54 protein-coding genes, 3 tRNA genes and 2 pseudogenes are annotated in these 56356 nt (G+C 57.7%); 35 read left to right on the top strand and 24 right to left on the bottom strand.

Annotated features, from left to right (window positions below; translation table 11 throughout):
• Nucleotides 1-310 precede the first annotated feature (310 nt).
• From ABRP64_RS07175 to ABRP64_RS07205, 7 genes are all read left to right on the top strand, one after another.
• Nucleotides 311-682, top strand: a complete 372-nt coding sequence (locus ABRP64_RS07175; RefSeq protein ID WP_284770791.1) for a hypothetical protein — start codon at nucleotides 311-313, stop codon at nucleotides 680-682.
• Between the two features lie 91 nt (nucleotides 683-773).
• Nucleotides 774-3293 carry an aminopeptidase N gene (pepN, locus tag ABRP64_RS07180; RefSeq protein WP_284770790.1) on the top strand — a complete coding sequence of 840 codons (2520 nt, stop codon included), beginning with the start codon at nucleotides 774-776 and terminating at the stop codon, nucleotides 3291-3293.
• A 93-nt stretch (nucleotides 3294-3386) separates the two neighbouring features.
• Nucleotides 3387-3935 carry an RNA polymerase sigma factor gene (locus ABRP64_RS07185; protein WP_005275963.1) on the top strand — a complete coding sequence of 183 codons (549 nt, stop codon included), beginning with the start codon at nucleotides 3387-3389 and terminating at the stop codon, nucleotides 3933-3935.
• 132 nt (nucleotides 3936-4067) lie between these two features.
• Nucleotides 4068-4994: a thioredoxin-disulfide reductase gene (gene trxB / locus ABRP64_RS07190; RefSeq protein WP_005275966.1), complete on the top strand. Its 927-nt coding sequence runs from the start codon at nucleotides 4068-4070 to the stop codon at nucleotides 4992-4994.
• 7 nt (nucleotides 4995-5001) lie between these two features.
• Nucleotides 5002-5325, top strand: coding sequence for a thioredoxin (trxA, locus tag ABRP64_RS07195; protein WP_005280453.1), 324 nt, complete (start codon nucleotides 5002-5004; stop codon nucleotides 5323-5325).
• 82 nt (nucleotides 5326-5407) lie between these two features.
• Nucleotides 5408-6589, top strand: coding sequence for an N-acetylmuramoyl-L-alanine amidase (locus ABRP64_RS07200; RefSeq protein WP_349865977.1), 1182 nt, complete (start codon nucleotides 5408-5410; stop codon nucleotides 6587-6589).
• 141 nt (nucleotides 6590-6730) lie between these two features.
• Complete coding sequence (locus ABRP64_RS07205) at nucleotides 6731-8092, top strand: MFS transporter (protein ID WP_284770787.1); 1362 nt, start codon at nucleotides 6731-6733, stop codon at nucleotides 8090-8092.
• Between the two features lie 75 nt (nucleotides 8093-8167).
• Here ABRP64_RS07205 and ABRP64_RS07210 read toward each other — a convergent pair whose 3' ends face one another.
• The 7 genes from ABRP64_RS07210 to rpmH are packed head-to-tail and all read right to left on the bottom strand — an operon-like array spanning nucleotide 8168 to nucleotide 12500.
• On the bottom strand, nucleotides 8168-9208 hold the full coding sequence (locus tag ABRP64_RS07210; protein WP_349865979.1) for a ParB/RepB/Spo0J family partition protein: 1041 nt from the start codon (nucleotides 9206-9208) through the stop codon (nucleotides 8168-8170).
• A 6-nt stretch (nucleotides 9209-9214) separates the two neighbouring features.
• Nucleotides 9215-10063 carry a ParA family protein gene (locus ABRP64_RS07215; protein ID WP_023024597.1) on the bottom strand — a complete coding sequence of 283 codons (849 nt, stop codon included), beginning with the start codon at nucleotides 10061-10063 and terminating at the stop codon, nucleotides 9215-9217.
• A gap of 10 nt (nucleotides 10064-10073) precedes the next feature.
• Nucleotides 10074-10673, bottom strand: coding sequence for a 16S rRNA (guanine(527)-N(7))-methyltransferase RsmG (rsmG, locus tag ABRP64_RS07220; RefSeq protein WP_034659477.1), 600 nt, complete (start codon nucleotides 10671-10673; stop codon nucleotides 10074-10076).
• A 33-nt stretch (nucleotides 10674-10706) separates the two neighbouring features.
• On the bottom strand, nucleotides 10707-11690 hold the full coding sequence (gene yidC, locus ABRP64_RS07225) for a membrane protein insertase YidC (RefSeq protein WP_284785355.1): 984 nt from the start codon (nucleotides 11688-11690) through the stop codon (nucleotides 10707-10709).
• A gap of 13 nt (nucleotides 11691-11703) precedes the next feature.
• Nucleotides 11704-11985: a membrane protein insertion efficiency factor YidD gene (gene yidD, locus ABRP64_RS07230; protein ID WP_349839157.1), complete on the bottom strand. Its 282-nt coding sequence runs from the start codon at nucleotides 11983-11985 to the stop codon at nucleotides 11704-11706.
• A complete protein-coding gene (gene rnpA / locus ABRP64_RS07235; RefSeq protein WP_034653281.1) occupies nucleotides 11973-12353 on the bottom strand; it encodes a ribonuclease P protein component in 381 nt (126 codons plus the stop codon). Before rnpA ends, yidD begins: the two co-directional genes overlap by 13 nt.
• Nucleotides 12354-12356: 3 nt before the next feature.
• Complete coding sequence (gene rpmH / locus ABRP64_RS07240; protein WP_005275994.1) at nucleotides 12357-12500, bottom strand: 50S ribosomal protein L34; 144 nt, start codon at nucleotides 12498-12500, stop codon at nucleotides 12357-12359.
• Between the two features lie 673 nt (nucleotides 12501-13173).
• Between rpmH and dnaA the strand changes: the two genes are divergently transcribed.
• The 5 genes from dnaA to gyrB all read left to right on the top strand — a co-directional run bounded on the left by dnaA (nucleotide 13174) and on the right by gyrB (nucleotide 20669).
• On the top strand, nucleotides 13174-14874 hold the full coding sequence (gene dnaA / locus ABRP64_RS07245) for a chromosomal replication initiator protein DnaA (protein ID WP_349865981.1): 1701 nt from the start codon (nucleotides 13174-13176) through the stop codon (nucleotides 14872-14874).
• Between the two features lie 619 nt (nucleotides 14875-15493).
• Entirely contained in the window at nucleotides 15494-16675 is a 1182-nt protein-coding gene (gene dnaN, locus ABRP64_RS07250) for a DNA polymerase III subunit beta (RefSeq protein WP_284770783.1), read from the top strand.
• Nucleotides 16675-17865: a DNA replication/repair protein RecF gene (gene recF / locus ABRP64_RS07255; RefSeq protein ID WP_284770782.1), complete on the top strand. Its 1191-nt coding sequence runs from the start codon at nucleotides 16675-16677 to the stop codon at nucleotides 17863-17865. Before dnaN ends, recF begins: the two co-directional genes overlap by 1 nt.
• Nucleotides 17862-18431 carry a DciA family protein gene (locus tag ABRP64_RS07260; protein WP_284770781.1) on the top strand — a complete coding sequence of 190 codons (570 nt, stop codon included), beginning with the start codon at nucleotides 17862-17864 and terminating at the stop codon, nucleotides 18429-18431. Before recF ends, ABRP64_RS07260 begins: the two co-directional genes overlap by 4 nt.
• Before the next feature lie 168 nt (nucleotides 18432-18599).
• Nucleotides 18600-20669, top strand: a complete 2070-nt coding sequence (gene gyrB, locus ABRP64_RS07265) for a DNA topoisomerase (ATP-hydrolyzing) subunit B (protein WP_284770780.1) — start codon at nucleotides 18600-18602, stop codon at nucleotides 20667-20669.
• Between the two features lie 94 nt (nucleotides 20670-20763).
• Here the strand turns inward: gyrB and ABRP64_RS07270 are convergent, their stop codons facing one another.
• The 4 genes from ABRP64_RS07270 to ABRP64_RS07285 are packed head-to-tail and all read right to left on the bottom strand — an operon-like array spanning nucleotide 20764 to nucleotide 23248.
• Entirely contained in the window at nucleotides 20764-22263 is a 1500-nt protein-coding gene (locus ABRP64_RS07270) for an MFS transporter (RefSeq protein ID WP_349865983.1), read from the bottom strand.
• Nucleotides 22264-22323: 60 nt separating this feature from the next.
• Entirely contained in the window at nucleotides 22324-22761 is a 438-nt protein-coding gene (locus tag ABRP64_RS07275; protein ID WP_349839483.1) for a DUF6918 family protein, read from the bottom strand.
• A gap of 11 nt (nucleotides 22762-22772) precedes the next feature.
• A complete protein-coding gene (locus ABRP64_RS07280) occupies nucleotides 22773-23030 on the bottom strand; it encodes a hypothetical protein (RefSeq protein WP_023024620.1) in 258 nt (85 codons plus the stop codon).
• Entirely contained in the window at nucleotides 23027-23248 is a 222-nt protein-coding gene (locus ABRP64_RS07285) for a hypothetical protein (RefSeq protein ID WP_005276020.1), read from the bottom strand. Before ABRP64_RS07285 ends, ABRP64_RS07280 begins: the two co-directional genes overlap by 4 nt.
• Nucleotides 23249-23326: 78 nt before the next feature.
• On the opposite strand from ABRP64_RS07285, the gene gyrA reads away from it, so the two are divergent.
• The 4 genes from gyrA (at nucleotide 23327) to ABRP64_RS07305 (ending at nucleotide 26557) form a co-directional block, all read left to right on the top strand.
• The gene (gene gyrA, locus ABRP64_RS07290; RefSeq protein ID WP_005276024.1) at nucleotides 23327-25882 is read left to right on the top strand and encodes a DNA gyrase subunit A; all 2556 of its coding nucleotides are present in this window, start codon (nucleotides 23327-23329) and stop codon (nucleotides 25880-25882) included.
• A gap of 3 nt (nucleotides 25883-25885) precedes the next feature.
• A complete protein-coding gene (locus ABRP64_RS07295) occupies nucleotides 25886-26224 on the top strand; it encodes a DUF3566 domain-containing protein (RefSeq protein ID WP_284770777.1) in 339 nt (112 codons plus the stop codon).
• A 174-nt stretch (nucleotides 26225-26398) separates the two neighbouring features.
• A tRNA-Ile gene (locus ABRP64_RS07300) sits at nucleotides 26399-26475 on the top strand.
• A 9-nt stretch (nucleotides 26476-26484) separates the two neighbouring features.
• A tRNA-Ala gene (locus ABRP64_RS07305) sits at nucleotides 26485-26557 on the top strand.
• A 186-nt stretch (nucleotides 26558-26743) separates the two neighbouring features.
• Here the strand turns inward: ABRP64_RS07305 and ABRP64_RS07310 are convergent.
• Nucleotides 26744-26848: pseudogene (locus tag ABRP64_RS07310) on the bottom strand (IS3 family transposase); the annotation flags it as partial.
• 18 nt (nucleotides 26849-26866) lie between these two features.
• Nucleotides 26867-27472, bottom strand: coding sequence for an IS3 family transposase (locus tag ABRP64_RS07315; protein WP_349865999.1), 606 nt, complete (start codon nucleotides 27470-27472; stop codon nucleotides 26867-26869).
• Between the two features lie 88 nt (nucleotides 27473-27560).
• Between ABRP64_RS07315 and ABRP64_RS07320 the strand changes: the two genes are divergently transcribed.
• From ABRP64_RS07320 to ABRP64_RS07355, 8 genes and pseudogenes are all read left to right on the top strand, one after another.
• Nucleotides 27561-27776, top strand: a complete 216-nt coding sequence (locus tag ABRP64_RS07320; protein ID WP_284783768.1) for a transposase — start codon at nucleotides 27561-27563, stop codon at nucleotides 27774-27776.
• A gap of 214 nt (nucleotides 27777-27990) precedes the next feature.
• Nucleotides 27991-28761, top strand: coding sequence for an IS3 family transposase (locus ABRP64_RS07325; protein ID WP_349865985.1), 771 nt, complete (start codon nucleotides 27991-27993; stop codon nucleotides 28759-28761).
• Nucleotides 28762-28801: 40 nt separating this feature from the next.
• A pseudogene (locus ABRP64_RS07330) lies at nucleotides 28802-29577 on the top strand (IS256 family transposase); the annotation flags it as partial.
• Between the two features lie 201 nt (nucleotides 29578-29778).
• Nucleotides 29779-30555, top strand: coding sequence for a hypothetical protein (locus ABRP64_RS07335; protein WP_284770832.1), 777 nt, complete (start codon nucleotides 29779-29781; stop codon nucleotides 30553-30555).
• Nucleotides 30556-30569: 14 nt separating this feature from the next.
• The gene (locus tag ABRP64_RS07340) at nucleotides 30570-30752 is read left to right on the top strand and encodes a hypothetical protein (RefSeq protein ID WP_284770833.1); all 183 of its coding nucleotides are present in this window, start codon (nucleotides 30570-30572) and stop codon (nucleotides 30750-30752) included.
• Nucleotides 30749-31561: a trypsin-like serine protease gene (locus ABRP64_RS07345; RefSeq protein ID WP_284770834.1), complete on the top strand. Its 813-nt coding sequence runs from the start codon at nucleotides 30749-30751 to the stop codon at nucleotides 31559-31561. Before ABRP64_RS07340 ends, ABRP64_RS07345 begins: the two co-directional genes overlap by 4 nt.
• 1206 nt (nucleotides 31562-32767) lie before the next feature.
• Nucleotides 32768-34921: a heavy metal translocating P-type ATPase gene (locus tag ABRP64_RS07350; protein ID WP_284783566.1), complete on the top strand. Its 2154-nt coding sequence runs from the start codon at nucleotides 32768-32770 to the stop codon at nucleotides 34919-34921.
• A gap of 90 nt (nucleotides 34922-35011) precedes the next feature.
• Entirely contained in the window at nucleotides 35012-35497 is a 486-nt protein-coding gene (locus tag ABRP64_RS07355; RefSeq protein ID WP_005276035.1) for a MarR family winged helix-turn-helix transcriptional regulator, read from the top strand.
• Here ABRP64_RS07355 and ABRP64_RS07360 read toward each other — a convergent pair whose 3' ends face one another.
• Together ABRP64_RS07360 and ABRP64_RS07365 are read right to left on the bottom strand one after the other, a co-directional pair.
• On the bottom strand, nucleotides 35498-36046 hold the full coding sequence (locus ABRP64_RS07360) for a DNA-3-methyladenine glycosylase (RefSeq protein WP_284770836.1): 549 nt from the start codon (nucleotides 36044-36046) through the stop codon (nucleotides 35498-35500).
• Complete coding sequence (locus tag ABRP64_RS07365; RefSeq protein ID WP_349865987.1) at nucleotides 36046-36948, bottom strand: polysaccharide deacetylase family protein; 903 nt, start codon at nucleotides 36946-36948, stop codon at nucleotides 36046-36048. The genes ABRP64_RS07360 and ABRP64_RS07365 overlap by 1 nt, the downstream gene beginning before the upstream one ends.
• 168 nt (nucleotides 36949-37116) lie before the next feature.
• Between ABRP64_RS07365 and ABRP64_RS07370 the strand changes: the two genes are divergently transcribed.
• Nucleotides 37117-37189: transfer RNA gene (locus tag ABRP64_RS07370), tRNA-Ala, on the top strand.
• Between the two features lie 53 nt (nucleotides 37190-37242).
• Here the strand turns inward: ABRP64_RS07370 and ABRP64_RS07375 are convergent.
• The 3 genes from ABRP64_RS07375 to ABRP64_RS07385 all read right to left on the bottom strand — a co-directional run bounded on the left by ABRP64_RS07375 (nucleotide 37243) and on the right by ABRP64_RS07385 (nucleotide 38791).
• Nucleotides 37243-37716, bottom strand: coding sequence for a GNAT family N-acetyltransferase (locus ABRP64_RS07375; RefSeq protein ID WP_005276043.1), 474 nt, complete (start codon nucleotides 37714-37716; stop codon nucleotides 37243-37245).
• Between the two features lie 35 nt (nucleotides 37717-37751).
• Nucleotides 37752-37955, bottom strand: a complete 204-nt coding sequence (locus tag ABRP64_RS07380; RefSeq protein WP_005276046.1) for a hypothetical protein — start codon at nucleotides 37953-37955, stop codon at nucleotides 37752-37754.
• A gap of 119 nt (nucleotides 37956-38074) precedes the next feature.
• On the bottom strand, nucleotides 38075-38791 hold the full coding sequence (locus ABRP64_RS07385) for a hypothetical protein (protein ID WP_349865989.1): 717 nt from the start codon (nucleotides 38789-38791) through the stop codon (nucleotides 38075-38077).
• 284 nt (nucleotides 38792-39075) lie between these two features.
• Here ABRP64_RS07385 and ABRP64_RS07390 point away from each other — a divergent pair, with 284 nt between their 5' ends.
• From ABRP64_RS07390 to ABRP64_RS07400, 3 genes are all read left to right on the top strand, one after another.
• Complete coding sequence (locus tag ABRP64_RS07390) at nucleotides 39076-40008, top strand: methylenetetrahydrofolate reductase (RefSeq protein ID WP_284850441.1); 933 nt, start codon at nucleotides 39076-39078, stop codon at nucleotides 40006-40008.
• Nucleotides 39995-42265, top strand: a complete 2271-nt coding sequence (gene metE, locus ABRP64_RS07395) for a 5-methyltetrahydropteroyltriglutamate--homocysteine S-methyltransferase (protein WP_284770839.1) — start codon at nucleotides 39995-39997, stop codon at nucleotides 42263-42265. The genes ABRP64_RS07390 and metE overlap by 14 nt, the downstream gene beginning before the upstream one ends.
• Before the next feature lie 120 nt (nucleotides 42266-42385).
• Nucleotides 42386-44023 (top strand): dihydroxyacetone kinase family protein, encoded by a 1638-nt coding sequence (locus tag ABRP64_RS07400; RefSeq protein ID WP_284850440.1) that lies wholly within the window; start codon nucleotides 42386-42388, stop codon nucleotides 44021-44023.
• On the opposite strand, the gene ABRP64_RS07405 is transcribed toward ABRP64_RS07400, so the two are convergent.
• Nucleotides 43983-44648, bottom strand: a complete 666-nt coding sequence (locus tag ABRP64_RS07405) for an HAD family hydrolase (RefSeq protein WP_284850438.1) — start codon at nucleotides 44646-44648, stop codon at nucleotides 43983-43985. The two genes, ABRP64_RS07400 and ABRP64_RS07405, sit on opposite strands and share 41 nt — an antisense overlap.
• Nucleotides 44649-44718: 70 nt before the next feature.
• On the opposite strand from ABRP64_RS07405, the gene ABRP64_RS07410 reads away from it, so the two are divergent.
• From ABRP64_RS07410 to ABRP64_RS07420, 3 genes are all read left to right on the top strand, one after another.
• Nucleotides 44719-45249 carry a peptidylprolyl isomerase gene (locus ABRP64_RS07410; protein ID WP_005280498.1) on the top strand — a complete coding sequence of 177 codons (531 nt, stop codon included), beginning with the start codon at nucleotides 44719-44721 and terminating at the stop codon, nucleotides 45247-45249.
• Nucleotides 45250-45348: 99 nt separating this feature from the next.
• Nucleotides 45349-45996, top strand: a complete 648-nt coding sequence (locus ABRP64_RS07415; protein WP_284770843.1) for a rhomboid family intramembrane serine protease — start codon at nucleotides 45349-45351, stop codon at nucleotides 45994-45996.
• Between the two features lie 306 nt (nucleotides 45997-46302).
• A complete protein-coding gene (locus ABRP64_RS07420) occupies nucleotides 46303-47718 on the top strand; it encodes a phytoene desaturase family protein (protein ID WP_284784952.1) in 1416 nt (471 codons plus the stop codon).
• On the opposite strand, the gene ABRP64_RS07425 is transcribed toward ABRP64_RS07420, so the two are convergent.
• Nucleotides 47708-48310: a hypothetical protein gene (locus tag ABRP64_RS07425; RefSeq protein WP_349865992.1), complete on the bottom strand. Its 603-nt coding sequence runs from the start codon at nucleotides 48308-48310 to the stop codon at nucleotides 47708-47710. The genes ABRP64_RS07420 and ABRP64_RS07425 overlap by 11 nt on opposite strands.
• Before the next feature lie 349 nt (nucleotides 48311-48659).
• On the bottom strand, nucleotides 48660-48968 hold the full coding sequence (locus ABRP64_RS07430) for a hypothetical protein (protein ID WP_005276065.1): 309 nt from the start codon (nucleotides 48966-48968) through the stop codon (nucleotides 48660-48662).
• Between the two features lie 312 nt (nucleotides 48969-49280).
• On the opposite strand from ABRP64_RS07430, the gene ABRP64_RS07435 reads away from it, so the two are divergent.
• The 3 genes from ABRP64_RS07435 to nagE are packed head-to-tail and all read left to right on the top strand — an operon-like array spanning nucleotide 49281 to nucleotide 53375.
• Complete coding sequence (locus ABRP64_RS07435) at nucleotides 49281-50456, top strand: N-acetylglucosamine-6-phosphate deacetylase (protein ID WP_349865994.1); 1176 nt, start codon at nucleotides 49281-49283, stop codon at nucleotides 50454-50456.
• 10 nt (nucleotides 50457-50466) lie between these two features.
• The gene (gene nagB / locus ABRP64_RS07440; protein ID WP_349865996.1) at nucleotides 50467-51231 is read left to right on the top strand and encodes a glucosamine-6-phosphate deaminase; all 765 of its coding nucleotides are present in this window, start codon (nucleotides 50467-50469) and stop codon (nucleotides 51229-51231) included.
• A 56-nt stretch (nucleotides 51232-51287) separates the two neighbouring features.
• Nucleotides 51288-53375 carry an N-acetylglucosamine-specific PTS transporter subunit IIBC gene (nagE, locus tag ABRP64_RS07445; protein ID WP_349866000.1) on the top strand — a complete coding sequence of 696 codons (2088 nt, stop codon included), beginning with the start codon at nucleotides 51288-51290 and terminating at the stop codon, nucleotides 53373-53375.
• Between the two features lie 404 nt (nucleotides 53376-53779).
• On the opposite strand, the gene ABRP64_RS07450 is transcribed toward nagE, so the two are convergent.
• The 3 genes from ABRP64_RS07450 to ABRP64_RS07460 form a co-directional block, all read right to left on the bottom strand.
• Nucleotides 53780-54376 carry a cadmium resistance transporter gene (locus ABRP64_RS07450; protein WP_023024704.1) on the bottom strand — a complete coding sequence of 199 codons (597 nt, stop codon included), beginning with the start codon at nucleotides 54374-54376 and terminating at the stop codon, nucleotides 53780-53782.
• The gene (gene cmtR, locus ABRP64_RS07455) at nucleotides 54377-54736 is read right to left on the bottom strand and encodes a Cd(II)/Pb(II)-sensing metalloregulatory transcriptional regulator CmtR (protein ID WP_023024707.1); all 360 of its coding nucleotides are present in this window, start codon (nucleotides 54734-54736) and stop codon (nucleotides 54377-54379) included. It lies immediately after the preceding gene.
• Nucleotides 54737-55045: 309 nt separating this feature from the next.
• The gene (locus ABRP64_RS07460) at nucleotides 55046-55861 is read right to left on the bottom strand and encodes a TIGR02391 family protein (protein ID WP_349865998.1); all 816 of its coding nucleotides are present in this window, start codon (nucleotides 55859-55861) and stop codon (nucleotides 55046-55048) included.
• Between the two features lie 230 nt (nucleotides 55862-56091).
• On the opposite strand from ABRP64_RS07460, the gene ABRP64_RS07465 reads away from it, so the two are divergent.
• Nucleotides 56092-56356: transposase (locus ABRP64_RS07465; protein ID WP_349866001.1), on the top strand; the 265-nt coding region annotated here is incomplete at its 3' end.

Here is a 56356-nt window from a genome sequence, read left to right on the forward strand (position 1 = left end):
ACTTCGTACTCTCAAAGAAAACTACTCCCCACTAGTCGGTAACTGATTTCTCAGTCCAACTAATGGGGAGCAGTTCATCGCCGCCCGGCCGCGGGCTTTAGTCATATTCCCTGCCCAAGGCTTTCAAGCCTGCGCCCGCGCTAGGGTGGCACGGGCCCATACCAGAGCAAACTCACCCTTCCTCTGCTCCTAGCATGCAATAATGATGGTGTACACCTCCCTTAGGTACGCGGATTTGATGTGTGAGTCTGCGCCTACGCGAATGATCGAGCAGATCTTGATTGCCGGGACGAGACGCAAGGAGAACACCATGAAAAAGGCCACTACTTCACGGGGCCTCACCTACGCATCGCTGGGGATATTAGCGTTCTCCTCGTCTCTGTGGGCTATGTACATGCAAGACAATGCATTTGCGATTATTGGCCTGCTTTGTGGAACGGCGGTCACCGCGTGGCAGATTCATCACTATAAGGCGACGATTCCACTTGCCGTTGATTCCATTGCGATAACTTTCGGGATTGTGTCAGCTGTGGGCTTTGCGCTCAGGGAGAGCCTTTCAAGTTCCGCAATGGCATCGTTTAGCTATGCCACGGCTGGCGCATTGATCGTATACCTTATTTTCGCTATTGATCGTATACCTTATTTTCGCTGCTATCGCGATTATCGAATCTCGGGAAAGTGAGAGCTGAGCCCGGCAGCACAACACTCCATTTATCGTTTTCACATCCGATATCTCGTTAAATCTCTCACTGCGGTAACTATAGTTTCTAACTATGACGACACAACGCGATAAAACCCAGCACGAGCTGCTTCAGGAGCGCGCCGCAGCAGTAGACCTGTGGGCATACCACCTGCACCTGGACTTATCTCAGGTGAAGGAAAGCCCCACGTTCGGCGCGACGAGCCGCATAGAGCTCACCACCACCGAGCCCGAGCTTTTCGTGGACTACTTGGGAGAATCGGTAGAGCAGGTAACGGTTAACGGTCAGGCGCAGGACGTCGATTTTGATGGCAGCCTTATCCGCCTCCACGGGCTACCGGTGGGGGAGGAGCTGACGATTGAGGTCACTGGCGCCTCGCGCTACTCGCGCACGGGCCAGGGTTTGCACCGCATGCACGACCAGGCCGATGACGCGACCTATCTGTACTCTCACCTCGAGCCTTCCGATGCCCGCCGCATCTTCCCCTGCTTTGAGCAGCCGGACCTCAAGGCGCCGTTCCACGTCACCATGACCGCGCCGAAGGACTGGCAGATCCTCTCCAACCAGCCGGAGGCTGAGCGCGAGGAGCACGGGGACAATGCTACGGTCCGTTTTGCGCCCACCCCGCCGCTTTCTACATACCTCACCTCTTTTGCGGCTGGGCCATATAAGTATCAGGAGCGCACCTGGATCTCGCCGGATGGAGGTCACTCCGCGCAGCTGCGCGCCTTTGCCCGCGCCTCCATGTTTGAGTATTTAGACGAGGAAATCCTGGAGCTTACCGCGCAGGGCATGGACTATTTCCACGAGAACTTCGGCTTTGCCTACCCTTGGGGCAAGTACGATTCCATCTTCGTTCCGGAATATAACCTCGGCGCGATGGAGAACCCGGGCCTGGTGACCTTCACGGAAAGCTATATCTTCCGCTCTAAGGCCACGCGCAGCCAGAAGGCCGCTCGCGCAAATACCATTTTGCACGAGATGTCCCACATGTGGTTCGGCGATCTTGTCACCCCGCAGTGGTGGGACGACCTCTGGCTCAAGGAGTCCTTTGCCGAGTTCATGGGCGCCGATGCCTCCGTGCACGCCACCGCCTACGAAGAGGCCTGGGTCAACTTCGCCGGCCAGCGCAAAAACTGGGCTTACCTGCAGGATCAGCTTCCCACCACACACCCCATCAAGGCCGAGATCCCAGACGTGGATGCCGCGCGCCAGAATTTCGATGGCATTACCTATGCCAAGGGCGCGGCGGTGCTCAAGCAGCTCGTGCACTACGTGGGACGCGATCACTTTTACGCGGGTGCGCGGGATTACTTCCAGGAGCATGCGTTTGCCGCGGCCACCTTCGATGACCTGCTCACGGCCCTGAAAAAGCACACTGACCGTGACCTCGATTCCTGGTCAAAGGCGTGGCTGCGCACCTGGGGTCCGGACACCCTCACCCCGGAGCTGCACACGGAGGGAGAGAAGATTACCGAGCTCGCGGTGAACGCCGAGGCCGAGGATACGACCCGCCCGCACCGCCTGAGCGTGGCGCTTTTTGATGCCCGCCTGAACAAGTACCGCGAGTTCGACATCGACCTTCCCACCGGTGGTCACCGCACCATCGTGGATGAGGCAGCGGGGGAGAAGGCCCCGGCATTGCTGCTGCTTAACGATGCCGACCACACCTACACCAAGGTCCGTTTCGACGATGCTTCGCTTGCCACCATCAAAGATCACCTCTCCGAGGTCCAGGATGGGCTCAGCCGCGCGGTCATCTGGACCTCGCTGTGGAACCTCACCAGGGACGGGGAGTGGACTGCGGAGGAGTACGTGGGGGTCGTCGCCAAGCACGCGCCCGCAGAGACCAATGCCACGCTGCTGACCACCGCCTACGGCAATGCGCACTTTGCCATCCAGCACTATGTGGCCGAAGACCGCCGCGAACAGGTGCGCGCCGAATTCGCCGATGCGCTGTGGGAACAGCTCGGCACTGCGGATCCAGGCTCCGATGCGCAGCTCATTCTGGCCCGCACCGCCATTGCCGCGCTGGCCGCAACGCCTAAGGCCTCCGGAACCGAGCGCCTGCGTGACCTGCTCGCTGGCACGGTGGAGGGCCTGCGCCTCGATCCGCAAATCCGCTGGTCCATCCTGCGCGCCCTGGCCGCCCGCGACGCCGTCGAACTGGCTGAGCTGAAAGCAGAAAAGCAGCGCGATAATACGCTGACCGGCGCCGCCGAATTCTTGGGCGCTAGCCACGCCTTCCCCACGCCGGAGACCAAGCGGGCCGCCTTCGATAGCGCGCTGACGCCAGAGGAATATTCCAATGCGGAGGTCGATGCCCTGCTGGCAGGCTTCAATGCCCCACGCTCGGCAAAGCTGCAAGAAGATTTCGCCGAAGAGTTCTTCCGCCGCGTCGAAGACATCTGGGATAACCACCCGATAGAGATAGCCAACCGGCTGATCCGCGGCCTCTACCCGGAATCTTCCATGGCGGAGTCCGCTACCACGGATCTCCTGCACAAGGATCTGCCGGGTGCGCTGCGTCGCGTGCTTCTGGAGTGCCGCGACCACCTGCGCCGCACCCTGCGTGTGCGCGCCCAACAATAGAAGGTCAATAAACTGTACCGCCGCCGGTTAGCGCCGGCGTTCTCCTCGGGTCACAATTGCTTTAACACTTGTTGATCCGGGGGGAATCTACAGATGCCATTAAGTCCTGACCACAGCGACGAAGAATTAGTTGATGCTTTTATCGAGGGGGATAATAAAGCCTTTTCCGCCATCGTGGAACGCCACCGCAAGCGGCTGACCACCGTGGCGCGGCGGTATACAAGGAATGAATACGATGCGCAGGATGTCGTGCAAGAAGCCTTCCTGCGCGCTAGCTGCAATCTGCATAACTACCGGCGGGAATCGGCCTTAAGCACGTGGCTACACCGCCTGGTGAAAAACACCGGCTACGACTATTTAAATCACCGGGCTAATAGGGAAAACGCCTCGCTCGATAGCGATGATTTTGCCGATGATCGCAATCCACTGCTGGCGCATAACCCATCTGAAAACCTTGCCGAGCAGCTCGTCGTCCGCGAGGCCATGGAGCTTTTAAGGCAAGACCAGCGCGAAGCCCTCATGCTTACCGATGTCGCCGGGTTCCGCGTCAACGAGGTCGCCACCGCCCAGGGCGTAAAGCCCGGGACCGTTAAATCTCGCCGGGCACGCGCCCGGGAGGTACTGCGCGAAGCCATCGGTTAACTACATCTCGATATCGCATCATTCTTGCATCAATTTCGCTGCGGCGAGCCTTTGCAATATGAACGATTCGCAATCTGGCGGGTAGACTCTTGACGTTACGCAAAATGACACTGTGATTTTAGGGAGTTAGCAATGACCGTCCACGATGTTGCCATCGTAGGTTCCGGACCTGCCGGTTATACCGCCGCGCTTTATGCCGCTCGTGCTGAACTCAGCCCCATTGTATTCGAGGGATTTGAATACGGTGGCGAATTAATGAACACCACCGAGGTGGAGAACTACCCAGGCTTCCAAAAGGGCATCATGGGCCCAGAGCTCATGGAAGAAATGCGCGCACAGTCAATCCGCTTTGGTGCGGATCTGCGCATGGAAGTCGTCGACTCCGTCGAGTTGGAGGGCGATATTAAAAAGCTCCACGTGGGCGACGAGGTTTTTGAAGCCCGCACGGTAATCCTCGCCACCGGCGCCGCACCACGCCACCTTGGCATTCCCGGCGAAGAAGAGCTCTCCGGCCGCGGTGTTTCTACCTGCGCTACGTGCGATGGCTTCTTCTTCAAGGGCCACAATATCGCCGTCATCGGCGGCGGCGATTCCGCTATGGAGGAAGCTACCTTCCTGACTAAGTTCGCGGAGTCTGTCACCATTGTGAACCGCTCCGAAAACTTCCGCGCCTCCAAGATCATGTTGGACCGCGCCCAGGAGAACGAGCAGATTAAGTGGGAAACCAATAAGGTTGTCGAGCGCGTGCTTGAAGATGACGGCAAGGTCGGCGGCCTAGAGCTCAAGGACGTTGAGACTGGGGAAACCTCCACCTTGGACGTGACCGCCATGTTCGTTGCCATTGGCCACGATCCGCGTTCGTCCTTCCTCAACGGCCAGGTCAAGCTCAATGACAATGGTTACGTTGAGGTTGACCAGCCCTCTACTAAGACCTCTCTGCCTGGCGTTTTCGCTTGCGGTGACTTGGTAGATGACCACTATCAGCAGGCCATCACCGCTGCAGGTTCCGGCTGCCGCGCTGCCATGGATGCGGAACAATTCTTGGCTGCAAACCGTTAGATTCAGTATGAGTAACGTCAAAAAGGTAACCACTGAAACATTCCGTTCTGATGTCATCGAGGCGGATAAACCCGTCGTCGTGGACTTCTGGGCGGAATGGTGCGGGCCATGCAAGAAGCTGTCTCCGATCTTGGAAGAGGTCGCAGATGAGCTCGACGGTGAAGTCACCATCGCCCAGGTCAACGTCGATGAAGAACGAAACCTCGGCGCCATGTTCCAAATCATGTCCATTCCAAATGTATTGATTTTCAACAACGGCGAAAAGGTCGACGAGTTTGTGGGCCTGCGTTCTAAAGATGACATCGTGGCGCAAGTGAAAAAGCAGCTATAGCTGTTACTCTTGTTACTAAAGTTACCGAGTAGGAAATCTGCCATGCGGCCTAAAGTCCTAGGCCGTGGAAGGGGTGAAAGGCGTGAATCGCGTTCTTCGGGTTGGTGATTCAAGTGTGCGCGTAGCAGAAGCTCGCGCCACCTTGGCTCGCCTTGGCCTCTTATCAGATTTCACGGGCGAACTCTCTGCCTGGAAAAAGCAGAAGTACTCCGAGACTGATAAGACCTTTGATGCCGATCTCGCTGAAGTGCTCAAGGCATTCCAGCAATCGCGCGGCATCCTCCCAACGGGAGAGATCGACGATCTCACCCTGCGCGAATTGCGCCAAGCCTCTTATACCCTGGGCAGCCGCGTATTGAGCTATGAACCCACCAACCCATTGGTGGGCGATGACATTTCGCAATTGCAGCAACAACTGCAAGAGCTCGGTTTCTATCAAGATCGCGTCGATGGTCATTTTGGCTGCAATACCCACGCTGCCTTAACCGAATACCAGCACAATTGCGGGCTGCAGGAAGACGGCGTGTGTGGACCGGCTACCATTCGCGCGCTCAGCTTGCTCGGCCGCCGCATCACCGGCGGTTCGGCGCACAATATTTTGGAGCGCGAGCGTGTGCGCAATGCTGGTCCAAAGTTGGCGGGCAAGCGCGTGGTCATTGACCCTGCACTAAGTGGCCGGGACTCCGGCTTCACGGTCAAGGGCCGTTTTGGTGATATTTCTGAGCAAGAAATCCTCTGGGATCTCACCCAACGCATCGAAGGCCGAATGATCGCCGCCGGCATGGAAACCATTATTTCGCGCCCCCGCACCGATGATGCGGACGTGCAATCCCGTGCCGAGCTAGCCAATGCCTTTGATGCCGATATGGTCATCTCTTTGGCGTGCGATTCTTATCCCAACGAGAAGGCCCACGGCGTAGCCACGTTCTACTTTGGTTCCGAATCCGGAAACTCCTCACTCATTGGTGAAACCCTTTCCGGCTTCATCCAGCGTGAAATCGTGGCGCGCACCGATCTGCAGGACTGTTCTAACCACGGCCGCACCTGGGATCTTTTGCGCCTGACGCAGATGCCGGTTGTTCAGATCTTTTTGGGTTACCTCACCAATCCTGAGGACGTCAAAATTCTTACCAACCCGAAGCGCCGTGACGATATTGCAGAAGCAATCGTTATCGCCGTCAAGCGCATGTACCTCATGGAGCAGGACACCGCCATTACCGGTACCTACAAATTCTCCGAGCTTCTTCAAGCGGAGCAGGCTTAGCCTGCACAAGCTGGAGCGCACAGAGCGGACTTAATCACTGGCCGCTGCGCAAGATTAACTGCGTTATCTTGCACCAATAGAATTCATTCGATTAGTATCAGTCCAAGCTATTGATATCTACTAATTGAATGGATTCCTATAATGGGCAGCTCAACCTCCGCCCCAATTTCCAGAAAAGAAACGCGCCGCGTAGTAGCTGCCACCACAATCGGAACCGCGATTGAATGGTACGACTACTTTCTCTATGCCGCCGTCGCCGGCCTAGTTTTTAACCAGGTAATGTTCGGCCCCTTAGAAGGTGGGGTAGCCAGCATCGTCTCCTTCGCCTCCGTGGGCCTATCCTTCCTTTTTCGCCCACTTGGCGCCTTCCTAGCGGGCCATTTTGGTGACCGTCTTGGCCGCCGCCTCGTCCTCATGGTCACCCTTTTTGCCATGGGTGGGGCCACCACTTTAATTGGCCTCCTGCCTACCTACGATACGGCGGGAGTATGGGCTCCCATCCTGTTGATTTTCCTCCGCATCATTCAAGGCATCTCTGCCGGGGGAGAATGGGGTTCCGCGGTACTGCTTGCAGTTGAACACGCTCCCAACGATAAGCGCGGCCTCTTTGGCGCTGGGCCACAGATCGGAGTCCCCATCGGCCTGCTGATGTCCTCTGGCGTGCTTTCCATCATGAATATCATCGCCCCAGGGGATGCCTTCCTTGAATGGGGTTGGCGCGTGCCGTTCTTGCTTTCCTTCGTCCTAGTCATCATTGGCTATGCCATCCGCATCGGCGTGGATGAGTCACCGGTCTTTCAAGAGATCTCAGATAATAAGAAACGCGAGGCGGCAAACCCCATTGGTATCTTGTTCAAGCGCTATTTTCCGCTTGTCCTCGTCGCGGCCCTAGTTTTTGCAGGTAACGGCACCGTGGGCTATATGACCACCGGTGGCTATATCCAAAATTACGCCACCAACCCCGAGGGTCCGGTCTCGCTCGCGCGTGGCGATGTCCTCAATGCCGTCACGCTATCGGCCTTCACGTGGCTCATCTTTACGCTTTTCGCTGGCTGGTTATCGGATTATATCGGGCGCCGCACGACGTATCTCGTCGGATTTGTCATTCAAGCGATCGGCGCTGCGGCCCTTTTCCCGCTGGTTAATACGGCGTCCCTGGGATTGCTTTATTCCGCCCTCATCTTCCTGACGGTTGGGCTCGGCTTAACCTACGGTGCGCAATCTGCCATGTATACAGAGCTTTTCCCAGCATCCATTCGCGCTTCGGGCGTATCGATTACCTATGCCATCGGCTCCGTTCTCGGCGGTGCCTTCGCCCCGATGATCGCGGCTTCGTTGGTAGAAGCAACGGGCACGACCTTTGCGGTATCCGTCTATCTTGTCTCCGCAAGCATCGTCGGATTTATTGCAGCCCTGCTCCTGCGCGAGCGCAAGGGCATTCCGCTTGGCGCCGAACATGAGGAAGAACAAGCCAAGGGCCACTTCATCTTTTCTAAAAAATAGTGCCCTCGCTCTAAAGAGGAGGGCACTAACTTTGCGAATGTGGCAGGCAGCTGGGGAACCTGCCACAGGAGCAGATTATTTATCCCGCTCCATCAGCGCCATGATGCGCTCGAAATCTTCCTGGTCGCCGAATTCTACGACCATTTTGCCCTTGCGCTTGCCCATGGTCACGGTGACCTTAGTATCGAAGCGATCCGAGAGGCGCTCTGCCGACTCGGTGAAAAATTGCGGCTGTGGTACCTGGGACTTCTTCTTATTCTCCGCGGGTTTCCCGTCGCGCTTATATAGCGTCACGGCTTCCTCGGTGGCACGCACGGACAAGCCCTCCGAAATTACCCGGTCCGCGATGTAGTCCATCGCTTCCTTATCGTCGAGGCCCAAGATAGCGCGCGCATGACCGGCCGAAAGGGTGCCTGCAGCGACTCGCTTCTGCACGTCCACCGGCAACCGCAGCAGGCGGAGCATATTGGTCACCTGCGGGCGCGAGCGGCCAATGCGGTCCGCTAATTCGTTCTGGGTTACTCCGAACTCTTCCAAGAGCTGCTGATAAGCGTGTGCCTCTTCCAAAGGGTTGAGTTGGACGCGGTGGATGTTTTCCAGCAGGGCATCGCGCAGCAGGTTGTCATCTTTGGTGTCGCGCACGATGGCTGGGATGGTGGCCAAGCCAGCCTTGGAGGAGGCTCGCCAACGACGCTCACCCATGATGAGCTCGAATCCGCCCTCCTCGGAGGGGCGGACGACGACCGGCTGCAGGAGGCCGAACTCGCGGATGGAGTGAACCAGCTCGCTGAGCTCATCCTCATCAAAAACGGTGCGCGGCTGCTTGGGGTTGGGGACGATTTCCCCCACGGAAATCTCGCGGTAAGTCGCACCGATTGCCGCCGGCGTAGCTTGCCGTTTCTTGGAGGACTTGGACCCAGAGCCCTGTTGGATGGTGGGAGCACCCTTTACGCGCTTCTCGCCGCGTGCCTTGCGCTCACTACTTCCCGTGGAATTTCCCAAGATAATATCTGCGGCGGAATCACCCAGCCGTGGTTTGCGGGTGGGTGCGTCGGGGCCGGACGGGATGAGAGCGGCTAGGCCTTTGCCTAGGCCACCTTGCTTTTGTTCTGCCATGAAATCCTATCCTTCCAATTCCGCATAAATTTCGGGGCTCACGCCAATCGCTCCCGTGGTGGGATGCGGGCGATAATCACCGCGCCTGTTGAGCTCGCGAGCCGCGGCGAGATACGCCCGTGCGCCGGTGGACGAAGGGGCGTAATCAATCACCGTGGTCCCGTAACCAGGCGCCTCTGAGACGCGCACTGAACGCGGGATGACGTTGCCCATGACAACGGCGCCAAATTGCTCGCGGACGTTATCGGCCACATCCTCGGCCAAACGTGTACGTGCATCATACATGGTAAGGAGCACCGCAGAGATATGCAGATCTTCATTGAGGTGCTCGCGAATCATGGTGATATTGCCCAGTAACTGGCCCACGCCCTCCAGTGCGTAGTACTCGCACTGGATAGGGATGATGACTTCCTCCGCACACGTCATGGCATTGATCGTCAGCAAACCCAAAGATGGCGGGCAATCAATAAAGACGTATTCAAAGCCGTGTTCTTCTAGGAACCCGTTATGGAGGGCATCGTAAAGCCGAAACTCGCGGCGCACGAGAGATACCATCTCAATTTCCGCACCGGCAAGATCGATGGTCGCGGGGATGCAATAAAGGTTGGAATTATGCGGGGAAGCCTGCATGGCCTTTTCCGCAGTGCAATCGCCCAAGAGCAATTCATAGCTGGAATCGGTTCCTGAGCTATGTTCCGCGCCCATGGCGGTCGATGCGTTTCCCTGGGGGTCAAGGTCAATGACCAATACCTTCTTGCCTTCAGTAGCAAGGGCTGCGGCCAAGTTGGCGGCGGAGGTGGTTTTACCTACGCCGCCCTTCTGGTTAGCAATAGTGATAAGGCGCGGATTAGTCATGCCGTCTACTTTAGTTCACGCGCGGGACACGGATAATCGTGGTTCCGTGAACGGTCGTGACCTCGGCTTTTCCGCCGCCGGCCTTCTTAATATCCGCGGCATCGCGCTCCAGCTCTTCGTGTACAGAAGAGCCCTTCAGCGCGATCATTTCCCCGCCTTTGCGTACTAGGGGAAGAGACCACTTTGCCAGCTTTCCCAGGGGAGCAACTGCACGGGAGGTCACCACGTCCGCGCCGGCCACTGCCTTTTTAATGGGTCCTTCTTCGGCGCGCCCGCGCAACACGGTGACGTTATCTAATCCCAGCTTTTCGGTTACCTCGTTGAGGTAGTTATAGCGCTTCAAAAGCGGCTCAATGAGCGTGATGTGCAGATCGGGACGAGCGATGGCCAGCGGGATGCCGGGCAATCCGGCACCAGAGCCGACATCGATAACCGTGGCGCCTTCCGGAATAACTTGTTCAATAACGGCGCAGTTTAAGATGTGGCGCTCCCACAGCCGCGGTACCTCGCGCGGGCCGATAAAACCACGAGTGGACCCGTCTGTAGCGAGCGAATCGTGGTATTCCTGCGCGAGCGGCAGGCGGGAGCCAAATACTGCAGACGGGTCCATCTCGGACACTATGAGAATCTCCTCAGTAGCTGTTTAGTTGTCGTTCTTCCGCTGTTTCTTGGTGCGGTTGTCTTTCTTGCGAGCGCCAGGCTTTGGAGCGGTAGTGCGCTTAGCTTCAATCTTAGCGGCCTCTTCCTCTTCTTCTTCGCGGTCCATCTTGCCGTAGATGATGCGGGTCTGGAAGAAGGTCCACACGGTGTTGGACAGCATGTAGAACAACAAACCGATGGGCCAGATGAAGCCGGAGAAGATCAGCATTGCGGGCATGACCCACAGCATCATCTTGGACATCATGGCCATCTGCTGCTGCATCATTTCCGCATTCTGGCCCTGCGGGGCGGAAGTTTTGCCCTGGGCGCGGCGCTTTTCTTGGCGGTTCAGGCTCATGCGCGCGTTGAAGTGCATCAGCACCACAATGACGGCAATCATCGGCACAATGATGAACGCCGCCTGGGTGGTGGTGGTAACGCCTTCCACCAAGGGCGAGTTCAGGCGGAGGTTCGTAACCAGCGGAACGCCAAAGATCTTGGCGTCCAAGAACTGCTGAACGAGCTCCGGCTTGAAGATGTAGTTCGCGGTATTGGCGTTGGCCTCAATGGACATCGGCTCGCCGCTGGGGTGTCCAATGCCGCCGGCTACAGAAACCGTGCGGTCGAACGAGCGCAGCACGTGGAAAAGACCAATGAACATTGGAATCTGTACCAAGACCGGAAGGCAGCCGGCCATCGGGCGAACGCCAGATTCCTTATAGACCTTTTGCATTTCCTGTGCAGCTCGAGCCTGATCCTTGCCGTACTTCGCGCGGATTTCCTGCACCTTAGGCTGGATTTCCTGCATCTTGCGCGAAGAGCGAATCTGGCTCACGGTGGGCTTGACCATGAGCGCCTTCAGCGTCCAGGTCAGCAGCACGATGGCCAAAATCCACGTAATGCCCCACGCGGGATCCATTACGAGGGATAGCAGCCAGTGCCAGAACCATAAAACGGCCGAAATTGGCCAGTAAATGAAATTAAGCACGAGTGTTTAATCCTCAGTTGTTGTTGGTGACCGGTCCCGGGACTGGATCGAATCCGCCCGGATGCCAGGGCCCACATTTGCACACCCTAGCCATTGCCATCGCCGTACCTTTAAGCGCGCCGTGTTTGGACAACGCCTCTAAGGCATAAGCACTGCATGTCGGTTCGAACCGACAGGTTGATACCATCTTAAGGCCCGAGACATGCTTTTGGTAGAAACGAACCGCTTTAACCAGCGGTGCAGCCAGTCCGGAGGCTGCGGGAATTTCTTCCCCACGGGTATTTAAATATCCCATTGTTTGCGCAGCGCCTTAGTAATATCTTTTTCTAATTGCTCACTGGTAGCGGTCGCACTTGCAGGTAGCGCACGAATCACTACATCCACGCCCGCTGGAAGCTTGGGGATGAGCGTCATGCACACATGGCGAAGCCGCCGGGAGGTGCGGTGGCGTACCACTGCATTCCCGACGGCTTTAGAAACAATGAGGCCGAATCGCGGCCCGGTGGCCGCGATCTCGGCCGGATTGCCCATGGTGCCATTGGAATTCGCACTCATAGTATCGCGCGCATGCACGACGACGGTGCGAGTGCCCTGCCGGCGACTGCCCTTCATCGTCCGTCGAAATTGCGGCGGCGATGTGAGCTTGTGGTGGGCTGGCAGCATGACTTATGCGGACAGCTTTGCGCGGCCCTTCTTGCGGCGAGCGGCCACAATTGCACGACCGGAGCGGGTGCTCATGCGAGTACGGAAACCGTGCTTACGTGCACGGCGACGGTTGTTCGGCTGGAACGTGCGCTTACCCTTTGCCACGTCAATTCTCCTTGAAGTTGTACGTGGACATACTGCCGCCACAAAACGGCAGCACATCCACTGATGAATGGATTCCATGAACCTGACGCGTCACTGTTATCTAAACGCTCGGCGAGCTCTGGTAAGCCCTGCCAGTGCGAAGTGACACTGTCCTGTTCACGCGCAACTCTCTGTTGCAATAGACCATGCCAGATTACGTGATTTAAACCGCCGGAAACAAATCGACACTCGGGTACACCCGAAATTACATAAGTGTTTTTTCCTGCAGCTAGAAGGCCAGTTTTGGCGCTCATGCTGCGGCTAATCCTTCGCACCGCAATGGTCTATAGCCGCCTGCATTTTAAGTATAAATCTTCCGTTAGACACACCCGCCTTCGCGGCGGTAGAACTAAGGAATCGAATTCCACAGCACGTGCACCGTTGTGGATAACTCTAAATAACCACTTGAGAGTTTTAGCATTTCCGCAGTACAACGCTATAAAGTGGTCTATCACAAGTTATCCACAGCCATGCACTAAGCTGTGAATAACTATTTCTTCCACACCTGTGGATAACTCTGTGGAGATCGAGGTGACTCGATAAAAACCACTGTGAAAACCACGGTGGAATCCACCGTGGAATTTGTTATTTACTGTCCACCCGTCCCCGAGAGAATTATTGAAGGTAGCCCGTTGTGACTGAACCACAAGCGAACCTAGAAGCTGTCTGGCGCGCGATCGTCGATGATCTGCTCGCGCAATCCGAGCAACCCAACTCTGAGGTCCCGAGCTTTTCGCATACACAACGCCTTTACCTGCAGTTGGTTCGCCCGATCATGATGGTGGAAGGCTACACGCTTGTCGCAGCGGAAAATGTCAACGCCAAAGAAGTTGTAGAAAACGAGCTCGGCGGATACATCTCCAAGGCCCTTACCCGCCACCTCGGCCGCCCGTGTTCCTTCGCCGTTACCTTAGCTACCCCGCAGGAGCCACAACCACCTGCCAACCCGTCGAATTCGGGGCCGGCACCAGGAGGGGCATCGGCAAGCACGCAGGCTCCTTCCTCCCAGCCCAACCCGCAGGCACAATACATGCCGCCGGCGCAGAATGATTCTTCTTCCGCGCAAAATTACGTCTCTCGCCCCCAGCAAACGGATGCGTCGGCAGCCCGCGGAAACCACAACCCCACCGCAGGTCAGACCCCGCCTAATTGGCGGTCCAGCCATGCCCCGGCAAGCCTGGATGAATTGGCGGAGCACTACACCAACCAGCAGGACTATAACCGCCAGCAACCAGAGTTCGGCGGATCTGCGAATGCCGCGCGCATTCCGCGAGAAGCCCCGGCGCACGATCCCAACCGGGAGACCTCGCTGAACCCGAAGCACACTTTTGAAAGCTTCGTCATCGGTTCATCGAATCGTTTTGCCAATGGCGCGGCGGTGGCGGTGGCGGAAAATCCCGCCCGCGCCTATAACCCGTTATTTATATGGGGTGGTTCTGGTCTGGGTAAAACGCACCTTTTGCATGCCGCCGGTAACTACGCACAGGTGCTGCACCCGGGGCTACGCGTGAAATACGTGTCCTCGGAAGAATTTACGAATGATTATATTAATTCCTTGCGCGATGACCGCCAGGAATCCTTCAAGCGGCGCTACCGCAACCTCGATATTTTGATGGTGGATGACATCCAGTTCTTAGAGGGCAAGGAATCCACGCAGGAGGAGTTCTTCCACACCTTCAATGCGCTGCACCAGGCCAATAAACAGATCATTTTGTCCTCGGACCGCCCACCAAAACAGCTCACCACGCTGGAGGATCGCCTGCGCACCCGCTTTGAGGGTGGGTTGATTACGGATATTCAACCGCCCGATCTGGAAACCCGCATTGCCATTTTGATGAAGAAGGCCGCCGCCGATGGCACTGAAGTGGATCGTTCCGTCCTGGAACTCATTGCCTCGCGCTTCGAATCCTCCATCCGCGAGCTTGAGGGCGCGCTCATTCGCGTATCCGCCTACTCGTCCTTAGTCAATGAGCCGATCAACGTGGAAATGGCAGAAATTGCGTTGCGCGATCTTGCGCCGGATTCTGCTGATCGGCAAATTACCGCAGCCTCCATCATGGAAGTCACCGCGGAATACTTCGATATTGATGTTGAAACCCTGCGCGGTGCCGGCAAGAAGCGCGCGGTGGCCCACGCCCGCCAGCTGGCCATGTACCTCTGCCGCGAATTGACCGAGCTTTCGCTGCCCAAGATTGGCGAGCAATTCGGCGGCAAGGACCACACCACGGTGATCTATGCCGATCGCAAGATCCGCAAAGAGATGACGGAAAAGCGCAATACCTACGACGAGATTCAGTCCCTGACCCAGCGCATCAAGAATCGCGGTCGCGGCTAGAGAAAAACACAACCACCCGGTGGCGTCTTCCTTGAATAACAGGAAGGCGCCATTTTTGTAAGCAGGCGGTGCGCTTGCCGATGCCCCCACCTTCCACATCCATCTACCAGCGCTTTTGTCCCAGTAAGGGTCATATAAACAGCTATCCACAGAGTTATCCACACCTGTGTAATTTCACGGATGTAATTTGTAGATTTTGCTCACAGTTTTAAATTCCACAGGCCCTATCCAGCACAGACGCCCCTGTGATCAGCACTGTGTGCAGATCCGTGGATAACTACTAAAGACTGTGGATAAAACGATGACCCGCATATTTATCCACACTCCGGGCCAGTTGATCACAGCAAGATCACAAGAATTGGCACACCCCGGATCGCCGCGCTGAACTTGTCATTTACCCCGTTGATCACAGATCCCACAGCGCTTATTACTACTACTAAATTATTTCTCTGATCTTGTAAGTAGAAAGGGATGTGTGAAATTGTGCCCGGTCCCGAGCACGCGGCGCTGGCTCGGACGGGCGGAGGGAAAATTACAAGGTTCACCGGATGCGGTAAGTTGGAAGCCAGCTTTTGAAAGTTACACATTCCTACCCCGCCTAAGAGGAGCTCTTCGCACCATGGATGAAGCCGTGTCATTTCGCGTTGCCAAAGATGACCTTGCCAACGCCGTAGCGTGGGTTGCCCGCAGCCTGCCTTCCAAGGTCACCCAGCCCGTGCTGCGCGCGATGCTCATCACCGCTGATGACAACGGCTTAGAGTTCACCGGCTTTGATTACGAGGTTTCTACCCGGGTGCGCATCGCGGGCATGGTGGATGAGCCCGGCCAAATCGCCGTCGCCGGTAAATTGCTCTCAGATATCGTGGCTACCTTGCCCAATAAGGAAGTGGAGATCTCCCAGGTAGATTCCAAGGCTTTGGTTGCTTGTGGTTCCTCCCGCTTTGAGCTACCTCTCATCCCGCTCGATGATTACCCGCAATTGCCGGTCCTGCCTGAGGTCACCGGAACGATCCAACCGCAGCTATTCGCAGAGGCGATCCAGCAGGTTGCGGCCGCGGCCGGCAAGGATGACACCCTGCCCATGCTCACTGGCGTGCACATGGATATCCACGGCAAGGATATTGAGATGACGGCTACGGACCGTTTCCGTTTGGCCATGCGCACCCTGGAGTGGGAGCCGGCGGCTGAGGACGTTGAGGCTAAGCTCCTGGTTCCGGCAAAGACCCTGCAAGATACCGGGCGCAGCCTGGATCCACATTTGAATATTCCCATTGAGATCGCGGTGGGCTCCGGCGATAATATCGGCGCCGATGGCCTATTTGGCCTGCATGCGGATAACCGCGAAACCACCACGCGCATGCTGGATGCGGATTTCCCAAACGTCCAGCCCTTGCTTCCCAAGTCCCACACGAATATTGCCTCGGTTGAGGTGGCGCCGCTGCAAGAAGCCATTCGCCGCGTTTCCTTGTTGACGGACCGCAATGCGCAGATCCGCATGGAATTTGCCGATGGCCAGGTCACCCTGTCCGCCGGCGCCGATGCCGGTAATGCCACCGAGACGCTGCCGTGCGCATTCCACGGCCGCGATGAATTCTTGATCGCCTTCAACCCGGGCTATTTGAAGGATGGCCTTGCTGTCATCAACACCGATCGCGTGGTCTTCGGGTTCACGGAGCCTTCCCGCCCCGCCATCATGATCCCGGAGCCAGAAGAGCTGCCGGAAGCAGATGAGGATGGCAATTTCCCAACGCCGCAGACCAACTTCACCTACCTCTTAATGCCGGTTCGCCTGCCAGGTTAATGTTTATAAGGGATCTCGATGTTCGGGATTTTCGCTCATGGCCCGAACTAAAACTTGAGCTGGGCCCGGGGATCACTCTGTTCGTGGGCCGCAATGGCTTTGGCAAGACCAATATCGTGGAAGCCGTGGGCTATACCGCTCACCTGTCTTCCCACCGCGTCTCCCATGATTCGCCGCTGGTGCGCCAGGGTGCGCAGAGTGCCCGGGTGTCCCTTACTGCCGTCAACCAGGGGCGTGAATTAACCACCCACTTGCTGGTCAAACCACATGCCGCCAATCAGGCGCAGATTAACCGCACTAGGCTGCGCAGCCCGCGCGAGTTACTCGGCGTGGTGAAAACGGTGCTGTTTTCCCCTGAGGATTTAGCCTTGGTGCGCGGTGAGCCCGCGGGGCGCCGCGCGTATCTCGATAGCATCATCGCCTCGCGGACCCCGCGCCTAGCTGGGGTTAAGGCGGATTATGACAAGGTATTAAAGCAGCGCAATGCGTTGTTGAAGTCGGCATCGGCAAGCTTGCGGCGCGGCTACGGCGATAGCGACGGCGCCTCGGCGCTATCGACGCTGGATACGTGGGATGCCCAGCTCGCGCGCTTAGGTGCACAGGTCATTGTGGCGCGCCTTGCGCTTGTCGATGCCCTCTTGGACCACATTCCCGCCGCCTATGCCGGCCTCGCGCCGGAGTCGCGGCCTGCGCACGTGGAGTATAAATCCACCATTGATACCTCTGACCGCGAGGTGCTGGAGGCCGTCATGCTGACCGAGCTGGCCTCTGCCCGGCAGCGCGAGATCGAGCGCGGCATCTCACTGGTGGGCCCGCACCGTGATGATCTCGTGCTCCACCTGGGGGATCAGCCGGCCAAGGGTTTTGCTAGCCACGGCGAAACCTGGTCCTATGCCATCGCCCTGCGCCTGGCGGAGTTTGAGCTCCTGCGCCAAGAAGGGGGATCAGATCCGGTCCTCATCTTGGATGATGTCTTTGCCGAGCTCGATGCCAAGCGCCGCACCCAGCTGGTTCACCTGGCCGCCACGGCAGAACAGGTGCTTATCACCGCCGCGGTGGATGAGGATTTACCGGATAACCTGGAGCCCATCGTGCGTTACCGGGTAGGAGTGGAAGATACGGACCAGGGGCGCATTTCCACCCTGCACACGGAAGCAACCGCAGGAGAGGATAGCGAGGAAGAAGCATGAGTGAGGAAGAAGGGGAAACCGGCAGGCAACGCACGGATCCCGTCACCCAATACTTCCGGTTGGTGCGCTCTACCTCGAAGAATCCGCCAAAGCTTACGCGCCCAGTGCCGAAGATGCCGGTGCCATCCTTGGCGGATGCCCAGCCGCAGAACTATCGCGGCTACCAGGTGGGCAGGCCTACCGGCGCCGATGGCAGGAGGCCGCGGCGAAAGATTGATGTGCCGAGCCTGGGTGCACAGATTAAAAAGGAGATTTCCCACCGCGGCTGGAAGCATGAATTAGCGCACGGCTGGGTCATGGGAAATTGGGAAAACCTGGTGGGCGAGCGCATCGCTGCCCATACGCAGCCGCAGAAAATCAAGGACAAGATCGTCTACATTTCCTGCGATAACTCCACCTGGGCCACAGAACTGCGCTACCTGCAGCGGGAAATCCTGCGCAAAATTGCGGACCGGCTCGGCCCCGATGTCATTGCTGAGCTGCGCATCCACGGCCCGCGGCAGCAGCGCAATTACGAGGGTCGGCAGTGGGTAAAACCGCAAGGTTCGCAAGATACCTACGGCTGATAAGTGGCTAATAGGAGCAGGTTAGCTCTGCCCTTTAAAAGATAAATAACTACAGAGCGCGCCACATAGCTACCTCTGGCCCGTGTGGGGTGTCATTCAGTAGGGGGTATGCGTGTAGAATAGTGAAAGTCTTAGAATTAGCTATAGCCAAAAGGAGAGCACGAATCCGTGGCTGAAGAACACGCATATGATGCTGGATCAATTACGATCCTGGAAGGTCTAGAGGCCGTCCGCAAGCGCCCCGGTATGTACATCGGTTCCACCGGATCGCGCGGTTTGCACCACCTTATCTGGGAGATTGTTGATAACTCCGTTGATGAGGCCATGGCAGGCTTCGCGGATAAGGTCACCGTCAAGCTTTTGGAAGACGGCGGCGTCGAGGTCATCGATAATGGCCGCGGCATCCCTGTGGAGATGCACGCCTCTGGTGCGCCGACCGTCCAGGTGGTCATGACGCAGCTGCACGCCGGCGGTAAATTCGACTCCGATTCCTATGCCGTTTCCGGCGGCTTGCACGGCGTCGGTATTTCCGTGGTCAACGCCCTGTCTACCCGCGTGGAGGCGGAGATCAAGCGTGAGGGCAAGCACTGGTACCAAAACTTCCAGAACGCCATCCCGGATGACCTTGTGGAAGGCGGCAACGCCCGCGGCACTGGTACCAAGATTCGTTTCTGGGCGGATCCGGAGATCTTTGAAACCACCGAGTTCGACTACGACACCATTGCGCGCCGCCTGCAGGAGATGGCCTTCCTGAACAAGGGCCTGACCATCGAGCTTATTGATGAGCGCGTGACCCAAGAGCAGATCGAGCTCGAGGAAATCGCGGATGCGGAATCCGGTGAGGCGAGTGCGGATGAGACGTCGTTTGATGATGTTCCTGATGCCGGCGATACCTTTAACGAGGAAGACGATTCCAAGAACGTCACCAAGGCCGATAAGAAGCGCCGCAAGAAGATCACCTTCCACTACCCGGAGGGCCTGACGGACTACGTAAAATTCCTCAATAAGTCCAAGAACGCTATTCACCCCACCATCGTGTCCTTCGAGTCAAAAGGCGAGGACCACGAGGTCGAGGTGGCCTTGCAGTGGAACCAGGGCTACAAGCAGTCCGTGCACACCTTTGCCAATACCATCAATACTCACGAGGGCGGCACGCACGAAGAGGGCTTCCGCGCAGCCCTGACCTCCTTGATGAACCGCTATGCCAAGGAGCACAAGCTCATCAAGGACAAGGACGGCAACCTTTCCGGTGATGACTGTCGCGAAGGTTTGGCCGCCGTCATTTCGGTCAAGGTGGGTGATCCGCAGTTCGAGGGCCAGACCAAGACCAAGCTGGGCAACTCCGAGATCAAGGGCTTTGTGCAGCGCTCGGTCAACGAGTACGTCAATGACTGGTTTGATGCCAACCCGGCAGAGGCAAAGGCCATTATCAATAAGGCCGTCTCCTCGGCGCATGCCCGCATGGCAGCGCGTAAGGCGCGCGAGATGGTGCGCCGCAAGTCCGCCACCGATCTGGGCGGACTGCCCGGCAAGCTTGCGGATTGCCGTTCTAAGGATCCGCGGAGTTCGGAGCTTTATATCGTGGAGGGTGACTCCGCGGGCGGTTCCGCGAAGGCCGGCCGTGACTCTATGTTTCAGGCCATCTTGCCCTTGCGCGGCAAGATCCTGAACGTGGAAAAGGCCCGCATGGATAAAGTCTTAAAAAATGCCGAGGTCCAAGCCATCATCACCGCGTTGGGTACTGGCATCCACGAGGAATTCGATATCAAGAAGTTGCGGTACGACAAGATCGTGCTGATGGCCGATGCCGACGTGGACGGCCAGCACATCGCCACGCTGCTGTTGACCTTGCTCTTCCGCTTTATGCCGCAGCTGGTTGAGGATGGCCACGTGTACTTGGCTAACCCGCCGCTCTACAAGCTGAAGTGGTCCAAGGGTACGCCGGGCTACGCCTTCTCTGATGATGAGCGCGATAAGCTGTTGGCAGAAGGCCTGGAGCAAAACCGCAAGATCAACAAGGATGACGGCATCCAGCGCTACAAGGGCTTGGGCGAGATGAACGCCTCCGAGCTCTGGGAGACCACCCTGGATCCCTCCACGCGCCTGTTGCGCCGCGTGGATCTGGAAGACGCGCAGCGTGCCGATGAGCTGTTTTCCATCCTCATGGGAGATGACGTGGCCGCTCGCCGCTCCTTCATTACCCGCCGCGCGAAGGATGTCCGCTTCCTGGATATCTAAACCGCTGGCTTAGTCCTCTGCGTATAGGAGCTGGGGAAAAGCCAGAGCCCACCGTGGAACTATCCACGGTGGGCTCTAACTATGGGGAGAGGTATTAGCTGCGGGAAGCGTGCTGATCCGCAAACCCAAAGCTCAAGGACACCAGGCAAACGGCGATGATGACACCGAAACCGGTCATGATGGATACGGGCCAATCTCCGGAGGTGCTTTGGAGCATGGCAAAGACGATGGCGGTAATGACGGCCAGGCCGATGGCGGTGCCGATGCGCTGGCCGGTTTGCAGGACCGCGCCGGAGGAACCGGCGTAGTTGTCTGGGACCTGTGCCAAGGTCAGGGTTTGGTTAGGGGAGACCACGGCACCCTGGCCGAGCCCAATAAATGCCAAGGAAAGGATGAGCCACCATTCGTTCATTCCCCAATGCGTGGTGCCCCAAATAAAGACCACCGTGGTGAAGAGTCCGAAGATGGTAGTCAGCATGCCGATGATGACCACTATGCGCCCATACCGCGAGATTTTGCGGCCAGCGATGGTGGCGGTAATGGAGTTGAGGAGTGCGGACGGAATGCCCACCGAGCCGGCCGCGAGCGCGGAGTAACCCAGGCCATTTTGGAAGTACAACGCCACGAGCACCCAGATGCTGGTAATGCCCATAAACCACAACGTGGCGATGATGGTGCCATTGCGGAAGCTCGAGGTGGCAAAGATATTGAGATCCACCATCGGCGGATGGCCGGTAGCCTTGTGGTGGCGCTCCCACAGCACCCACACACCAATGAGCACGGCACCCGCGAGAAGCAGCCACCACACGGCCGGGGAACCGGTGGAGTCCATGAAGGGGAAGAGGATGCACCATACTGCGGCGCCGAGAATGAGCGCGCCGATGGGATCCAGGGTGGCCAGCGCCTTGAAGATTCCCAGCTTATTACCCGAGGCATCGCGGACGCGGGAAAACAGCGGGCGTGGGAACCACATGAGGCCTAAGATGATGGCCAGCAGGCCGATAGGCGCATTGACCAGCATGGTCAGCCGCCACCCGTGGTCAGGGCCGCCGATCTTGATGAGGAAGCCACCCAGTACCGGGCCGATAGCCACCGCGATTCCCACGGTGGCGCCAAAGTATCCAAAGGCGCGGCCGCGCTCTTCCCCGCGGAAGTATTGCTGAATCATTCCCACTCCCTGAGGGTTCAGCAATCCGGCGCCAACACCCTGCACAAAACGCGCGATGTTTAGAGAATGCGCATTCGGCGCGAAACCCGCCACGGCGGCGCTGATGGTGTAGACGGCGATGCCGAGCAGGAAGATGCCCCCGCGCCCCACGAGATCGCCGGCGCGCCCTGCGGCGACGAGGACCACGCCGAAGGTAAGCGCATAACCAGACAGCACCCATTGCACATCCGAATCCGTGGCACCAAGCCCAGACTGAATCGACGGCAGCGCCACATTCACGATGGACACGCTAATCAGTGACATGAACACCGTGACCAGCACAATAATAAGAACCCGCCAGCGGGCGGGGTCTTGGCCGGCGGGGTAGTCGGTACGGTTTGCTTCTGATGCCGACGATTTATGATGCGGGGAATAATTCACTTCCACACTTATACTCCGCAGTCCAGAAAACCTTCAACCGCAGGAAAACCGGTGGAAACTATTTATTTACATGTGCTTTTGTACTATGCGGCCGAATGCAGGAACTTCCGGGCTTAAGATCTTGGTGGCCTTGCCGCGCAGGGAATTATAGGGTTTGCGCAGTGCGGCGGAGTTCACCTTTTCTACGTGCTTATCTGCGATATTCATAATTTCATCGCTGACCTCTTCTTGCCGCGGTTCAAGGAAGGCACCAAAATCATCCTTCCCGCTTTCCGCAAAGTCCTGCCACCGCGGATCCAGGGCATCGAGGACATCCGGCAGGATCCGTTCCAGCGCCTTGGGGACGACGTTGGCATCGGCCTTCTTGGCGGCGGCCAATCCGCCTTTAATGGCCATGCCAGAAATGCCGGATTGGGCGGAGGCGACTTTTTCAACGAGAGCCCCGCACTCGGCGATGAACTCGGTGCGGGTGGATCCATGCATCAAGGTAGAAAGGTGAGACATGGTGCCATACTTTACGCGAATTTAGTGGCCATATAGACGCGGGCGCAGTACTGCGCGAAGGTCTGGTTTCCAGCATTTAACGCTGGCACCTTTTCTAAAACCTCCGCCATGGCTTGGGCTGCCTGTTGCTCATCACCGTGAATGGCTATGCCCTCCAGGCGCGCGGTGCTGGCAGCGGCGGCGGCAACTAAAGCGGAGTAATTGATGATGCGGAGCTTAAAGCGGGCACAAAACTCTTGGGCCACTAGGTACAACTGTTCGGGGCTCATGACTGGGTCTTCCGTGCCCTGCGGATTTCGGCCTCTAGGTCCGCGCGGCCGGGGAGGAGATCGCGGGCGGTGGCTTGCACGTGGGCATCGGCAAGCGTACGCGAGGCCGCCGCCACGATGGCACGCACCACCGCCTCGTGCTTGGAGGTGCCTTGCGCGGAGGCCAAGAGGGTAAGCGCGTGATCCTGTTCTGCGGTAAGCCGCAATGTCATTGCCATGCCCCAGTGATACCACAGTGATACCACCGGTGCGGCAAATAAGGCCGATAAGGGCCGGAGAAGGTAGAATTTGGCCTTATGAGTGACAATAACGACGATCTTTTTGATCGGATTTTTCCCATTGACATTAATGAGGAGATGGAGTCGAGCTATATCGACTACGCCATGTCCGTCATTGTGGGCCGCGCGCTGCCTGAGGTGCGCGATGGCCTAAAGCCGGTACACCGCCGCATTCTCTACGCCATGTTCGATTCGGGTTACCGCCCCGAGCGCGGCTACGTGAAGTCCGCGCGCCCAGTCTCTGACACCATGGGTCAATTCCACCCGCACGGTGACTCGGCCATCTATGACACCTTGGTGCGCTTGGCGCAGTCCTGGAATATGCGCTACCCGCTTGTCGATGGCCAGGGTAACTTCGGTTCCCGCGGTAACGACGGCCCTGCCGCAATGCGTTATACCGAGTGCAAGCTCACCCCGTTGGCCATGGAAATGGTCCGCGATATCCGCGAAAATACCGTGGATTTCTCGCCCAACTACGATGGCAAGACCAGCGAGCCGGACGTCCTGCCGTCCCGCGTGCCTAACCTTTTGATGAATGGCTCCGGCGGCATTGCCGTGGGCATGGCCACCAATATCCCGCCGCATAACCTCAATGAGTTGGCCTCGGCCATCTACTGGCTGCTGGAGAACCCAGACGCGGACGAGGATGCCGCGCTCGCGGCCTGCATGGAACGCGTGAAGGGCCCGGATTTCCCCACCGCCGGCCTTATCGTTGGCGATCAGGGCATCAAGGATGCATATACCACCGGCCGCGGTTCCATCCGCATGCGCGGTGTGACCTCCATCGAGGAATCCGGCTCCCGGCAGACCATCGTGATTACGGAGCTGCCGTTCCAGGTCAACCCCGATAACCTCATCTCCAATATCGCGGAGTCCGTAGCCAACGGCAAGATCGCCGGTATTTCCAAGATCGAAGATGAGTCCTCTGACCGCGTGGGCATGCGCATTGTTGTGACCCTGAAGCGCGATGCCGTCGCCCGCGTGGTGCTCAATAACCTGTACAAGCACTCCCAGCTACAGACCTCCTTCGGCGCTAATATGCTTTCCATCGTTGATGGCGTGCCGCGCACCCTGCGCCTGGATCAGATGCTGAGCAATTATGTTGCGCACCAGATTGAGGTCATCGTTCGCCGCACCCAGTACCGCCTGGATGAGGCCGAAAAGCGCGCGCACATCTTGCGCGGCTTGGTCAAGGCGCTGGATATGTTGGATGAGGTCATCGCCCTGATCCGCCGTTCGCCCACCGTTGATGAGGCGCGCGAGGGCTTGAAGGAGCTTCTCGATGTCGACGATATCCAGGCCGATGCCATCCTGGCGATGCAGCTGCGCCGCCTGGCCGCCCTGGAGCGCCAAAAGATCGTCGATGAATTGGCAGAAATCGAAGAAGAGATCGCAGACCTCAAGCACATCCTCGCCCACGAGGAGCGCCAGCGCCAGATCGTCCACGATGAGCTGGAAGCGATCGTCGAAAAGTACGGCGACGAGCGCCGCACCGAGATCCTGCCTGCCTCCGGCGAGGTCACCGATGAAGACCTCATTGCCCGCGAAAACGTCGTGGTCACCATTACCGCCACCGGTTATGCCAAGCGCACCAAGGTTGATACTTATAAGTCACAAAAGCGTGGCGGCAAGGGCGTGCGCGGTGCGGAGCTCAAGCAAGATGACATTGTGAAGAACTTCTTCGTTTGCTCCACGCACGACTGGATCCTGTTCTTTACCAACTTTGGCCGCGTCTACCGCCTGAAGGCCTACGAGCTGCCGGAGAGCGGCCGCGCTGCCCGCGGCCAGCACGTGGCCAACCTGCTGGAATTCCAGCCGGAGGAAAAGATCGCCCAGGTCATTCAGATCCAGTCCTACGAGGATGCGCCATACCTGGTTCTGGCCACCCAGCAGGGCCGCGTGAAGAAGTCGCGCCTGACCGATTACGAGTCCGCTCGCTCCGCAGGCCTTATCGCCATCAATCTCAACGAGGGCGATGCGCTCATCGGCGCCCAGCTCGTTTCTGAGGGCGATGACATCCTGCTGACCTCTGAGCAGGGACAAGCCATTCGCTTTACTGCCGATGACGACCAGCTGCGCCCCATGGGCCGCGCTACCGCCGGTGTGAAGGGCATGCGCTTCCGCGGCGATGACCAGCTGCTGGCGATGTCCGTCGTCCACGACGGTGAGTTCCTACTCGTTGCTACCTCGGGTGGCTACGGCAAGCGCACCGCCATTGAGGAATACACCCCGCAGGGCCGCGGTGGCTTGGGTGTCATGACCTTCAAGTACACCCCGAAGCGCGGCAAGCTTATTGGCGCCATTTCGATTGATAAAGACGATGAAATCTTCGCCATTACCTCCGCCGGTGGGGTTATTCGCACCGAAGTAAACCAGATTCGTCCTTCCTCGCGCGCCACGATGGGTGTGCGCTTGGTTGACCTTGCCGATGACGTCGAATTGCTTGCCATCGACCGCAATGTCGAAGAAGATGGTGAGGAAGACGCGCAGGCTGTGGCCAAGGGCGAAAAGACCGTCGATGAGGTCCAGCAAGAGCACCACAAGGGTAGCGATGCCTCCAAGGATGAGGAGTAGGACATGGAACGACGAGACGTAACCATCCACCACATTTCGCCCACCTCGGCGTTTCGCGTTGGTCTGGCCCTGTCACTCGTCGGACTCATCGCGTGGTTGCTGGCCGTGTGCCTGCTGTACATCGGCTTGCACCAGGTGGGCATATGGGAGTCAGTCAATAGCCTCGTTGGTGGCGTCGGCGGGGGCTTTGAGGTCACCTTTGGTGTGGTGATCGCAGCCAGCGCGCTGATTGGCGTTATTTTCGCCGTCCTGTTCACCTTGCTCGCACCGCTGATGGCCGTCATCTATAACGCCATCGTGGATGTCCTCGGCGGGCTAAAGGTTAGCTTGGATGATATTTAGACCACTGTGAGTGGGAGACTATGCCGGCAGCTACGGTTGCCGGCATTTTTCTAGTTTTAAGCGCGAAGTAGGGTACTCATTAGGCCAACGAAGAGTGCCTTTGAAAACCTCTTTGAGCTGCCGATTTGTGTTCTTTCCGGGGTAGTATGTAAAGTTACTTCTCGTTCCGCTAAAGGGCCTATAGCTCAGTCGGTTAGAGCGCATCGCTGATAACGATGAGGTCGCTGGTTCGATTCCAGCTAGGCCCACCACGGAACAATGGGGCATTAGCTCAATTGGTAGAGCATCTGCTTTGCAAGCAGAAGGTCAGGAGTTCGATTCTCCTATGCTCCACAGGTGTCATGGGTCGCGACATGCTTGACAGGTCAGTCGCGACATCGTTGGCGAACCGGCATCTCAGTTGTTTTGTTCTGGGGTGCCGGTTTTCTTGTTATCTGGGGTCTAGGGGTGGGTCGCCTTTTTCCAGTAGGGCTTTTGGGTTAAGTAGCAAAAGGGGATGCGGACATTTTTTAGGACTATTCAGAGTAGCAGCTTGCGTCGGCGTTGATTGATGCTTAATCCGCCGAACTCAAGCTTGATTCTTCGTTCGTTGTAGAAGTCGACATATTCATGAATCGCTTTCTCTAGTTCCTCACGATGGCGTCATTTACGTCCATAGAACATCTCATTTTTCATTCGGCCGAACAATCCCTCGCACGCCGAATTGTCGGGTGAGCACCCTTTCTTCGACATTGAACGAGCAAAACCGATGTCTTGGGAGGCTTGGATCCAACTATTACCTCGATAGTGGCAACCCCGATCGGAATGGATTACTAATCTTGTCGGATCCGCAGGCGTATCATTTTCAATCGCCTGTGCTAAGCAGTCGTCTGCAAGCTGCTGACTAGGATGGCAACTCGTTGTTGCTCCCACGATCTTTCCGTCGAAACAATCCACCAACGCTGAAAAGTAGATTTTCCCGTCATCAGCAGGAAACTCTGAAATATCCGTCAACCACAGCAGCCCAGGCTTATCAGCATGAAAATTCCGTTTCACCAAGTTTGGTGGGGCATCTGAAATCTCCCCGCGATACGACGAATAACGACGCTTTTTCTTAACATAACGCACCGTTAACCCTTCGGCCGTAATGATTCGGCGCACAACTTTCTCGCTGACCTTGATTCCCGATTGCTTCAATTGAATCCAGACGCGACGGTAGCCGTAGCTGAATTCGGAGTCTTTTACGATTTCGGTAATTTTTTCGGTCAGCTCCGCATACTTTGAAGGACCTGACCCCTAGTTGGTGGACACCTGATATCCAGCCTGGTTGGGTTGGGAAGAAAGGTAATCTGCCACTATGTCCAGGTATTCCGAACAGTTCAAACGCGATGCTGTGGCCCTCTATGAGAACAATGAGGACCTCTCGCTGAACGCAGCATCAGCAGAGCTCGGTATCAACCGAGCCTCGCTGCATTCTTGGGTCAAGAAGTACGGCACCGGCAAACGTGCCCGCATAAAAGCCATGCAGGATAAAGCCCAAGCGGCGAATGATTCCGAGCGGATCCGCCAGTGAGACAAAAGAAAACGCACAACTGCGCGAAGAACGTGACATCCTGCGCAAGGCCGCTAAATATTTTGCTTAAAGCAACTCACGGGCGTTCTGCTTCTCAGTGTGTCTATGACCACCGAACCGAGTACTCGGCTCACACGGATGTGCCATGTGTTAAAGCTGAATCGTTCCTCGTTTTATAAATGGGTCCAAACTCGTAAAAAGCGCAGGATAAGAGATGTATTCTGATGCCGTTATTGGTGCAAGAATCACAACCATCTTCGATGATGAGCACGGGCTTTACGGAGCTAAACGCATCGCTGCAAGCCTCAACAGTGATACGGTTTTCGGCCCGATAAATTACAAGAAAGTTGCACGAATTATGAAAGCCATGGGACTTAGAGGCTTCACCAAACGCCGCCGATGCATCACTGTCAGGCGTAAGCCTGGCCACTGCGTCATGCCAGATTTACTAGGCCCGCTTATTCACAGCCAACGAGCCGAACCGCGTTTACGTCGGCGATATTTATCTACCTTCCGTGTAAGGGAGGGACAAACATGTATGTGGCCACAGTCATTGACACTTCATTCACGCAAACGTGCAGGTTATGCACTCGCAGACCACATGCGGGTCTTATTGGTCATCGATGCCCTAGCCCACGCACACGGTGTACGCGGCAGTCTTGACAGAGCTATATTCCATTCCGATCACGGCAGTGTGTACACCTCACAAGCCTTTAGGAGCTATTGCTCGTCGTTAGGTGTCCGCCAGTCTATGGGAGCGGTAGGAACGAGTGCGGATAACGCCCTAGCAGAATCGTTTAACGCCACGCTCAAGCGGGAAGTCTTGCGCGATAGGAAAGTCTTTGACAACCCAATTACCTGTCGCCAAGAGGTCTTCCGGTGGTGCATGCGCTACAACACGCGCCGGCGGCACTCCTGGTGCAATCTCGTAGCGCCTGATGTCTTTGAAACCAAGTCTTCGGCTATACTGACCACAGCAGCATAGCTAACCCCCGACGTGTCCACTTTCCGGGGGTCAGGCCCATGCGTTGCGCATTAAAGTCCGTGACGGTGGCAGGGTTGTCAACAAGTCTGCCTATATGGCTATCGGCGTGGATTTAGATGGCATCAAGCACATTTTGGGCCTATGGATTGCTAAAGAAGAAGGTGCTTCCTTTTGGGCACACGTGTGCGCCAACTTATCTAACCGCGGGGTCAAAGACGTCTTTATTGTCTGCTGTGACGGGCTGAAAGGCCTACCAGAGGCTTCTAGAGGCAACCTGGCCGAATTCCATGGTACAAACCTGCATCGTGCACCTGATTCGCGCCGCGAACCGGTGGGTCACCTACGGGGATCGCCGCGCTGTATCAGCCGCGTTGAAGAAGGTTTATACGGCTACTGATGAATCCACGGCAGAAGCAGCGTTGAAGGAATTCTTCCGATTCTGAACTGGGTGTGAAGTACCCTCAGTCGGTCAAGGTCTGGCAGGACGCATGGGATAGATTCGTGCCATTTTTGCAGTTCCCACCAGCAGCCAGAAAGGTCATCTATACGACGAATTCCATTGAGTCGTTTAACAACCAGCTGCGTAAAGCCACGCGTAACCGGGTCCAATTTACTAATGATGATTCTGCGTTAAAGACGCTGTGGTTGATGATCTGCACTATTGAAGACAAACGAGCCTTAAAGAGGGCGAAACAAGGCAAACGGGCCTCAGCTACAGCCAGCAGGCTCGTGGAAGGAGCACGAGTATCCGGCTGGAAACAAGCCATCAACCAAATGGCCGTGGCCTTTCCCGACCGCTTCGACAAATACCTATAAACCTAACCCCACACACACAACTTGACACGCTCCTATCATATTATATATTTTGCATGTTAACGTCGGAAAGTTATTGAAATTGCCCTTTCTATTTCTGACAGTTTTCTATTTCTGACAATTCTGCAGATTTATGATCTAAAACGGGTACCTTCCGGCGATTTCCAATAGTCACTTCACGTCAACGAGCCAGGAGAAGGTATCATGTTGAAATCTGCTTCCAAGATTATGTCTTTCTTTGCAGTCGGCACCATTTTAATCGGTTCAGCTTCTACTGCTGCCGCTGTCGATATGCCACATAAGGAACCTAATGCTTCAAACAGTACTTGTGCAGCGTCGAATGGCCCATCCAACACGAAGGACACAACCCAGTCTCCAGACAAAGCAGAACTTCTAAAAGAAGCTAAGGGAAATGTCAGCAAGGGAAAAATCCATGCTCATGGTGGCGTCGATCGCCTTGATCTCGACAATACAAAGGTTACGACGGTAAAGAGTGATGACGGAGAAAGCTTTGATCTCGTTACTGTGCCTTATTCGAACGAGGGAGAATATAATTACCTCAGTAACATAACCGTCGCCTACAAGACGGAAGATCACTCCTCTCCAATTGGCCAATCGGAGACGCTTTATACAAAAGGTTCTCACAACAAGTTTAACGTCCAGGTGTTCAAGGATGATCAGCTTGTTAAAGACGAAGGCCTTGACATTGACTATGTTGACGGAGCCACCCTCCAGGCTAATCAAAATGTCCCAATGGCCGATCCTGACGCCCCTGAGCTACAGGGCTGGGGAGAGAAGACCGCATGCATTGGTGCCATTCTTGGTGTTAATGGAGTGGTTGCTGGACTGATCGGTTCGACTTGTGCAACGGCCTGTGGCGTAGAGCCTATCGGCGCGGCGGTATGTGCAGCCTGCGTTGGAGGGATTGCCACCCTCGGCACCGGCGATATCGCCGGTGTCGTCGAGTGTTTTAAACTTTAGTTGAGGGGGGCGGAATGAAAGCTGCAATTCTTTTCTTCGGTGCTTTTTCTGCAGCGCTGGTCGTTGTTCTGCTGCCAAGATGCTTTGACGATCCTAGTTCCTTAGAGATTGGCGCCATAGCATTTTTTTCTTTGCTGTCCGTCGGCTTTTTGATGTTGGCGAGAGCCATGAGTGCTGAGCGGTCTGGCAGGAAATGACTGGCTCTCTGCGCCACATAATGCAACTAGCGTTCCACTCACCGCTGCTACCTGTTCTTTTGGTATTTGGCTCCCTTTTTATAGGGATGAAGTTTGAAAGTACTCTGTTGATGGATAGCGGTCGAGAGGGACTTCCTGCTGAAATGATTTCTCTAAAATCTTCGAGCAAAGTTGTGCAACAAGACGACAGGGTTGGACAACTTTGGATAAAAGAATCGGAGGAAGCAATGAAAAAGCGATGCACGGTCAACCACCTGAGAAATGGTTTTTGGATAACCGCACGTCACTGTGTCCAAGGACTCAATGGTCAGAATGCTTCGGGATTCATTAGGCAATATGACGGTCAAAGTGCGAAGGTGGAAGACGTGTATACTAAGGGAGAAACAGAAGACGTTGCATTGATTAAAGTTTCTGACGGAATTACTGCTGATTCATTTGAGCTACCCACAAAGTCCTTAACCTTTAATGATGAAGCGAGCTTGATAGGGTATGGGGGATACCATGATTTCCCCTCCACAGCTGAGGTTCGTGTAGTTGCGTACTATGATAAGTACTCATTTGAAGCAGGCAGCTTTTCCAACATTCTCCAGAGTGTTGCTACTACCGACGCTTGGTCGTGCTCTGGAGACTCCGGCGGCGCGGTATACTCCGGAAACACTATTTATGCTGTTCATACAGCAGGAGGAGCGAATCCCACTTGCCAAGACCGTAGGGGTGGGAAGATGTGGCACTCAGATATCTTCCCGTATGCTGATTGGATTAATTCCCTTATGAAGGAGACGCAGGATAGCAGTGAAAGTTACCGTTAATCTTGGGAGGATTCTCCTTTGGGGACAAAAAGAGCGAAAGATGCCAAGATAGTTAGAGCGCATGTTTCGGACTTATGCAGATTGGGTTTAGATGGATCTAGTTTTCCACCTAAACCCAATCTGCATCTTTTTGCGAACTTAGTTTCACGGCTGTGCTTATTTCCGGCAGGCTGACGGTTCTTAATTCTTGACTTCCAGTGACAAAGGAACTTCCCTAGTACTTCTCGTTGTTGGAAGCATTGAAGAAAAGCCACCTACGGGGGTGTGGGAGTCGTGGCTTTTTGCTTTCCTTCTGTCCGACTATGTGCCGGGGAGGTGCGCTGCGGACACCCAAAAGAGAGTGTCTAATGGTTTGTGTGTGGGTTCGGGATTATAGGTGTTTGGCGAGGCAACCTCCTAATGAACCAACACCTTCTCCGAGCCAGACCCAAAAACCGAGCCTGGCACTGTCACTGGTTCAGAGATGCAGAAGGCACAGATGCACCATTCCGACAGACTCGACCCCTTCTCATTTCGAGATCGCCCCCGCTCTCAGCGTTAAGGCCCTAAAATGGATAACTGTTTTGGGATATGAGTCCGGCCACCATCGTTATGTATGGTTGCCTTCTATTTGTGACATTGGCGCTGATTCAATTGTTCCGACACATTTGCTGGGGACTATCCGGTACTTAAAGCAGACTTTTTCGAACTAGGCAAAATTGTTTGGGTTGGCGAAGAGGAAATTGCAAGTGCAAAGGCACAGGCCGTCGGAGGGTTTGAGTTACTATAAAGATTTAATTGAGCGCGCCAAGGAAAGAATCTGGAGCAATAAGGATTTCCCTTTATCGAGATTCTTGTAAAGCTCTGTTAAAAGTTAACCAAGCGGGTTCCGCTGCTTTATTGAAATCTGCTAGGCGTGGGATCTTTTGCCCAATAAAGACTGTGGGCACGTAGTCCCTTATGACGCCACCTGAAGCGCGTTAGATTTTCTCATCTACTCAAACGGAGCAAACCTAGGACATTTCACGAGACAACCTCAGCAACACTTTCTGTCGTTTAAGCTGAAAGGACTTTTCGGTAGTTCCACTTCACCTCTCATGCGAAAATGGCTCCTTCCGTTCTTGTAAAATATACCTCCCCGGGGTATATGGTGGGGAGAGTAACCATCACTGTGTTCCACCGAAGCTAGGACTCCTCATGGTGCAAGGAGGAGAAGAAAGGAACTTCATGAGTACTTCTCACCAACACGGTGAGCATTCCGGTGCTCACCAGGCCGCGGAAGCGGACCATACGCAACACACAGATCATGGCGGTCACGAAGAACACTCCCACGGTGACCATCACGGTCACGGTCACGGTCACGAGCACGGCCACGGACACGGACACGGGGAGCACGCGGCGATGTTCCGCAGCCGCTTCTGGTGGTCGCTGCTGCTATCGGTACCGGTCGTCATCTTCAGCCCTATGGTCGCAGAATTGCTCGGCTACGGCGTACCCGAATTCACTGGTTCATCCTGGATTCCCCCGGTGCTCGGCACCATCATCTTCATTTATGGCGGCACGCCGTTCCTGCAAGGCGGCTGGTCGGAACTGAAATCCCGCCAGCCCGGGATGATGCTGCTTATCGCCATGGCCATTACCGTGGCGTTCGTTGCCTCATGGGTCACCACCTTGGGTATTGGAGGATTCGACCTAGATTTCTGGTGGGAGCTGGCCCTCTTGGTCGTCATTATGCTGCTGGGCCACTGGTTGGAGATGCGTGCACTCGGCGCGGCCTCCTCCGCTTTGGATGCCTTGGCAGAACTTTTGCCTGACGAGGCTGAGAAGATCATCGATGGGCAGACCCACACCGTGCCAGTCTCTGAGCTGGCGGTGGATGACATAGTACTGGTTCGCGCTGGGGCGCGGGCGCCTGCCGATGGCACCATTGTTGAAGGCTCAGCCGAGTTCGATGAATCCATGATCACCGGTGAATCCCGGCCCGTCTTCCGCGATAAAGGTGAGCGCGTGGTCGCCGGTACGGTAGCTACAGACAACACCGTCCGCGTCCAGGTAGAGGCCATCGGTGGGGATACGGCCCTGGGTGGTATTCAAAGCATGGTCGCCGAGGCGCAGGAATCTTCCTCCCGCGCCCAAGCCCTTGCCGATCGCGCCGCAGCGTTGCTCTTCTGGTTCGCGCTGAGCGCAGCCTTCATTACCGCGGTGGTCTGGTCCATTATCGGTAGCCCAAGCGACGCCGTGGTGCGCACCGTCACCGTGCTCGTCATCGCTTGCCCCCACGCCCTCGGTTTGGCTATCCCACTGGTCATTGCGATCTCTACTGAGCAGGCCGCACAGTCTGGAGTACTCATCAAGGAACGTATGGCGTTGGAGCGCATGCGCACTATCGACGCCGTCCTCTTCGATAAGACCGGCACCCTGACCGAAGGTGCGCACGCGGTCACCGGTGTCGCAACCGTTGAGGGCATCAGCGAGGGGCAGCTGCTAGCAGTGGCCGCCGCGGCCGAGGCCGATAGTGAACACCCGTTGGCCCGCGCCATCGTCAAGGCAGCCGAAGACCACGCGGAAGCATCCCAGGAGCAGCTGCACAGCTCCGATTTCAGTGCTGCCGCCGGTCGTGGAATCCAGGCCACCGTCGATGGGGCAGAGGTCCTCGTCGGTGGACCGAATATGCTGCGCGAGCTAGAGCTTGCCACCCCTGGGGTTTTCGATGCGCAGGTTGAGGAGTGGTCCCAACGCGGCGCGGGTGTCCTGCACGTCGTGCGCGATGGTCAGATCATCGGTGCTCTCGCGGTTGAAGATAAGATTCGTCCCGAATCCCGCGCGGCCGTACAGGCCCTCCAAGAGCAGGGCGTCAAGGTTGCGATGATTACTGGCGATGCCACGCAGGTCGCCGAGGCCGTTGGCGAAGAACTGGGTATTGACGAGGTTTTTGCCGAAGTCCTGCCGCAGGACAAGGACTCCAAGGTCACCGAATTACAAGAGCGCGGCCTGGCAGTGGCCATGGTTGGCGATGGCGTCAACGACGCCCCAGCCTTGGCCCGCGCGGAAGTCGGCATCGCCATTGGCGCCGGCACCGATGTCGCCATGGAATCCGCCGAGGTGGTGCTCGCCAGCGATGATCCGCGGTCGGTGCTTTCAATGATGAGCTTGTCGCGCGCTAGCTACCGCAAGATGATCCAAAACCTAATTTGGGCATCTGGCTACAACATCATTGCCGTGCCCTTGGCGGCAGGCGTACTCGCACCCATCGGTGTCGTGCTCTCCCCGGCGGCCGGTGCGGTATTGATGTCGCTATCGACCATCGTGGTGGCATTCAACGCGCAGTTATTACGCCGAATTGAACTGGACCCAGCACGCTTGGCACCCACCAGCCACTAGGTGGAGGAGACCAAGCTCGAATAAGTGGTACGGGGCTCCGGATACTTGGGATTATTTTAGAATTGAAGTCCAGTTGCTAAAATAATCCTCATGACCGAGCGGGACGACTTTTGGCTTGAAGAGGATGAACTAGCAGCATTCATGTCCCTGATGAGCGTGAATGTCCGGCTCACCAATATTCTGGACGCGCAGCTCCGCGATGACGCCAAGCTAAGCTTCTTTGAATATACGGTGCTCTCACGGCTATCAGAGGCCGAGAACCATGAGATGCGCATGCGGGATCTTGCGATTACCGCAAATGGCTCCCTGTCCCGCCTGAGCCAAGTTGTCACCCGCCTGGAGCGCCAGGGCTGGGTCGTGCGGCGTCCTTGCCCCAATGATGGGCGGACGACGATGGCGCACCTTACCGATAGCGGCTGGGACAAGGTAGTAGAAACCGCCCCGGGCCACGCCAAGCAGGCCCGCCGATCCGTTATCGATAATCTGACCCGCGCGCAGATTCATCAGATGACCCAAATTAATGAGCGTATCATCAAAGCCATCGAAGCCGATGAGCGCTATGGCGGCCGCTATTAATCACTTTTTGGGATAGCCGCGGCGGACGGAGACGGTCTTATCAAAGGGAATCCAAAACCGCAGGGCCGCTTCCTGGTTTTTGGAAATACCAATTCGCGGGCCGCGCACCCATTCCGGTGCAGACTCGCGCTCAGAAAGCTGCACTGGCAGGTGGTTATCCTCCAGCGTTGCTCCCAGAGCTTTTCCGAGGTTCCCGGGGCCGCGGGCTAGGTTATGAAAATCGCTGGTGCCGCGTCGTGCAAAGGCGGTATCGATCCCAGATAGCACCTCACCGCCGCGCAGTAGGCACCCTTGGCCCACGCCTTCGGGCGCGCACACGATATTGACATTGCGGTGGATGCCGTAAGAGGCATACACGTACAGCCGGCCGGGTGGGCCGAACATGGCGGCATTGCGCGGGGTTTTCCCACGAAAGGTATGGGCGGCGGCATCGTCCGTGCCCAAATAGGCCTCGACCTCCGTAAGGCGAATGCTCACCCCTGCGTGCGTGATGACGCAGCCAAGGAGTTGCGGGGCTACGACATCAGCAGTGTGGGAAAAGTCAATCATTAACGGGAGTGGTAGCGTTTTCCGTCTACCGGGGTACGCAGCAGTTCATCGAGGCTGACCGGTTCCAAGCCCTTGGCGCGCAGGCCGTCGATAACGCACTCGGCCGCATTGACGGTGGTCGGGTGAATATCGTGCATCAAGACGATGGAGCCTGGGTTAGCATCTTGGACGGCGGCATTGCAGACGTGCTGCGAGTCGCGGATCTTCCAATCCAAGGTATCTACGTTCCATAGGGCCTGCGACAAGCCCTTATCCCTGGCTACCTGGTCAACCGTCTCATTGGTGGCACCGTAGGGCGGGCGCAGCCACTTTGGATCCTGCCCGGTGGCATTGCGGATCGCCGCGTTGCCGGCGTCGATATCTTGGGCAATATCGCCGTAAGCTAACTGGTTGAGCTGGCGATGGGTCTTGGTGTGATTGCCAATGGTGTGACCTTCTGCCTGCATGCGCTGGAGCGCCTCGGGGTATTGGTAGGCGTGATCCGCTAGCACCATGAAGCTGGCGTGAGCGTTTTTTGCCTTAAAGGTATCCAGGAGCTGGTTGGTATAAGGACTTGGGCCATCGTCAAAGGTAAGGGCCACGCAATTCGGGCAATCGACGCCGTTGCCCTGTGGCTGCGGGGCTGGTTGCGGTGCGGCCCCAGCTTGGGGATCCGGTGCGGGTGCAGCCTCATTCTGCGGCTCGTCTTGTGGCGCTACCGAGGAAACAAGATCCTGTGCCTGCGCGCGGGTGCTGTCGATGCGACTTTGAATATCGGTCTGAATCTCAGAAACCGCGGATTGGATATTTGGTTCTGAGGACCCAGCTACTTTCGGGGTGCCTTCGAGGAATTGCGCATTGGCGCAGGCGGGAAGGGCGGCAGTAGCGAGCACGGTGAGTGCGGAGGTAAGAAGACGACGCATACTTTTCCTAGGAACGAGGACAGATGGGCACGATTAGCCAGCCTACTCCACTGCGAAGGTAATTATGGATTAAACGCGTGTGATAAATGTGATAGAAGTAAATCAGTGTGCCGCGGTGTCTTCGGCATTTTTGGAATGAGCGGCTGCAGTAGTAGAGTACAAGCCACTGGGGCATTAGCTCAATTGGTAGAGCATCTGCTTTGCAAGCAGAAGGTCAGGAGTTCGATTCTCCTATGCTCCACAGGAAAAGTCCGGATTCTGGTTAAAGAATCCGGACTTTGGTCATGTATAGGGTTATAAAAAGCGCTTGACCATGATGTAATGCTCGGCGTACACACCTACATGCTCGAAGCCCAAGCGTTCATAAAGCCCCTGCGCACGCGGATTATCGGGGTGGACGGCCAGGGAAATACCGGGCGCTTTGAGGGTCTGGGCGAGGGAAATGGCGGCATCGATAAGCGCGGTGGCAATGCCCTGGCCCGCAAAGCGGCTTTCTACCGCGATGGCAAATTCTGGGATGGCCGGTTCCACGAACCCGTAACCGTGATTGTCCTCGGTACCCCAATTGAGCCACACCCCGCCGGCGGGCACGAGGTCCTCCCAAGCGATGAAACCTCCCTGGTTGGGCTCCCAATTTTCCACGTAAAAGGAAAAATCATCGGCAAAACCGGAAGAAAGCTCGCCTCGTTCATCACCGAAGGTATCGGTCAGGAAGTTGAGGCGAGCTATATAAGTGCGATCGGATTCTTGTGTCGCGCGAATTTCCATAATCCCCAGGATATATGAAGAATCCGCCGGGCTAGTTAAGCCAAATGATAGTTATGCACGTCCGCGCCGTTGAACTCGCGCATTTCACCGGATTCGTCAACGGAGCGGAAGGTAGCGCCGTTATCTATGGCAAAGCGGAGGTTATCCACGCGCGGGGAGGGATCATCGGTTACTGGGCCTGCGGGGAAATAGTACGTTGAACCGTCTTTGAGCTTGACGGTGAGAGACTCAAAGCTCATTGTTTATCTCCTTGTAGAAAGCCTTAATGGGTGAATTCAAGCAGGAGATTTTTGAATAGGCAAAGCAATGAGATCTAGGCAACGCCTAGTGCACCCCCACGGCGGGGGTGCGAGAGGAACTACTGCTCGTCAGATTGCAGGCGGTGCTTGCCCTCACTTTGGTGGTCATCCGTGATGCGGCTGGTGTCTGCCTCCTCTGCGGCGGCCTCTTCTTCCTCGCGGTGCTTGGCCAGCTGTTCATCGATGGAACCCAAGAGCTCTTCATCGCGCACGGCACCCTCTTCAGCGAGGTCCGAATCGTTTTCGGGCTTAGCTTCGCTAGTGGAGGTGTAGACCAAGGTAGATTCTGGGGCTGTGTTTTGGGTGTTACCGCGGTAGTCATCTACGCGCGGTGGGGTCTGAGAAGGCTTGTCATTGGAGCGCAGCCAAGCGTAAATCGCACCGGTTGCCGCGGCGAGCAGGGCAATGATTCCGGCAACAGTCCAGAACTTGGAAGACGTCTTGTTCTTCTTGGTCTGCTTCTTTGCAGCCTTGGTGGCCTTTTTTGCCTTCTTGGTGGCTTCCTTTTTGGCCTCATCGAAACGCTCGACGGCGTCTTCGCGGTAGTTATTGAAGTCCTCTAGTGCGCGCTCGAGGCGGGAGTGTGCGGCCTGGGTAACGGCGCCTGCCTGCTTGCGGGCCTCATCGAAGGCGTTGTTGTCTTCCTTTTGCATCTGTTGGGCAGCCTCTTCGAGGGCGGTATAAGTTTCGCGGGACTTTTCTTGCCGGTAATCGCGCAATTGCTTCCACATATTGGAACCGGTCTTGAACGCCATTTTCACTACGGTGGGGTTCATTGGTGCAGATGCTCCTTAGGTGAGATTTATTTGTCTTTTCCATCCAGCATAGTGGTCAGCCTGACACCCCACCACTGTTTTGGCGGGGGATTCAGGGGTGGAAACAACCGTAAAATAGACCGCTTGGTTCAGAATGGAGGATTAATATTCACGTCGATTTTGGCTAACCGCGCTGTTTATGGGCCTGCAAAGGTAATACCATTAGCGTCGCGCTACCCCGCAAACTGAACAGCTTGGTACGTTTTCCTCCAGACAGCAATTGAGATCGGGAAAAGGAGGTGACTATGAGCCCGCGTTTTTCGGCGTCAGCACCATTGGATTCCATAAGTGAAGAAGAACTGATGGTGCCGGAGCGTTTGGCCCTATCTTTCGAGGTAATTCCACCGCGCCATGACGCCGATGAAGCCAAAATCGACCGTTTGCTGGAAACCTTGGAAAGCTACCACCCGGATTATATTGCGGTGACAAGTTCCAAACGGTCCGGTTGGCTCGAAGGGACGACGGCCTTTATCGAGCGGATTTCGCGCACCACCTCGATGCGCCCGCTTGCGCACTTGGCCTGCACGGCTGGTTCGCGCACGGAACTAATCGGTTGGATCAACCGCTTGGTCGATGCCGGTGTCCGCGGCCTGCTGGCCCTGCGCGGGGACCTGCCAGAGGAAGGTTTGCCGGAGTACTATCCGCAGCATGCCGATGAATTGATAAGCCTCATCCGGCAATTGGAAAGGCAACAAGCCGCGCGGTTCGCCGCTGGCCGCCTGGCCGTCGGAGTCGCGTGCTATCCCAGCGGGCACGTTGAATCTAAAAACGAAGATGAAGATTTTGACGTCTTGCTTAAAAAGCAACGCCTCGGCGCGGACTTCGCCATTACCCAGCTATTCTTCGATGCCCAGGATTACCTGCGCTTTACCAAAAAGGCCCAACTGGCCGGGGTGCATATTCCCCTTATTCCGGGAATCATGCCCATGACCAGCCTGCGCCGGGTGGAGCGAATGGGAGAGCTGTCCGGGCTCGCCGTGCCCGAAAGGGTGCGGTCGGCGCTCGCGGCAGCGACAACCCCAGAAGAAGAATACGAAACCGGCATGGAACTGACCGCCGAACTAGCCCGCGACATCGTGGCTGGTGGGGCGAGCGGGCTCCATATATATACCCACAACAACCCCGACAATACTCACGACCTACTAACCCGAATCGGAGTAGACAATGACCAACGCTAATTTCCCCAAGGCGACAATTGAGGGCTATCCCCGTATTGGCGCCAACCGCGAGTTGAAGCGCGCGCTCGAGTCCTACTGGGCGGGCCGCATCGATGCGGAGACCTTCGAGTCCGCCGCACACTCGCTGCGCCTGGATACCTACAACCGCCTGCGCGACCTCGGTCTGACCGAGGACTACGCCATCCCGGCAGACGTCGCTTACTACGACCAGGTTCTCGAAACCGCACTGACCGTCGGTGCCGTTGCCGGTGAAACCCTGGATGATGAGTTCACCCTGGCCCGCGGTAATAAGGACACCGCGCCGCTGGAGATGACCAAGTGGTTCGACACCAACTACCACTACATCGTGCCGGAAATTGCTGATGACCACGCTTTTAAGGCACACCCACAGCGCATTATCAAGCTGGTAGAAGAAGCCCGCGAAGCAGGCCACACCGTGCGCCCGTACCTCGTTGGCCCGGTCACCCTGTTGGCCCTGTCCAAGCAGGCCGAGGGTGCTGCCAAGGCCCCGCTTGAGCGCCTAGATGATGCCGTTGCCGCCTACCAAGAGGTCCTGGCGGAGCTGCACAAGGCCGGCGTGGAGTGGATCCAGTTGGCAGAACCTGCCCTCGTTGCAGACCTGACCAACGCTAGCGATGAGGACTTGGCTGCATATACCAAGCAGGCTTACTCCGCCATCCTGGGTGCAGAAGAGCGCCCACAGGTCTACCTGACCACCCCGTACGGCTCTGCGCGCAAGGGCCTCGATGTCATCGCAGAGCTCAAGCCAGAGGCCGTTCAGGTTGACCTTTCTGTCGGCACCCTGGCCCTAGATGAGGGCTACCTCGAGCGCGTGAAGAGCCTGAACACCCACGTCGTTGCCGGCCTTGTCGATGGCCGCAATGTCTGGGCCGCCAACCTGCGCGACCTGCGCTCCAAGTACGAGGACCTGGCCGGCAGCATCGATGAGCTGTCCGTATCCACCTCCGTGTCCTTGCAGCACGTGCCGCACTCCGTCGAGGCAGAATCCAAGCTGCCTGCCGATGTCGCCCCATGGTTCTCCTTCGCCAATGAAAAGGTCAAGGAAGTCGTCGCCCTGGTACAAGGCCCAGAGGCAGCCGAAGAGGCTTACAGCGTCAGCGACCGCGCTGTTCGTACCCGCGCCGAGTCCGAGCGCATCAACAACGCCGCCGTGCAAGAGCGCATCTCCCAGCTGCCGGAAGGCGAGGTCAAGCGCGAGCCGGCCTTCAACGAGCGCAAGGAAGCACAGAAGGAGCTCGGCCTGTCCGAGCTGCCGACCACCACCATCGGTTCCTTCCCGCAGACCAAGGAAATCCGCCAGGCGCGTGCCGCGCACCGCAAGGGCGAGCTTTCTGATGCTGACTACAACTCCGCCCTCAAGGACGAGGTTAAGTCCGTCATCGAACTGCAGGAGCGCCTCGGCCTGGACGTCCTGGTCCACGGCGAGCCAGAGCGCAATGACATGGTGCAGTACTTCGCGGAGCTGCTCGATGGCTTCGTCACCACCGAAAACGGCTGGGTACAGTCCTACGGTTCCCGCTGCACCCGTCCGCCAATCGTTGTGGGTGACATCTCCCGCCCGGCTGCCATGACCACCGAGTGGTCGAAGTTTGCACAGTCGCTATCGGAAAAGCACGTCAAGGGCATGCTGACCGGCCCGGTCACCATCCTGGCGTGGTCCTTCGTCCGCGATGACGTGCACCAGTCCGTATCCGCGGACCAGCTGGGCGTGGCCTTGGCAGACGAGGTTCGCGACCTGGAGGAAGCCGGCATCGACATCATCCAGATCGATGAGCCAGCCCTGCGCGAGCTCCTGCCGCTGCGCGAGCAGGACCGCAAGGCCTACCTCGACTGGGCAGTGCGTTCCTTCCGCCTGGTAGCCCTCGAAGCCAAGCCCACCACCCAGATCCACACCCACCTGTGCTACTCGGAGTTCGGCCAGATCATCGACGCCGTCGCCGGCCTGGATGCAGACGTCACCTCCATTGAGGCAGCACGCTCCCGCATGGAGCTGCTGGAGGATATCGATGAGACCTTCCACTCTGAGATTGGACCTGGCATCTACGATATCCACTCCCCACGCGTGCCTTCCGTGGAGGAAATGGCAGAGCTTATCCGCGCCGCACTCAAGAACGTGCCGCTGGATCGCCTGTGGGTTAACCCGGACTGCGGCCTGAAGACCCGCGGTTACGAGGAGACCGAAACCTCCCTGCGCAACATGGTGGAAGCCCGCGATGTGGTGCGCAACGCCCTCTAAATAGAATCTGCGAAATTCTAGGTTCTTAAAGAAAACGCTATGCAGCCGGTCTGCATAGCGTTTTCGTGATCTTGTACCCACCCGCGACGCTATGGCCGGATCCGGATTACCGTGGGCGCTATGAAGCACTCAGCATTTCGCAATAGCCAAGAATCCTTCCTGTCTGATTCCCTGGCCGGGTTCATCGCCCAGCATCCAGATGCCGCCTGGCACGATGCGGGCTTCATCGGGCGCAGCACCCCGCTGCGCACGGCCGATGATAAACCGGCGGTCGCGGTCATCTCCGGTGGCGGATCCGGCCACGAGCCCATGCACGCCGGCTTCATTGGGCAAGGCATGCTCGCCGCCGCCTGCCCGGGCCTGCTTTTTACCTCCCCGAATGCGGTCCAGGTCAGCGAAGCCACGCAGTGGGCCGACCAGGGCAGGGGAGTGCTGCACATTGTGAAGAACTACACCGGTGATGTCATGAACTTCACCGTGGCGCGCAATGCTGCAGAGGCCGTAGATACTCGTTCCGTCTTGGTTGCCGATGATATTGCTACCGAAGGCACCGGCGAGGGCCCTGGCAGGCGCGGTACGGGTGCCACGATCCTGGTGGAAAAGGTGGCCGGTGCCGCGGCGTACCGCGGCGATGACTTGGATAAGGTCACCGAGCTTGCGAAACGGACCGCCGATCAATCCCGCAGCATGTCCGTGGCACTGGGATCCGGCTTTTTGCCCACCACGGGGCGCGATACCTTTGATTTGGACGACGGGCATATGGAAGTCGGCGTGGGCATCCACGGCGAGCCGGGCACGCACACGGAAAAGGTTGATAATGCCCACGGCATCGTCGCCACCGTGCTGGAAAATCTGGGTGCTGCCCTTGATATCAACAGCGGCGATGAGGTGGTGTGCCTAGTCAATGGTTTGGGAGGCACCACGCCTTTGGAGCTGAGCCTGGTCTTCGGCGAGGCTTCCGCGCAGCTAGCGGAGAAGGGAATTACGGTAGTGCGCTCCATGGTGGGCAACTACGTCACCGCGGTCAATATGCACGGCGTATCCATCACGCTGCTCAAGGCGGACGATGAGCTGCTCGAGCTTATCGATGCCCCAACTTCAGCCCCCGCCTGGCCGCATACCTTGGGCAGTGCCAAGCAGGTGGAATCGGCGCGGATTACCTTTGAGGATGAATTGCCCAGCGAAGGCGCAGAAAACCAGTGGTTGAGTGACTTCGTCGGCCGCGTGCAATCCTCCATCGAGGAGTTGACCGAGCTTGACCGCAAGGCCGGCGATGGGGACTTCGGTACCAATATGGAGGCGGCGCTTGAAAGCATTGAACTGCCGCTGCGCGGCTCGGATGATGAGATTTTCACCGGACTGGCCAAGCGCTTCCTTGTCCTGGCGGGCGGAACCTCGGGCGCGGTTTTCGGCAGCTTTTTCAACGACATGGCCCGCGCGGAGACCTTAGCGGAAGGTTTGAGCAGCGCGGCAGAGTTCATTCAAGAACTGGGCGGCGCGCAGCGCGGGGATTGCACCATGCTCGATGCGCTCATTCCGGCCGCGGAGAAGGCGCAAGAAATCGGCGCGGAGCGCCCAGACGAGCAAACGCTCCAGGCCCTATACGAGGCCGCGCGGGAGGGTGTGGAGGAAACCGGAAAGATCGCCGCCAAGAAGGGACGCGCGTCCTACCTGGGAGATCGAAGCAAGGGAGTCATCGATCCCGGTGCCCTCGTGGTTAGCTGGCTATTTGGGGGACAAGCCTTGTCAGCTGACTAAGGCAAGACACATCGCCCTCTCCCTTTCCGGACCTGTCGAGGTACACAGCGCGCAGGCCCGCCCTGCGCGCACCGAGCACATCATTTTCCAGTGAATCGCCCACCATGAGCGTTTCCGCGGGCGTGACATCGAGCCGTTCGCAGGCGGCCAGGTAGGCCTGGCGCTGCGGTTTGGGGTAGCCGAGTTCGACGGTGGGGATAAGGGGGACATCGGCAAGCGCGAGGCCTCCCGCCTCCAGTTTTGCCTGCTGCATCTCGCGCTTGCCATTGGTGAGGATGCCCACCCGGAAGCCGGATGCGAGCGCCCACTCGAGGGTGGGGCGGGCATCGGCAAAGGCGCGCCACTGGCTCTGGTAGGCGGCCAAGTAGCCGTCGTAGGCGGCAAGGGCTGCGGCATCGTCCATGTCCTCGCCCAAAAATTCGCGGCAACGGGCGATGCGCTGGCCTTGGTGGGAGACCTCGCCGCGCTCATAGGCGGTAAACCACTTGCGTTCAATGGCGGCAAAACGCTGGTGCTGCCCAGTATTTAGCCCGCGCTGCCGGCACCATTCATCCACGCCGGCCCGCGCTGCGGCGGTGTGATCCATCAGGGTGTCATCGAGATCGAAGAGCAACGCGCGAATCATAAGGATAACGATAGCGCGATCGCTGAGAGCGTTATGTCTTGCACAGCGGAGAGGAAGTAAATTCTTTACAATGGCTGGCATGACTCAGAAGACCGCAACTGCAACGATGCATACCAACTACGGCGATATTGTTATCGATCTCTTCGGTAACCACGCACCGGTAACCGTTGAAAACTTCATCGGTTTGGCCAAGGGCGAAAAGGACTACTCCACCCAGAACGCAAAGGGCGAGCAGTCCGGCCCGTTCTACGATGGCGCCATCTTCCACCGCATCATCGATAACTTCATGATTCAGGGCGGCGACCCCACCGGCACCGGCCGCGGTGGCCCGGGCTACCAGTTCCAGGACGAGTTCCACCCAGAGCTGCAGTTCGACCGTCCATTCCTGCTGGCCATGGCCAATGCCGGCCCAGGCACCAACGGTTCCCAGTTCTTCATCACCGTGGCGCCGACCCCGCACCTGAATAACCACCACACCATCTTCGGTGAGGTTACGGACCCGGCTTCGCAGGAAGTCGTCTCCAAGATTGGCAAGGTCGACACCGACCGCATGGACCGTCCGCACGAGGACGTTGTCATCGAGTCCATCGATATCGCCTAAGCGTTTTCTTCGCTCCGCGCCCGGCACCACACTCTTTCCTGTGGTGCCGGGTTCGTTTAGTTTTTATCCGAATGCCAACAAAGGGTCAGCTTTCACACCATGGTGAAAAATTATTTGCGAACCGCCCCCGTTACCTCGACCATTGCCGCGATCTGCATCATCGCGTGGTCAATTACCGCGGTACAAGCTCGCACATTGGGCGAGACCTTCTTTCTCTCCACGCTCAGCCAAGACTGGGCCCTGTGGGGGCCGCAGTACGCCGATGCGCCGCTTACGGCGCTGTCCTCGGAATTCATGCACTTGGACGGCGGGCACCTCGCGGTCAACATGGTGGTGCTCCTGCTTATAGGTAGGGAAGTAGAGCGCGCCCTCGATACTCGGCTATACATCGCCGCGTACCTGGTTTCTTGTCTGGGCGCTTCCGCCATGGTGCTGTGGTTTGATTTTGGCACTCCCACGGTAGGGGCCTCTGGGGCGATCTTTGCGCTGATGGGCATGCTGGTGGGCGCCTTCCGGCAACGCGGGATGGATCTGCGCGCGCCCATCGTCCTGTTGTTGGTCAATGTGGGCTATACCTTCGTCGCAGAGGGGGTCTCCCTGTGGGGCCACCTTGGCGGCTTGTGCACCGGCATCATCTTGAGCTTGTTCCTCTTCCATCGAAATAAATCCGTGCGCTGGGCGGGTGTCGCTTTCACCGCTGCGGTCATCATTGTGTTATTGGCCCTGCGAGCTGGGGTTTGGGGATAACTGTGGAATTTGATCACCGGAATGGGTGTGCGAAAGAAATCCACAATAGTTATCCACATTGTGGATAACCACATTCTTGTAATTTACCGAACGCTTTTCCGGAGTTTTCCCTGATCACACAGGTTATAGCGGTATCGGCGGCCGAAGAATCACCTGTGGAAGCCCGTGAAAACACTTATCCACAGGGTGGGGATAAGTCTGTGAAATAAGTATTCCACAGGTTTCTTCCACAGCCTGTGGATAACTTTGTACCCATCGTGTGGGCGAATAGGTAGATTGGTGCCAGTGACCTGCACAAGGAGGACTGTGGATAAACAACCGCACGCTGTGATCGTCGGCGCAGGACCCAATGGGCTCACCGCCGCGGCCCGGCTCGCCACAGCCGGTTGGCGCGTGGATGTGTATGAGCGCGCCAGCCACCCGGGTGGGGCGGCGGCATCGTCGACGGAGATCTTCCCAGGCACCGTCGTCGATCTCGGCGCGGCCGGTCATCCCTTCGGCATCGCGAGCCCGGCCTTCCGCGCGCTCGATCTGGAATCGCACGGCCTGCGCTGGCGCCATGCGCCGTATCCCATGGCCCATCCACTGGAGGGCGCGCAGGCGGGCATTCTTCACAATTCTCTAGAGGAGACCGCCGCGGGGCTCGACACCGATGCCAGGGCGTGGACCCGCCTGCACGGCCACATGGTGCGCAATATCGACGCACACGTGAACAACGCGCTCACCCCGCTGGTGCGCTGGCCCGAACACCCGGTGCGCTTGGCGCAATTCGGCGCGCCGGGCATGCTTCCGGCGAGCGCGCTCGCGCGGGCGGCATTTACTTCCCCGCAGGCCCGCGCCTTATTCGCCGGTAGCGCGGTGCACGCCATTACCTCGCCTACCAGGGCTTTTACCTCCGCTTTCGGCCTGCTCTTTGGCGCGCTCGGCATGACCCGCGGCTGGCCAGTGGTGGAAGGCGGTACGCAGGCGCTTGCCGATGCCCTCGTCTCCCTCCTCCGCTCCCACAACGCCCGCATCTACACCGGCGCCGACATCACGGATGTGCGCAGCCTGCCCCGCGCGGATGCCCTTATCCTCAATCTCACCCCGCGCCAGATCCTTAGGCTGGGCGGGCTCGAACTTTCTGCACGGACCCGACGGTCCCTGCGGCGGTGGCGCTATGGCAGCGCGGTGTACAAGGTGGATTTTCACTTAAGCGAACCCGTGCCGTGGGCCGATCCCCGCGTGGGCCAAGCCGGCACCGTCCACGTGGGTGGCAGCGTGGAGGAGATTGGTGGGGCGGAAAGGGACATCGGCAAGCGCCGCATGCCCGAAAGTCCCCTGGTCATGGTGTGTCAACAGTACGTGGCCGACCCGTCCCGCGGGCTGGTGCTGTGGACCTATGCGCACGTGCCGCACGGCTATGAGGAGCGCTTTCCTGGGGAGGTGACAGGCCTCATCGCGCGGCAGATCGAGCGCTTCGCACCAGGTTTTCGCGACACCATCTTGGGTACCCGCGCGACGAGCGCAGCTGACCTGGAGCGCTGGAACCCCAACCTGGTGGGTGGCGATATCGCCGGTGGTGCGATGACCGGGCTGCAGACCGTGCTGCGCCCGCGCCTCTCCGCGCACCCGCACCGGCTCGCGCCGGGAATATTCATGGCGTCGGGCTCCACCGCGCCCGGGGCCGGCGTCCATGGCATGCCCGGCTGGTGGGCCGCTGAAAGTGCGGCTACGCCTTAATGGGAGCCCGGCGTTCGCAGTAGAGGAAAACCGCACCGATCATCCACAGCGTTACCGCTGCAAGATATCCGGGGGTGGTCGTGATCTGCGGCTCGATACTATTGCCTGGGATAAGCCCAGTAACCAGCGGCTCCAGCACGAAACCGAGCACGGCAACGTAATCTAGCCAGCCCAACCTGTGGGAAAATGCCCCCGCCACGCCGAAAAGTGGCCCGGCGATAAGGGCAAAGAGGAACCACGCGCCATTAGCTAAAAAGGCCGTCTGCCAGTCGTAGATACCAAAGGCGGAAAGCAACCCGTAGTGCACCGCCAACATGAGCAGGAGTATGCCGGCTCCTGCGAAAAAGGCCGTGGTCCACCGGTGGGCGCACGCCTTGCCCATGAGGTAGGCAAATAGCGCCCACACCATGCCAGAACCCAGTACCGAGCCAAGGTAATTGCGCATGGACAGGCACGCGGGGGCGGTGCCTTCGATCAGGGCAGGATCAGAAAACGCGATATGAACGGCGGCATAGGCCACCGAGACGGCTAAGCCGGCCACGAGAACGTACTGGGACCGGTGCCGCAGCGGTGCGGGCGAACGACTGGTCATGGAGTGCTCCTTGAAATGAGGATCCCGCTATGTCCGAGGCGAGGAATGGTGAAAGAGATGAAACGTTTATAACTTCAATAATAATTGCATGCGCGATATCGCGGAAGAGCACTCTTAGTGGTCATCTAGACAGTAGATCGCACCGAATTTATCCCTGCGCTTTTGCAGGGTAGCTGCTTGATGACAAGACCGGAGGGCCCAGTTGAGCAGACTGATTATCAAGGCAATGAGCATGGATATGTCTCAAAATGCACATATAGGGCTAGTCATGAAGCAACAACCACAGTGCTAAGGGCTACGTAACTTAAAGGAGATACGTGGTCAGTTTTCATCTCTATTCTTCCGTAGGTCATTCATTGGTCGGGCGCATAAAGATATCCATCATCGAGAGGTTGGGATCTGACGAGGCAAAGATCCGGTCTGTTATATCACGCGGCGACCAGCTATCAGGGAAATCCTTGAACTCATTTGTGACAGTTCCGAGGGCCAAATCGGGACTATTTTTAACAGCAGTGAGGATGGTGAAAACCTCGTCAGGGGTGGCGTAGAAAGAGTTTATGTCATTAGCGCCGGTGGCATCAGCAATGCTGGCCCAATCATTTACTTCCGCAATATCGCTTAAAATATTAGAAACAATAGTTTCTGGTTTTAAATCCATATTTACGTTCTCCTGACGTGACGCGGTGGTTGGCGTAGGTAGCGCGCTTGCTAGAGAGAAGCCGAGGGTAGAGGTGGCATCGGCAAGCGATACTTCCTAAAGATCAATGTAGTCCAGTGGCTGGTGCGGGTCTATGCCTAAACGAAGTTGAGCATCACAGTTGATAGTCCTCGAAAATCTCACATAAAAAAGCGAACGTGACGTCATTGACATCGGCTTATGGTACCGATAGGTTATAACATAATTCTGCGCTGGGATACCGGCGCGATTGTGGCACGGTGCCTGCCCGGACAAAAGATAAGTGAATGAAATATGCAGACACAGAGGAAGAGCCGCGTAGAAGGCCTGTACATCGATGAAGATGTCGAACTGCGTGCTGGTGCGCTGAACTTTGGCGGGCGCATTGAAGACATCTCGCTTGGTGATGTCCCCGCAGCGCAGGCGGCCTGGCAATCTGGTGACCCAGACGTTTTGCTGTGGGTCCCAGGTTTTGTGGACCTGCACAATCATGGCGGCAATGGCGGAAGCTTTCCTAATGGTGACTATTACCAGTGCCGAGCCGCTGCGCGCTTCCATCGCGCCCATGGCACCACCACGCTGATAGCCAGCATGGTCTCTGGAACGCAGGCGGAACTGTGCGCGCGGGCGGAGTTGCTTGCCACGCTGGCAGATGAGGGGGATATCGCCGGCATCCATATGGAAGGCCCGTTCATCGCCGCGGCCAAATGTGGCGCGCAGGATCCATCGCGCATCGTGCCGGGAGACCCAGACTTTTTCCGCGCGGTGATCGATGCCGCTCGCGGCCACCTGCGCTCTATTACCTTCGCCCCAGAAACACAAGCTGCGGTGGAGCTCCTCGAGGTCTGCGCCGAGCACGATATCATCGCCAGCTTGGGCCATACCGAGGCAGATTACGAGACCACGCTGCGGGTCATGGGGCAGGCACAAGACTTGGGCGTTACCGTGACCGGGACCCACCTTTTTAATGCCATGCCGCCCATCCACCACCGCAACCCTGGCACGGTGGCCGCCCTGCTCACCGGCTCGAAGGCCGGCGATGCGGGGGTAGAGCTTATTGCCGATGGCGTGCATCTTGCCGATGGCACCGTGGATATGGCCTATAACCGCCGCTCCTTTGCGGTCACCGATGCAATGGCCGCTGCCGGCATGGCCGATGGCTCCTATGTGCTGGGATCCCTGCCCGTCACCGTGACCGGCGGCGTGGCGCGGGTGGGCAGCGGCGCCATCGCCGGTGGAACTTCCACGTTGTCACAGCAGTTCGCGCGTTTTGCCGCACGCCACGGCGCAGAGGAGGCGGTTCGGTTTACCTCCACCACGGCCGCGGACGTACTGGGGGATAAGGACATAGGGCGTTTGGCTCCCGGCAAGCGCGCCAACCTCGTGGGCCTGAATGCGCAATTCGAGCCCATGCGCGTCATCGCTGATGGCATTGACATCACCGCCGCGACAGATACTGATTCACGTTAGGAAATACTGCATGGACATCCTCATCCGTTCCACACCAGCAGAGGTGGCTACTGCCGCCGCCGATATCTTCGCCCGCTATGCCAACGCCGGGGCCACCTTGGGCCTGGCCACGGGTTCTACTCCGGTAGCGATGTATCAAGAACTCACCGCCCGCTGTGAGCGCGGGGAGGTGAGTTTCGCTCGCAGTCGCGCCTTCCTCCTCGATGAATACGTGGGGCTGGCTCGCTTCCATGAGCAGTCGTATTACTCCACCATCCGCCGCGTATTTACCAGTCACGTCGACTTCATCGATGAGTTGGTGCAGAGCCCCGAGGGCGATGCCGCGGACTCGGACCGCGCCGCAGCCGCCTATGACCAGGATATTCGCCATGCTGGCGGCATCGATATCCAGCTGCTGGGCATTGGTGGCAATGGGCACATCGGCTTTAATGAACCCTCCAGCTCCTTGCAATCGCGCACGCGCCTGGAAACGCTGCACCCGCGGACGGTGCAGGATAATGCCCGCTTCTTCGAGAACACGGACAGCGTCCCGCGCTACGCGCTGACCCAGGGGCTCGGCACCATCAGCGAGGCCCGCCACCTATTGCTGCTGGCTACCGGGACCGAAAAGTCCACCGCGGTCCGCAACATGGTGGAGGGCCCGCTATCCGCGCACTGTCCGGCCTCGATCCTGCAGATGCACCCGCGGGCCACGGTGATTCTCGATGAAGATGCGGCATCCCAGCTGGTGGATCACGAGTACTACCGCTTCGTGGATGAGCACCGTCCGCACTAAATCCCTCTTTACTTCTTTACACCTTTGAAAGGACTCCTCCCGTGAAACTCAATATTATGGGGCCCCTGCAGCGGCTCGGAAAGGCGCTGATGGGCGCCGTGGCAGTGCTGCCTGTCGCGGCAATCCTCGGCGGCGTTGGCTACTGGATAGCCAGCGTGGCCGGCCAAGATAACGTGGTCGCGCAGCTGCTCATCAGCTCCGGCGGTGCCGTCCTGGATAACCTGGGCTGGATCTTCGCCGTCGCCATCGCCTTTGGCCTGGCCAAGGACTCTAATGGCGCCTCCGCACTCTCCGGTTTCCTCGCCTATGCCACCTTCATGAAGCTCTTGGGCCCTGATGCCGTCGCCGGTTACCGCGGCATCGAAGATCCCGCAGCGCTGACTGGCGATGACGCCGTGGAATGGGCCGCCGAGGGCTGGAATGCCGTCGGTGACGGCAACGTCCTTTTCGGCATCCTCGCCGGCATCATGGCCGCGATGGTTTATAACCGCTTCCACGGCACCAAGCTGCCGGACTTCCTGGCCTTCTTCTCCGGCCGCCGCCTCGTACCCATCCTCACCGCGCTTTTTGCCATCGTGGTCTCCGCCATCCTCTACTTTGTATGGCCCTTCATCTACCACGCGCTCTTCAACTTCGGTACCTCCATCCAGGGCCTTGGCGCCGCGGGTGCGGGCATCTACGGCGTGGCCAACCGCCTGCTCATCCCGACGGGCCTGCACCACGCGCTGAACTCCGTCTTCTGGTTTGATGTCATCGGCATCAACGACATCGGTAACTTCCAATCCGGCCAGTCCACCATCGATGCCGCCGCCGCGGCCACCTCCGCCGCAGAGTGCCCCGGTATCTGGAAGAACGGACAGTGCACCGTGGATGGCGTCGTTGGACGCTACCAGGCCGGATTCTTCCCAGTCATGATGTTCGGCCTGCCAGGCGCCGCCCTGGCTATGTACCTGCGCGCGGATAAGGGCCGCCGCAAGGTCATCGGCTCCCTCATGGCAGCCGGCGCCCTGGCCTCCTTCTTCACCGGCGTGACCGAGCCACTGGAATTCTCCTTCATGTTCGTCGCCCCGCTGCTCTACGTGGTGCACGCGCTACTGACCGGTCTCTCCGTCTTTATCGCCGCCACGATGGAATGGACCGCGGGCTTCGGCTTCTCCGCAGGTTTCGTGGACATGCTGCTGTCCTCGCAAAACCCGCTGGCCAATAAGTGGTACATGCTGCTTATCATGGGCGCTATTTTCTTCGCCCTCTACTTCGTCCTCTTCTACTACCTCATCGGCTGGTTTAACCTGAAGACCCCAGGCCGCGGCGATGACGAGGACGCGCCTGAAGAAGACGATTCCGCCACGGGCGATGACAAGACCGCCGCTTCCGCCGCCCGCATCATCGAGGGGCTCGGCGGCAAGGACAATATCGATTCCCTGGATTACTGCACCACCCGCCTGCGCGTGGGCGTGAAGGATCGCGCGCTTGTCGATGACCCCACTATCAAGCGCGCCGGCATCTCCGGCGTCATCTACCCCTCCGAAAAGAACGTGCAGGTCATCGTGGGGCCCTCCGTACAGTTCATGTTTGATGAGGTAAACCACCAGCTGCGCACCGGCTCCGCATCGATAGCGACGGCCACCGCGAAGCCTAGTGAAGACGCTCGCCCCGCAGAGAAGATCGGCACCGATGTCGAGCTCCACGCCCCGTTCGAAGGAACCGTCGTGCCGCTTTCTGAGGTCCCCGATGAGTCCTTTGCCCAGGGCATGGTGGGCGAAGGTTTTGCCGTTATTCCTACCGTGATCGATGCCTTCGATGTCTGTGCCCCAGTAGATGGCACCATCACCATGGTCTTCAAAACCGGCCATGCCTTCGGCATGCGGACCGAAGAAGGCCTCGACCTGCTCATTCACATCGGTATCGATACCGTTGAACTGAAGGGAGAGGGCTTTACCAAGCTCGCGGCTAAGGGCGATGTCGTCCGCGCCGGGACCCCCATCATCGCGGTGGAGTCCGAGAAGCTGCGCGAACGCGGCATCAACCTGATTACCCCGGTGGTCTGCCCCACGGCAAAGCAGATCGCTGGAGTAGATATCGAACACGAGGGCCGCGCTGACCAGAGTGTCTCCGTTGCCCGTGTGCGGCCGGCTGAACACTAAAATTCGCCCTTCCAGCTTTTCTTTGAGACTGGTGGCCAGGTCTAGAAGTTCGTCCGGGTTATCTGCGGGGCGCTGTTGAGATAGATTTCGTTGCGTCTTGCGCACGAACTTTGCGAGTGTGCCGGCGCCGCGCGCCATTGGGGAAGCAGCAGGAAGTTCCGCCAGTAGTGCCGTAAGTGTTTGGCGGCGTCTAACGTGTACTTGTAGTCTCCAGTGTCCCCGTGGGCTCCGATGAACAAGGCTCACTGAAATGTCCTAGGAACAAAACCCAGGGCACTTCAAATTTCTGTCGCGCTAACGTGGTCGAGTCCCCGCGGCAGCGGCTTTTCACAACTTCATGGGCGGTTCAGTTGATGCCGGTAAGGAAACCTAGAGAGGCCCTAGCAGCACGGGGGATGAGTTTATTAAAGGCCGAAGGCGCCGCCGCTGACGAGGATGAAGGTACCCAGGCCGATCAAGACGATAGGGAACAGCACATGCTCCCAGCGTTCGAGAATCTCCGCGATGGGCGGACGGGTGGCCACGAACTTCGCCAACAGGACCAGGCCCGCCACCAGAATCAGAAAGACAACGCAGTAGATGATAACGGTGGCGGTATCCACGTTGAGAAAAACCGGGACATAGACGCCGATATTGTCGCCACCGTTGGCAAAGGTCACCCCGGCGACGGTCAAGACGCTTACGTTCTTTCCGCTGACTTTCGCGTCATCGTCGTCGTCATCGTCTCCCCGCCAGGCTTGCCAGGCCGCCCACAGCCCCAGGGCCAGGGGGATCAGCCCGAAGTAGGGGATCGCCTCGGTGGGCAGGAAGGCATCCGCCCCTAGGGTGACCAGAATCGTGGCTGCGAGGATGCCCGCGAAACCAAGATACTGCCCGGCCAGGATCCGAAGTGTGGTCCCTGCTTGGCCGGCCCCACGGGCGAAGAACAGCGAGAGCACGATGATGTCGTCGATATTGGTGGCGATAAACAGACCAACCGCCCCCAGGAGACCAGTTACCACTTACCTGTTCCCCTCTCCGGTGGCACACCCGGGCACGTCACATGCCGAGTCAATACACGGGGCATTCTCGTCGGCAGCCAGAGTGGTATCTAGCAGTGAGTTCAACGCCTGGACAAGATGGGCGTCGACGATCTCGTAGCGGGTCTTCCTCCCCTGCGGTTCGGCGACCACAATTCCGCAGTCCCGTAGGCAAGTGAGGTGGTTCGACACATTTGACCGCGTCAGTTCCAGCTCCCGGGCGAGAGCGGCCGGGTAGGCCGGGCCGCCCAGCAGGGTCAGGAGAATACGGGATCGGGTGGGATCGGCCATCGCCCGACCCAATCGGTTCATCACGTCCAAGCGCGAAGCAATAGTCAGCATGCACTGGACTATACAGCAGCTGCTGAACTGTTGCAACGAGGGTCGAACGTCGGCCCGACGGTGATGTGTGGGACACCAGCATCCTTCGGTACTGTCTGTGTTGAAATCGTTCGTCTATGAACAGCAGGCTGCCGCAAGGGTCACTCAGGCGGCCGAGGCCTCTGTTCCGGACAAGGACAAGGAGCAATCCGCGGGGCTGCCCCCACGAGCGTCAAGAAGAAAGCGTAACTGGCCGGCTGTCAGGGGCGCCACCGCCTTCCACCCCTGACATATTGCCTTAGGGGTGGAGGTAATTCGACCATCCGCAGCTTAGGCTTGGCCCTTCAGCCAACTCCTGTCGATGACCCGGTGTGCATAGGAGATCATCGCCATGGCGTCGAGAAAATCTTGTCCCTTTTCTTCCGATCCCAGACGTGCGCGATGGGCGCGATCGTTACGAAGGTGTCCGTAGATTCCGTTGAGTAGATGGATGAATCCGAAATGCTCGGCCTCATCTGCCGGGCTGGAGAAATCGTTTATGAATAGTGGCCCAGGGTTATTGCGTGTACCGAACACGTACTGAGTGAGCTTCTCTCCGTCAAGCGCGCAGTCTGCGGGCCGGATACGTTCCATCAGTGACTTTGTCGCTTCGGTTACAGCATGGAACATCGACTGATTAATCAGTTCTTCTTCACAAAATCTCAGCGCCTCGGGATGAGTGCCGCGCAAGACAAGCTTCTCTTTTATCCGTCTGGTCAGGGCGTTGGCGCCGATGACGCCTTCACCTGTAGGGACGATGTGCCCCTCCTCGGTGACGCTGAACCTATAGGTGCGAAGGATTGTGTCGACGTCGGAGATGATCCGTTGACGCTTCTGTGGCCCCTTCAAGAACCGGGCTGGAGCTAGAGCCTCTGAAACAAAACGTGCCAGTGGCCCGCTCGACTCAGCGGATTGTTGCTCGTTCATCAAGGCGTGGTAGGCGATATCAGTCTTGGAGGAAAAACCCTCGAGCACCGTGATACCGGCCGCGGCGAAGACATTATGCATCTCCGTAGCTGAGATTCCCTCCCCTCCTGCCACGAGTGCCTTGCAGAGTGCGCGTGTCAGAGCGGGGTTAGCAACTGGAAGGTTATTTTTAGAAAGCATGCTATGAATTTAGCGAGTGCGTCCCAGCATGTGTCACCGGATAGGGAAGAGTGCGCAGTTTCTGGCACGCTGTTGCAGGGCTATAATAACTCTCTTGACGCTGTGGGTGCGGGCACGGAGGGGTCAAGTCGAGAGTGTCTGATGGTTTGTGTGTGGGAACCCAACCCGCATAAGGAGATGAACCAGAATGACTACTATGGCGAGACGAGATCTAAGCTGATAAGGCCAAGATTGATGCGATTGAAAAGAAGCTGCTTGCTAACCCTGAAATCGCGAAACTGATTGATGACCTAGGCACGTCCACCACGGATGCCAATGACCTAGTTCGGGGCATGCTACAAGCCTCAATCACCAGAGGCTTGAATGCTGAAATGGATACCCACCTAGGCTATGAGCCCGGCGATAGAGCAGCTAAAGCTACTGCTGGAACAGACAATCACCGCAACGGCACCTACCCGAAAACCGTGGATTCTAACTACGGGCCAGTAAAAACTA

This window comes from Corynebacterium sp. KPL4015, from assembly GCF_040225725.1.
Classification (GTDB): domain Bacteria; phylum Actinomycetota; class Actinomycetes; order Mycobacteriales; family Mycobacteriaceae; genus Corynebacterium; species Corynebacterium rhinophilum.

Bases quoted from the DNA above. Each gene is read 5' to 3' on its own strand.
- ABRP64_RS07175 (WP_284770791.1), top strand. From the start codon at position 311: ATGAAAAAGGCCACTACTTCACGGGGCCTCACCTACGCATCGCTGGGG.
- pepN (WP_284770790.1), top strand. From the start codon at position 774: ATGACGACACAACGCGATAAAACCCAGCACGAGCTGCTTCAGGAGCGC.
- ABRP64_RS07185 (WP_005275963.1), top strand. From the start codon at position 3,387: ATGCCATTAAGTCCTGACCACAGCGACGAAGAATTAGTTGATGCTTTT.
- trxB (WP_005275966.1), top strand. From the start codon at position 4,068: ATGACCGTCCACGATGTTGCCATCGTAGGTTCCGGACCTGCCGGTTAT.
- trxA (WP_005280453.1), top strand. From the start codon at position 5,002: ATGAGTAACGTCAAAAAGGTAACCACTGAAACATTCCGTTCTGATGTC.
- ABRP64_RS07205 (WP_284770787.1), top strand. From the start codon at position 6,731: ATGGGCAGCTCAACCTCCGCCCCAATTTCCAGAAAAGAAACGCGCCGC.
- ABRP64_RS07210 (WP_349865979.1), bottom strand. From the start codon at position 9,208: ATGGCAGAACAAAAGCAAGGTGGCCTAGGCAAAGGCCTAGCCGCTCTC.
- ABRP64_RS07215 (WP_023024597.1), bottom strand. From the start codon at position 10,063: ATGACTAATCCGCGCCTTATCACTATTGCTAACCAGAAGGGCGGCGTA.
- rsmG (WP_034659477.1), bottom strand. From the start codon at position 10,673: ATGGACCCGTCTGCAGTATTTGGCTCCCGCCTGCCGCTCGCGCAGGAA.
- yidD (WP_349839157.1), bottom strand. From the start codon at position 11,985: ATGGGATATTTAAATACCCGTGGGGAAGAAATTCCCGCAGCCTCCGGA.
- rnpA (WP_034653281.1), bottom strand. From the start codon at position 12,353: ATGCTGCCAGCCCACCACAAGCTCACATCGCCGCCGCAATTTCGACGG.
- dnaN (WP_284770783.1), top strand. From the start codon at position 15,494: ATGGATGAAGCCGTGTCATTTCGCGTTGCCAAAGATGACCTTGCCAAC.
- recF (WP_284770782.1), top strand. From the start codon at position 16,675: ATGTTTATAAGGGATCTCGATGTTCGGGATTTTCGCTCATGGCCCGAA.
- ABRP64_RS07260 (WP_284770781.1), top strand. From the start codon at position 17,862: ATGAGTGAGGAAGAAGGGGAAACCGGCAGGCAACGCACGGATCCCGTC.
- ABRP64_RS07275 (WP_349839483.1), bottom strand. From the start codon at position 22,761: ATGTCTCACCTTTCTACCTTGATGCATGGATCCACCCGCACCGAGTTC.
- ABRP64_RS07280 (WP_023024620.1), bottom strand. From the start codon at position 23,030: ATGAGCCCCGAACAGTTGTACCTAGTGGCCCAAGAGTTTTGTGCCCGC.
- ABRP64_RS07285 (WP_005276020.1), bottom strand. From the start codon at position 23,248: ATGGCAATGACATTGCGGCTTACCGCAGAACAGGATCACGCGCTTACC.
- gyrA (WP_005276024.1), top strand. From the start codon at position 23,327: ATGAGTGACAATAACGACGATCTTTTTGATCGGATTTTTCCCATTGAC.
- ABRP64_RS07295 (WP_284770777.1), top strand. From the start codon at position 25,886: ATGGAACGACGAGACGTAACCATCCACCACATTTCGCCCACCTCGGCG.
- ABRP64_RS07320 (WP_284783768.1), top strand. From the start codon at position 27,561: ATGTCCAGGTATTCCGAACAGTTCAAACGCGATGCTGTGGCCCTCTAT.
- ABRP64_RS07325 (WP_349865985.1), top strand. From the start codon at position 27,991: ATGTATTCTGATGCCGTTATTGGTGCAAGAATCACAACCATCTTCGAT.
- ABRP64_RS07335 (WP_284770832.1), top strand. From the start codon at position 29,779: ATGTTGAAATCTGCTTCCAAGATTATGTCTTTCTTTGCAGTCGGCACC.
- ABRP64_RS07340 (WP_284770833.1), top strand. From the start codon at position 30,570: ATGAAAGCTGCAATTCTTTTCTTCGGTGCTTTTTCTGCAGCGCTGGTC.
- ABRP64_RS07345 (WP_284770834.1), top strand. From the start codon at position 30,749: ATGACTGGCTCTCTGCGCCACATAATGCAACTAGCGTTCCACTCACCG.
- ABRP64_RS07350 (WP_284783566.1), top strand. From the start codon at position 32,768: ATGAGTACTTCTCACCAACACGGTGAGCATTCCGGTGCTCACCAGGCC.
- ABRP64_RS07355 (WP_005276035.1), top strand. From the start codon at position 35,012: ATGACCGAGCGGGACGACTTTTGGCTTGAAGAGGATGAACTAGCAGCA.
- ABRP64_RS07360 (WP_284770836.1), bottom strand. From the start codon at position 36,046: ATGATTGACTTTTCCCACACTGCTGATGTCGTAGCCCCGCAACTCCTT.
- ABRP64_RS07365 (WP_349865987.1), bottom strand. From the start codon at position 36,948: ATGCGTCGTCTTCTTACCTCCGCACTCACCGTGCTCGCTACTGCCGCC.
- ABRP64_RS07375 (WP_005276043.1), bottom strand. From the start codon at position 37,716: ATGGAAATTCGCGCGACACAAGAATCCGATCGCACTTATATAGCTCGC.
- ABRP64_RS07380 (WP_005276046.1), bottom strand. From the start codon at position 37,955: ATGAGCTTTGAGTCTCTCACCGTCAAGCTCAAAGACGGTTCAACGTAC.
- ABRP64_RS07385 (WP_349865989.1), bottom strand. From the start codon at position 38,791: ATGAACCCCACCGTAGTGAAAATGGCGTTCAAGACCGGTTCCAATATG.
- ABRP64_RS07390 (WP_284850441.1), top strand. From the start codon at position 39,076: ATGAGCCCGCGTTTTTCGGCGTCAGCACCATTGGATTCCATAAGTGAA.
- metE (WP_284770839.1), top strand. From the start codon at position 39,995: ATGACCAACGCTAATTTCCCCAAGGCGACAATTGAGGGCTATCCCCGT.
- ABRP64_RS07400 (WP_284850440.1), top strand. From the start codon at position 42,386: ATGAAGCACTCAGCATTTCGCAATAGCCAAGAATCCTTCCTGTCTGAT.
- ABRP64_RS07405 (WP_284850438.1), bottom strand. From the start codon at position 44,648: ATGATTCGCGCGTTGCTCTTCGATCTCGATGACACCCTGATGGATCAC.
- ABRP64_RS07410 (WP_005280498.1), top strand. From the start codon at position 44,719: ATGGCTGGCATGACTCAGAAGACCGCAACTGCAACGATGCATACCAAC.
- ABRP64_RS07415 (WP_284770843.1), top strand. From the start codon at position 45,349: ATGGTGAAAAATTATTTGCGAACCGCCCCCGTTACCTCGACCATTGCC.
- ABRP64_RS07425 (WP_349865992.1), bottom strand. From the start codon at position 48,310: ATGACCAGTCGTTCGCCCGCACCGCTGCGGCACCGGTCCCAGTACGTT.
- ABRP64_RS07430 (WP_005276065.1), bottom strand. From the start codon at position 48,968: ATGGATTTAAAACCAGAAACTATTGTTTCTAATATTTTAAGCGATATT.
- ABRP64_RS07435 (WP_349865994.1), top strand. From the start codon at position 49,281: ATGCAGACACAGAGGAAGAGCCGCGTAGAAGGCCTGTACATCGATGAA.
- nagB (WP_349865996.1), top strand. From the start codon at position 50,467: ATGGACATCCTCATCCGTTCCACACCAGCAGAGGTGGCTACTGCCGCC.
- nagE (WP_349866000.1), top strand. From the start codon at position 51,288: ATGGGGCCCCTGCAGCGGCTCGGAAAGGCGCTGATGGGCGCCGTGGCA.
- cmtR (WP_023024707.1), bottom strand. From the start codon at position 54,736: ATGCTGACTATTGCTTCGCGCTTGGACGTGATGAACCGATTGGGTCGG.
- ABRP64_RS07460 (WP_349865998.1), bottom strand. From the start codon at position 55,861: ATGCTTTCTAAAAATAACCTTCCAGTTGCTAACCCCGCTCTGACACGC.